Genomic DNA, 47357 nt, shown 5'->3' on the forward strand with positions numbered 1-47357 from the left:
CAGCAGGCCGTTGGTGTTCTCGTTCGCACCTCTTTGCGGGGGCGACCCGCCCCGATCCGTCTGCCTTCCCCACGTAGAGCCTTCCCGTGCTGGTGTCGGCGATCAGGTAGATGCCCTGCACGGACCCAAGAGCGGTTCGCCATATTGCGTACCGCGGGTCACCCATGACGGTCTGCAGCTCGGCATGGCTGAGCAGGACGCTGTCGAAGCCGGGGAACGGCACCGCGTCCGGGTCGGCAATCTGCACGACGGGCAGGTGCGCTGCCGAGGTCCCGCTCTTGCTCCAGTTGATGGCGTCCTTGCCCCATTCGATGACGAGCCGACCGAGGAGGGAGGACAGGACCGCGGTCTCACGCAGGTCGTAGAACCGGTGCTCACCCGTGCGTTCCTCCACGACCTCGCCGAAGTTCTCGAAGACAACGAGGAGACGCGAGCGGCGCCCGCCACTGGCGAGGAAGCACACCCAATACCGCGGCGGATTCCTCGGGAACTTGGACAGCCGACTGCGATCTCGTATATCGACGAAGCCCGTCGGGCGTCTGATCGTCCGGACCGAGCGCGTCGCCCCCGACCGTATGCCGGATGACGACAACGTCGTTGTCCGGCTCGCTCGGTCCGAGCCGTGGTCCGACCACCTCCGGCCGCCCGTCGACTGTTTCGGTCCGGCTGCAGGTGAGCCCAGAGTCAGCACGGTCCAGCACGGTCCAGGGCCATCCGCGACGATCTGCTGACAAATTGCTGACAAGACGACAGCGAGGCCAGCTTCGGGATTCCGAAACTGGCCCCTGACCTGCAGGAACGGGTGGAGCTGTGGGGATTTGAACCCCAGACCCCCTCGATGCGAACGAGGTGCGCTACCGGACTGCGCCACAGCCCCAAACGGACGGGTGCGAGGTTATCAGGGAGAAGTGCATCGGCCCGGACCCGCCGGGACGGGTCCGGGCCGAACAGGAGTTCGTGGGCTAGACAGCCCGGACGTTCTCCGCCTGCGGGCCCTTGGCGCCCTGGACGATCTCGAACTCGACGCGCTGGTTGTCCTCCAGCGTCCGGTAACCGGTCGTCTGGATGGCCGAGTAGTGGACGAAGACATCGGCGCCGCCGTTGTCCTGGGCGATGAAGCCGAAACCCTTTTCGGCGTTGAACCATTTCACGGTGCCCTGGGTCATGCTGTTGTGCTCCTTATGTGCCACACGGTTGATGAGTCGCAGAATCGCGACCCCGGCGGCAACACCGGCTTCCTGAACAAAAAACGCCCTACGGACCGGGGTGTCCGCGGGCGTTCGAGAACGTTCGGGGAACTACTTGGCTGCAACCTGGGGGGACGCTAGCACACCCGGGTGTCGCAACTGTGACCTGACGCGGCGCACGTTCGTGCCGTTCCTGCAGGTCGGCTCACTCGGACGGACCAGCACGACCCCGTACGAACCGGGGCACGCCTACCGTGAAGCGCCATGATCAACGTCCATTTCCGGTGGCGTACCGCCCGCCGGCCGCAGCCCGAACCTGACCGGTCCCGGGCGCTGCGCGGCGAGCCCGGCCCCAGCCACCTCGACGCGGGGCGCTGGCGCGCCGCGTTGCCCGAGGACGCATGGCCCCGGCAGTTCCCGACCGACGGACAGCTGTGGCGGCGCGACGTGTTCGCGATCGCCTACCGCTGGCGCGACGGTGAGGCCGGCGCCCGCGAACTGCTCGGTGCGACGTTGATGTGGACTCATGCCGACAACCCGCACGGCCGACGCCGTGCGCTGCGCACCCTGGCCGACGATCCCACCGGCGAGCGCACCGAGCAGGCGCTGGAGGTGTTGCGCAACGAGCGGCTGTCCATCGCCGACCTGCGCACCGCCTACCTGGCGTTCCGCACCACCTGTCGACTGCGCGAGTTCGACGGGGACATGGCCACCCGGCTGCTTTATTTCGCCGGATACCGCCGCGGCGGACCAGGTGTGCAGCCGTTGATCCTCAACGACGAGATCGCCGCCCGCCTGCCGGATTCCTCGGGGGTGTCCAACCCGGACAACCGGGGCTCGAGCCTGGAATGGCTGCGCTACGTGGCCTGGGCCGCGGCTCAGGCCGGCGAGCACGTGGAGCCGGAGCTGGTCGAGATGGACCTGGTGGGTGGTGGATTGCGCTTCGGACGCACGCTGCAGGAGGTGCGGATCCCGCACCAGCGGGATCGGGCGGCCAGCATCTCCGGTCGTTGATGAGCACTCTCGGCCGCTGACCCAGCTCTCAGGCGGCGAACGGCTCCGGGCCCTGCGGGGCCTTGTCCGAACCGCCGCGCAATCGGGCCGGGACCACCCGACTCCAGGGCAGCGGAGTCCGACCCAGCGCCCACGTCACGGTGGCCAGCAGCAGGCACGCGATGATTCCGTCGATCCAGTAGTGGTTCGCGGTGCCGACCACGGCGATCACGGTGAATGTCGGGTGCAGCAGCCACAGCCAGCGCCACTTGGATCTGCAGGAGGCGATCAGGCCGGCCGCGACCAACATCGCCCACCCCACGTGCAGGCTGGGCATCGCCGCGTACTGATTGATCAGCGTGGCGTGGTTGGGATCGCCCGCGTAGACATTCAGCGGTCCGTACAGCTTGGCGGTGTCCACGAAACCCAGGTCGGTGTACATCCGCGGCGGGGCCAGCGGGAAGATCAGGTGCAGAACCAGCCCAATGGCGGTCATCGAGATCATCGCGCGCCGCACCGCGGGGTAGATCAGCGGACGCTTGAGGAACATCCAGATCAGGAATGCGATGGTCGCCGGGAAGTGCACCACCGCGTAGTAGACGTTCGCGAACTCGGTGATCCAGTGCGCGGTGAGCAGCGAGTGTTGCGCCGCGAGCTCACTGGGCAGGCCCATGACGTGTTCCCAGTGCAGCACTTTGCGGCCGTTGGCCAGTGCGGTGGTGGCGTCGTGGTTGTCGAGCAGGCGACCGAACTTGTAGACGCAGAACAACAAGGTCATCGCGATCAGCTCGCGGGAGAAGGTGCGCAGCGCAATGGGCTCGGCGCGGGCCGCGGCCGAAGTGGGCTGCGCGGTGTCGACCACGGCGTCCTTGCCTCCCGTCCTTACTCGGGTGCGGCGGGGACACGATCTCCTAGCCCTGACCTGACCGGGACGGGTCCAGGACAAACCGGATGACGAGTCGACCGAGAATAGCCGAATTCGGGGCATCCGCCAGGTGACCTGCGGGGCTACCAGCGGCGCTCGGGCCCGTGACGTGGGGCAAATCGGTGGCGATGTGACCGGGACCACACAAAAATTCTCGGGTTCTGTTCAGCCTATCGCGGTCCGGAGGGCGGCTGGGCCTCGATGGCGGCCGGGCCGGTCCAGTAGTAGCCGGCCGGAGCGAGGGTCCACCCGGGGTCGCTCGGGCTGACCGCGGCGGCCGCCGCGGTGCGGTGCGGACGTCCCCAGGCGCTCACCGGCAGTGAGGCAACCACTCGAATGAGATCGGGTCGGTCGGCCCGGGACAAGCCCGCCACCGCCGCGCTGAGTGCCTCGGCGGACACCGAGGTGCCCGGGCGCAACACCAGGGCGGCAGCCAACCGGTCCGGGCCGCCGCCCGGGTCCTCCTCGGCGTGCGCGACAACCAGCTCGACGTTCGGCAGCGCCCCGAGGGCGTCCTCGGCGGCGGCCGGCGCGGCGGCGCCGTTCCTGGTGTGCACCAGATCGGTCAGCCGGGCCACCAGCCAGTGGTCGCCGTCGGCATCGCGGCGGAACAGATGCTCGGTGGACGACCAACGGTCGGCCGGGGAGAACAGGCCGCGCAGCAGCCGATCGCCACCCGCATTCGGCCCGGCGGCCGCCACCAATAGCCCGACCTGGTCGTCCGCGCACTCCACGGCGAAGCCGTCCGGGCCGGTGACCGGCCGGGACTTGTCCACGTTCCACCGGATCAGTCGCACCTCGGCGCTACCCGGCAGCGGACGACCCTTGGCGCCGACCTTCACCCCGCTGGTGTTGGCCAGCACCACGTCCTGCTCGCCGGTGGCGAAGAACTCCAGCACCCCGACCGTTGGGAAGCGATCCCGCACCCGCCGCCACAACCAGCCGGGCATGCCGGAGCCGACGAACAGGCGCACCGGGTGGTGGCGTTCGGCCGGACCCGGCGTCGCCTCGATCAGCGGGCGTAGTGAGGTCCAGGTGTAGGGGACAACGGTGACTCCATAGCGACGCACCTCGGTCCAGAAAGTCTGCGGGTCGGTCGCGCCGGCCATTGCCAAGCGCGCGCCCCCGGCCAGCGCGCCGCCCACCGCGGTGAGCAACCCGCCCGCGTGATGCAGCGGCGCCAGGTTGTACACGGTGTCGGTGCTCCGCAGCCCGGCCGCGGACGCGGTGCCGAAGGCGGACAACGCCCAGCGGCCGTTGGTGATCCGGGTCATCCGGATTTCCCGGCCCTCGCCGGCGAACAACAGGAAGGCCGGATCCCCGGCGCGTCCGGGGTTCGGCGTATACCAGGCGGGCAGCGCGACCGCGTCCGGGTCGATGGCCTCCAGGTCGATCACCCCGCGCCGCGGCTCGCGTTCTCCGCTGCCCAGCAACAGCACCTCGAGCCGGGCCGCCCGGGCGGTGGACAGGTTTTCCGGGTCCGCGATGGTGCGCTGCAGCCCGGCCAACGCCACCTCTCGGGACGTGGGTCCGTCCGGGCGGAGCAACACCGCCACGGCGCCGATCCGGTTCAGCGCGGCGATCGCGGTCAGCGCGCTGGGCCGGGTCCGCATCAGTACGCCGACGTGCTCGCCCTGGCCGACGCCCACCGAGAGCAGTCCCCGCACCACCGCGTCCACCCGGGCCTGTGCGGCGGCGTAGGTGTGGCCGCGCCCGTCATAGACGAAGAAAGTGTCCTCGCTGTTGCGCCGGGCCCGCTCGGCGAGCAGGGCGCTGACCGAGGCGCGGCCGTCGTTGCGGGCGTGCTCCAGCCGGGCCAGTCCGGGCACGGCCTGCACCACGCCCACCACCGAGCCGGCGGCGGACCTGGCGCGGTCCAGGGCGGACAGGCCGACGGCGCGGGCCGCGGACAGCAGGGCGGCGGTGCTCTCCACCCCGGCGCCGATCGGATTCGGGATGCCCTCGTCGGCCGCGTCCTCGTCGCCCAGCGGGCTGACCGTGTCCGGGTAGGGGCCGCTGCCGTCCTGATAGGCCAGCCACCCGGCGACCGTCGGCCAGGTGCGCCGGGACGCGCCGCCGCCCACGACCAGGCCGAAGTGGCCGGTCGGGGTGACGCATTGATGGACGTCCGCGGCCGGGGCGGCCCGGACGATGGCGCGCACCGAGGCCGGCGGTGCGATGGTGTCCACCGAGCCGACGAAGATCAACACGGGGCAGCTGATGTCGGCCAACGTGGCAACCACGTCGCCCACCACCAGACCACCGGACAACATGCGGTTGTGCGCGACGAATTGTTTGACCAGGTCGGCCACCGCGGGGCCGGGGTAGGCCACGTAGCCGTGGTTGTCCAGGAACTGGCGTTGGCGTTCTCGGGGCAACAGCGCGTCCCGATCGTGCAGCTGGCGCAGGAAGTCCAGCCGACCGCGCACCGACTTCACCGGGTCCAGCAGCCGGAAGCCGAATCGGCTCGCCCAGGCGGGCAGGCTGACGTGCACCAGCACGTTGTCGGCCAGCGCGGCCAACACGTCGCTGACCATCTGTTCAGAGAGCACGCCGAAGACCCGGCTCGCGCGAAAGTCGACGGGGGAGCCGAAGGTGACCAGGCCGGCGAGATCTGCCGAGCGCCGGTAGGCGGCGGTTTGGTAGGCGAACATGCCGCCCTGGGAATAGCCACCCAGGTGTACCGGGCCACCGACCTGCTCGACCACCCGGTCGACGGCCTCGCTGACCGCGCGGACATGGTCGGCGACGTCGCGTTGCAGACCACCCTGCTCGTGTTCGGGGGCGCCGAAGTCCACCACCCAGGGGTCCACCCCGGCCCGGTGCAGAATCGCCACGGCGCTGGTGGCCGGGGACACGTCGTAGACCTCCGCGCTCATCATCAGCGGCGGGACCAGGATCAATGCCGGGCCGGTGGCCGTGCCCGGCGCGGGCGGGAAGTAGCGGCGTAGCCGGAACATCGAGGTGTGCGCCACCACGTCGAAGGGGCTCGGCGCCTCGCCGGTGTCCAAACCGCCGAAACGGGCCAACTCCAGCGCGTTGCCGGCGGCGGACCACAGTTGGCGCGCCGGTCGGGCCAGCAGGTCGGGCACCAACTCCATCAGGGCCTCAGATCCAGGTGCGGAACCACATCCGGGCCAGCCAGTCCGGTCTGGACAGCGTCCCGGCGGATAACAGCGGATAGATGTAGAAGAAGTTCACCACGACCAGCACCACCACCGAACCGGCGGCAGTCGCGCCGACCAGGCGGCGCCGGGCGCCGGCCGGCGCGGGTGCGGGTCCAATCATGGCGCCCAGCGCCAGCACCAGGCCGAGAATGAGGAAGGGCAGAAAGTCGATCGCGTAGAAGTAGAAGACCGGACGTTGCCCGTAGCGGAACCAGGGCAGCCAGCCCGCCGCGATGCCGGCCAGCACCGCGCCCGCCCGCCAGTCGCGGGCACCGGCCCAACGCCAGACCATGTACAACGCCGCCAGGCAGGCCGTCCACCACAACACGGGCGTGCCCAGACCGAGCACCTCACGCACGCAGGACGAGGCGTGACAATCGGATTGGCCGTAGGACAGGTCGGTGGAGTAGTACGCCACCGGACGGGCCAGCACCGGCCAACCCCACGGGTTGGACTGGTAGGGGTGATGCTCCGTCAGATGCGTGTGGAAATAGTCGATCTCATGGTGGTAGTGGATCAGCGAACGCAGCGCGTCGGGCATCGGGAAGCCGCCGGAACGGCCCCGCGCCCACTGTCGGGACCAACCACCGTCGGTGACCAGCCAACCGGTCCAGCTCGCCAGGTACACCACGCCCGGCAGGAGAGCGAACGCGCCGACGGCGCCGGGCAGATCGCGACGGAGGGTGGCCCGCGCCGCACCGCGCCACCCGCTGATTTGTCGGCGCAGGCCGAAGTCCCAGAGCAGGGCCATGAGTCCGAAGGCGGCCAGGAACGGCAGCGCGGACCACTTGGTGCCCAGGGCGAGGCCGAAACAAACACCCGCCGCCCAGCGCCAGGGACGAGGTAGATAGCGCGGGCCTGCCCGGCCCTCGCGGACGTGGTCGCGGTCGATGACCAGGCAGCCGAACGCGGCCAGCACGAAGAACGCGAGGATCCCGTCCAGCAGCGCGGTGCGGCTCATCACCACGGCCAGCCCGTCCAGGGCGAGCAGCAGACCGGCCACGCAGCCGAGCACGACCGAGCGGGTCATTCGCATCGCAATACGGCACAGCAGAAACACGGACGCGGTGCCGATGACCGCGACGGACAACCGCCAGCCGGTGGGGTTGAGCCCGCCGACGGCCTCGCCGAGGGCGATGAGCCACTTGCCGACCGGCGGGTGCACCACGAACGTGGGGTGCCCGGTGAAGATGTGCGTCTGCCCGTCGAGCATCTTCTGATCGGCGTTGTCGATGTAGGCCTGCTCGTAACCGTGGTGCAGCAGGCTCCAGGAGTCCTTGACGTAGTAGGTCTCGTCGAAGACCACCGCGTGCGGCCGACCCAGCCGCCAGAACCGCACGATGGCGGCCAACAGGGTGACCAACGCCGGACCGAGCCAGGCCCACAGGCCGCCCGGCATCGGCTCGATCAGCGACCGCGGGTGCAGCCGCTTCGACCCCGACGCGACGTCGGGCTCCGTCCGCACCCCCTGCATCACCACCGGCGCCATGCTACGGAGGCCCGGCCCTGCGCCCGGCGAACCGGTGCGCGTGTCCGATCAAGCCGACAGCCCCCACCTGTCCTGAGGTGTGCGGCTATCCCACGCCAGTGATAGCCCCACACGCCAGGAGCGGAGGTGTCGCGCGTGGAAGATGGGGGCGTGGAGTCGCAATCGGCGGGAGTTCTGGTGCTGGCCGGGACGCCGATCGGCGACCCGGCCGATGCGACCCCGCGGTTGCGTGCCGAACTGGAGACCGCCGATGTCATCGCCGCCGAGGACACCCGGCGGTTGCGTCGCCTGGCGGCGGCGTTGGACGTGAGGCTGAGCGGGCGCATCGTGTCGTATTTCGAGGCCAATGAGGTCGGGCGCACCGCGGGTCTGCTCGAGGAGTTGCGCGGCGGCGCGCGCGTGCTGCTGGTCACCGACGCGGGGATGCCGTCGGTGGCCGACCCCGGCTATCGGCTCGTCGCCGCCGCGGTGCAGGCCGGGATAGCTGTCACGGTGGTGCCGGGGCCGTCCGCGGTGCTCGCCGCGCTGGCCGTGTCGGGGCTGCCGGTGGACCGCTTCTGCTTCGAAGGGTTCCTGCCGCGCCAAGCCGGGCCGCGGCGCAGTCGGTTGGCGGCGCTGGCCGACGAGCCACGGACGCTGGTCTTCTTCGAGGCCCCGCACCGGCTGGCGGCCTCGCTCGGCGCGATGGCTTCCGCGTTCGGGGCGGACCGGTCGGCGGCGGTCTGCCGGGAGCTGACCAAGACATATGAAGAGGTGCGCCGCGGCGAACTGGGGGAGCTCGCGCGGTGGGCGGCGAACGGGGTGCGCGGGGAGATCACCGTTGTCGTGGCCGGCGCGCCCGAGACGACGGTGGACCCACAGACCGTCGACCTCGCCGGCCTGGTGGCCGCGCGGCAGGCCGCGGGCGCGGACCGGAAATCAGCGATCGCAGCGGTCGCCGTGGCCACCGGCCTGCCCAAGCGCACCGTCTACGAAGCCGTGGTGGCGGCCAAGGGCCGCCGGTAATGGCGCAGAGGTCGTCACACGCGTCCGCCTAGGATCACCGGCATGCCCTCCACGCCCCGGCACATCCTCACGGCCGTCGCCTGGCCCTATGCCAGCGGACCACGCCACATCGGCCACGTGGCCGGTTTCGGTGTCCCGTCCGACGTGTTCAGCCGCTACCAGCGGATGGCCGGGAACAACGTGCTGATGGTCTCCGGCACCGACGAGCACGGCACGCCGATCCAGGTGGCAGCCGACAAGGAGGGGGTCACCCCGCGGGAACTTGTCGACCGCTACAACCTGGTCATCGCCGAGGATCTGCGCGGCCTGGGCCTGTCCTACGACCTGTTCACCCGCACCTCGACGGTGAACCACTACGCGGTGGTGCAGGAAATTTTCCTGGGCCTGCACCGCAATGGCTACATCGTGCCGAAGACCACGATGGGCGCGATCTCGCCGTCCACCGGTCGCACGCTGCCCGACCGCTACATCGAGGGCACCTGCCCGATCTGCGGGTACGACGGCGCTCGCGGCGATCAGTGCGATAACTGCGGCAACCAGCTGGACCCGGTCGACCTGATCAACCCGGTGTCCCGGATCAACGGCGAGACGCCGCTGTTCGTCGAGAGCGAGCACTTCTTCCTGGACCTGCCCGCGTTCACCGAGGCGCTCGGCGCTTGGCTGCAGTCCAAGGGTGGGGACTGGCGGCCCAACGTCATCAAGTTCTCGCTGAACTTCGTCGAGGACCTGCGCCCGCGGGCCATCACCCGCGACCTGGACTGGGGCGTCCCGGTGCCACTGGACGGCTGGCGCGACCGCTCCGACAAGCGGCTCTACGTCTGGTTCGACGCCGTCATTGGCTACCTGTCGGCGTCCATCGAGTGGGCCCGTCGTACCGGTGACCCCGAGGCCTGGCGGGCGTGGTGGCAGAACCCCGACGCCGAGGCCTACTACTTCATGGGCAAGGACAACGTCGTCTTCCACACCGTGATCTGGCCCGCGCTGCTGCTGGGCTATGGCGGTCACGGCGCCAGGGGCGGCACGCCCGGCGAGCTGGGCGACCTCAGCCTGCCCGACGAGGTGGTCTCGAGTGAGTTCCTGACCATGGAGGGCAAGAAGTTCTCCTCCTCGCGCTCGGTGGTGATCCTGGTCAAGGATTTCCTGGCCCGCTACCACGCCGACGCGTTGCGCTACTACCTCGCGGTGGCCGGCCCGGAGAACGCGGACACCGATTTCACCTGGTCGGAATTCTTGCGGCGCAACAACGACGAGCTGGTGGCCGGCTGGGGCAACCTGGTCAACCGCACCGTTTCGATGGCGGCGAAGAACTTCGGCGAGGTTCCGGCAGCCGACGAACTTCTGGATATTGACCGCGAAGTGCTCGCAATTGCGAGGGCCTCATTCGAAACGGTGGGTGCTTCGCTGAACCGGTCGCGACAAAAGGCGGCCATCACCGAGGCCATGTCCGTGGTCGCCGCGGCCAACAAGTACCTGTCGGACACGGCGCCGTGGAAGCTCAAGGAAGACCCGGCCCGGCAGGCCACCGTGCTGCACACCGCGCTGCAGCTCATCGATGATTGCAAGGCGCTGCTCACCCCGTTCCTGCCGCACTCCGCGCAGCGGGTGCATGAGCTGCTCGGCAATTCCGACGTGTGGTCCGGGCAGCCGGAGCGGGTCGAGGTCACCCAGGAGGGCGGCGAGCCCTACTCGGTGCTGCGCGGCGACTACCGCACCGCGGCGGTGTGGGGTTCGCGGGAGATCACCGCGGGCACGCCCTTGGCAGCGCCCACCCCGATCTTCGCGAAGCTGGAGGATTCCATCGTGGCCGAGGAATTGGCCCGCCTGGAGGGCGGCGGGTGAGCCCGGTCCGCGGGGAGTCCACGCCGGCCGAGTTGCCACCCGCACCGGAGCCACTGCGCGTTCCGGTGCCGGATTCCCACACCCACCTCGATCTGCAGGAAACCGAGGTGGGCGACGCGGTGGCGGCGGCCGCGGCCGTCGGGGTCAACGTGTTGGTGCAGATCGGCATCGATGTGCCGTCCTCGCAGTGGGCGGCCCGGGTGGCCGCCGAGCACCACGCGGTCTGGGCCACCGTCGCGCTGCATCCCAACCAGGCCCCGCGGCTGCCCGGTGCGGCGTTGGAGACCGCGCTGGGCCAGATCGACGCCCTCGCCGCCCTCGACGTGGTGCGCGGCATCGGGGAGACCGGCCTGGATTATTTCCGCACCGGTGAAGACGGCTGGGCCGCTCAGCAGGAGTCATTCCGACGTCACATCGACATTGCGAAACGCCACCAAAAGACGCTGGTCATCCATGATCGCGATGCCCACGACGACGTATTGCGAATTCTGCGTTCCGAGGGTCCGCCGGAGCGGGTTGTGTTCCATTGCTTCTCCGGCGATGCGGAGATGGCGAAAGCGTGTACGGAAAGCGGATACGTCATGTCTTTCGCCGGAAATGTCACATTTCGGAACAATCAGTACTTGCGTGACGCGCTGGCCCTCGCCCCGGTCGACCAGATTCTGGTGGAGACCGACGCGCCGTTCCTGGCCCCGCTGCCGCATCGTGGGCGCCCCAACGCGCCGTACCTCATCCCGTTGACGCTACGCGCAATGGCGCAGGTCAAAGGCATGGACGAGGAAAATCTCGGCACCGCTGTGGCCGCCACGGCGGCCCGGATGTTCGGTCCGTTCTGAGGCGACACGCCCGGCTCGGCGTGTCGCGCAGCGCGTGTCTACCACCCTGGGTGACATGTCTCTCACGGAGTGCAAAGGCGAGAGCGATTCGTCCCAATTTGAACGGTGTGTCGCCCTCGGCAAGCCCGAGCAAAGCTCTGTTCGTTCGCCGGTGGACGCAACTGTTGCGCCGTTTACAGTCCAGCGGTGCCCGAGAGACGGGCGTGGCAGGAATTTCTAGATTGGTGACGTTGATCACTTTCGTTTATTGATCAAGCGTGTTTGCCCATCTATGCGATTTCTGGTTAGTGTCCACGATCATCAGCCGGGGTCGGCCCCACCGCCCGGAAGCGCCCTGACGCCGCCGCCTCAGGAACCGCCGCTTCCGAGCCGCCGTGCCCGGGGGGATCGAGGGCTGGAGTCCTGTGCCGACGAACAAACCATCAGCTGCTACGCGCTGGGCGGTCCACGCCCTCGTGTTGGCGGCCATGGTTGCGGGCGTTTCCGCATTCGTGAGCTTTGACAAGACCGTCCAACTGACGGTGGACGGCAAGACCAACAAGGTGCACACCTTCGCCTCCAGTGTGCAGGGTGTGCTGGCCCGCCAGGGCATCGCCATCGGCCCGCACGACTCGGTGGTGCCCGACCCGGGCGCCCATGTCGGCGAGGGGCAGCGCATCGCGGTCCGCTTCGGTCGACCCCTCGACCTCGACGTCGACGGGCAGGACCGCAAGGTCTGGGTGACCGCCACCAACGTCAACGAGGCACTCGATCAGCTCGGGCTGCGCGACGAGAACCTGTACGTCTCGGCCTCGCGCTCCGAGCCGATCGGCCGCAAGGGCCTGGCGCTGCGCGTGCTCACCCCGCGCGACGTCACGGTGATCGCCGACGGGCGCACGCGTCACCTGCAGACCGCCGCGGGCACGATCCGCGAACTGCTGCTGGCGACTGGCATCACGCTGGACCCGCAGGACCAGGTGAACCCGCAGCTCGAGGCGACTCCGATGGACGGCGCGATCATCCGCGTGGTCCGCATCGACACCAAGCTGATGACCGTGAAGGTCGACATCCCCTTCCAGGTCAAGAAGATCCCGGACAAGACGATGTTCCCCTGGGAGCGGAAGGTCATCACCAAGGGTGTGCCGGGCCTGAAGGAAGTGACCCTCAACCTGGTGCGCCGCGACGGCAAGCCGGCCGGCAAGAACACCCTGGCGAGCCGAGTGCTGCGCCAGCCGGTCACCGAGATCGTGCGGGTGGGCACCAAGGCCGGCAAGTACGCCGTGGTGGCCGGTACCGGCCGACTGAACTGGGCCGCACTGGCGATGTGTGAGTCGCACGGCGACCCGCGTGCGGTCAGCCCAGCGGGCCCGTACTACGGCATGTACCAATTCAGTGCCTCCACCTGGCACTCGGTCGGCGGCCACGGCAAGCCCACCGAGGCCGGCGCGGAGGAGCAGACCTACCGAGCGCAGCTGCTCTACAAACGCGACGGCGCTCATCAGTGGCCCGTCTGCGGGCGTCACCTGTACGACAAATAGCCTCGCCGGGTGGCGGACCTGCTGAGTCCGGCCGACGTGCGTCGGCTGGCCGACGAGTTGGGTGTGCGCCCGACCAAGACGCTGGGTCAGAACTTCGTCATCGACCCGAACACGGTGCGCCGCATCGTGCGGGTGGCCGGCGTCGGCCCGGCGGACACCGTGCTGGAGATCGGGCCGGGGCTGGGGTCATTGACCCTGGCCCTGTTGCCCGTGGTGGGCGCGGTCCGCGCGGTGGAGATCGACCCGGTGCTGGCCGCCGCGTTGCCCGGCACGGTCGCCGCGCACGCGCCCGAGCTGGCCGCCCGGTTGCACGTGCATGCCGCCGATGCATTGCGGCTGCGCGTCGAGGACCTACCGGCCGCGCCGACGGCACTGGTCGCGAATCTGCCCTACAACGTCGCGGTACCGGTGTTGTTGCATGCGTTGGAGATCTTCCCGTCGCTGCACACCGCGCTGGTCATGGTGCAGGCCGAGGTGGCCGAACGGTTGGCGGCGGCGCCCGGCAGTCGGATCTACGGGGTGCCCTCGGTCAAGGCCCGCTGGTACGGCGAGGTGAGCCGGGCGGGTGCGGTCGGCCGGGCGGTGTTCTGGCCGGTACCCCGGGTCGATTCCGGGCTGGTGCTGCTGCGCCGCCGACCCGCCCCGGACGCGGACCGGGCGGCGGTGTTCGCGGTGATCGACGCGGCGTTCGCGCAACGGCGCAAGACATTGCGGGCGGCGCTGGCCGGTTGGGCCGGCTCGGCGAGCGCCGCGGAGGAACGCTTGCGCGCGGCGGGGGTTGATCCCGCGGCCCGGGGGGAGTCGCTGGACATCGACGACTTCGTGCGGATCGCGGCCTGGGCGCCCCCTTCATAACGCATGACATCCGCAGAATGGCCCGGTCAGGCGTCCAGCCGCACGACAAGGCCACGTTGCGCATGTCATGCGCAGGCCGGGTGCCCTATAACCTGCCGCGGTGACTGGCATGGCGGGGGTGACCGTACGCGTCCCAGCGAAGGTCAACCTGCAGCTGTCCGTGGGCTTGCGGCGCCCCGACGGCTACCACGATCTGGCGAACGTGTTCCAGGCGATCTCCTTGCATGACGAGGTGACGGCCTGCCCCGCGGACGACCTCAGCGTGGCCATCGAGGGCGCGGCCAGCGCGACCGACGTCTCCGGGGTGCCCACCGACGACGGGAACCTCGCGGTGCGCGCCGCGGTCGCCCTGGCCGCGAAGGTGGGTGTCGAGCCCAGGGTGGCGCTGCGCATCCGCAAGGCGATCCCGGTGGCGGGTGGCATGGCCGGGGGCAGTGCCGATGCCGCGGCGGCGCTGCTGGCCTGCGACGCGTTGTGGGGCACCGCGTTGTCCCGTGCCGAGCTCGACGACCTCGCGGCCGGGTTGGGCGCGGACGTGCCGTTCGCGCTGCTCGGCAACACCGCGCTGGGCGTGGCACGGGGCGATCGACTGTCCGAGGTGCTGGGGCGCGGGGTGTTCCACTGGGTGCTCGCGGTGGACCCGGAAGGGTTGTCCACGGCCGCGGTCTACGCCGAGTGCGACCGGCTGCGGGCCGGTGCCGCGGTGCCCGACCCGGTCGCCGACCCGGCCCTGATGAGCGCGTTGCGGGCCGGGGACGCCGTGGCGCTGGGCCAGGCGTTGTCCAACGACCTGCAGCCCGCGGCGCTGTCGCTGCGCCCCGGGCTGGCCCGCACCCTGCAGGCCGGGCAGGAGTTGGGCGTACTCGGCGCGGTGGTCTCCGGCAGCGGCCCCACCTGCGCGTTCCTGGTTGCCGATGCGGAAGCCGCGTTGGACGTGGCGGTCGCGCTGAGCGCGCTGGGCGTGTGCCGCGACGTGCGGCGGGCCACCGGTCCGGTGCCGGGTGCGCGGGTGATCAGCGACTGATGTCCAACCTGGTCAACCTGGAGTCGGTCACCAAGGCCTACGGACTGACCGTGCTGCTCGACGCGGTGTCGCTGGGGCTGGCGGTCGGTGAGCGGATCGGTGTGGTCGGTCGCAACGGTGCGGGCAAGTCCACGCTGCTGCGGGTGGTCGCGCGCGGCGAGGAAGCCGACGCGGGACGCGTCACCCATGTCGGCGGCCTGCGGGTGGCCATGCTGTCCCAGACCGACGAACTGGACCCGACGTGGACGATCCGGCAGGCGGTGCTCGGCGATCGCGCCGAACATGACTGGGCGTCGGAGGTGAAGATCCGCGACGTACTCACCGGACTGTTCGGCGGACTCGAGGCGACCGGCTTCCCCGCGGGCCTGGACACCGCGATCGGACCGCTGTCCGGTGGCGAACGCCGACGGGTGGGGCTGGCCCGCGAGCTGATCGCCGATCCCGATCTGTTGATCCTCGACGAGCCCACCAACCACCTGGATGTGGAGGGCATTGACTGGCTGGCCGGCCATCTGGCGGCGCGGGCCGGTGCCCTGTTGGTGGTCACCCACGATCGGTGGTTCCTGGACGCGGTGTGCACCCGCACCTGGGAGGTCGCCGACGGCGCGGTGCACGCCTACGAGGGCGGCTACGCGGCCTACGTGCTGGCCAAGGCCGAGCGGGCCAGGATTGCCGCGGCCACCGAGACCCGCCGGCAGAACCTGATGCGCAAGGAGTTGGCCTGGCTGCGCCGCGGCCCGCCCGCGCGCACCAGCAAACCGCGCTTCCGCATCGACGCCGCCAACGCGTTGATCGCCGACGAACCGCCGGCGCGCAACAGCGTGGAGTTGGCCCGATTCGCCGCCGCCCGGCTCGGCCGCACCGTCTACGAACTCGAACAGGTCACCCTGCAGATGGGGGAGAAGACCCTGCTGAAGCGGGTCGACTGGGCGCTGGGTCCGGGTGACCGGGTCGGCTTGGTCGGGGTGAACGGCAGCGGCAAGACCTCGCTGTTGCGGCTGCTCACCGACGAGCTCGCCCCCGGCGCCGGCAAGGTGGTGCGCGGGCTGACCGTACGCCTGGCCTACCTGTCGCAGAACGTCGTTGAACTCGACCCGACCGACCGCGCGCTGGCGTCGGTGGAGCGGGTCGCAGGCACAGTGACGCTGGGTAAGAAGGACGTCTCCGCGTCGGACCTGATGGAGCGATTCGGCTTCGTCGGTGACCGGCAGTGGGCGCACATCGGCGACCTGTCCGGCGGGGAGCGGCGCCGGTTGGCCCTGCTGCGGCTGCTGATGACCGGACCGAATGTGCTGTTGCTCGACGAGCCCACCAACGACCTGGACATCGAGACGCTCACCCAGTTGGAGGACCTGCTCGATGCTTGGCCCGGCTCGCTGATCGTGGTCAGCCACGACCGGTACTTCCTGGAGCGCACCACCGACACTGTGGTCGCGTTGCTCGGCGACGGCCGCATCCGCATGCTGCCCGGCGGGGTGGACGAATATCTGACGCGTCGTCACGACGTGGCTGCGGCGCAAGCCCCGGCGCCGGCGCCCAAGGCGGTGCGGGCGTCGGTGTCCGGCGACGCCCGGGCGGCGCGCAAGGAACTGGTACGCATCGAACGGCGGCTGGACAAGATCACGTCGCTGGAGACCGACCTGCACGCTGAGCTCGCCGAGCATGCCTCCGACCACGTCAAGGTGGCCGCGTTGGACGCCGACCTGCGCGCCCTGCTGGACGAACGGACCGCACTGGAGGAGGAGTGGCTCACCCTCGCCGAGGCCGCCGAGTAACGCCGACACACACATCTTCGGGTCGCTGAGCAACGTATCGCGAGCCCCTGATGGGTTGCTACACGGCCCGAAGTTGGCGTGTTGCGGTCAGGGCGCGTTGTCGAAGGGCACGACCAGGTCGCGCAGCAGGCCGGCCAGCGATTCGCGCTGACGCTGCGTCAGACCGCTCAGCAGGCCCTGCTCACCCGCCAACAGGTCGGTGAACGCGGCATCCACCCGGTCCCGGCCGGCCTCGGTGAGTAACACCAGCACCCCGCGCCGGTCGTGCGGGTCGGGCTCGCGGCGCACCAGGCCGCGTGCGGTGAGCCGGTCGATGCGGTTGGTCATGGTGCCCGAGGTGACCAGCGTCTGGGTGAGCAACGCGCCGGGCGAGAGGCGGTAGGGCGATCCGGAGCGGCGCAGCGCGGAGAGCACGTCGAATTCCCACTGCTGCAGATCGTGCTCGGAGAAGGCGTCACGCCGGGCCCGGTCCAGGTGCCGGGCCAGCCGACTGATCCGGCTGAGCACCTCCAACGGGCTCACATCGAGGTCGGGTCGTTCCCGGCGCCACGCCGCGACCAGTCGGTCAACCTCATCCTGCATGCCTCGAGTGTAGTCGCCAAGATTCTTGACATCAAGATATAGTGCTCGCGGAGGTCAGCATGTGGGATCCGCAGGTCTACCTGGAGTTCGCCGACCATCGCACCCGACCGGCCCGCGACCTGTTGGCCGCCGTGGCGCTGTCCGATCCGGGCCGCATCGTCGACCTGGGCTGCGGCACCGGCACCTCCACCCGGTTGCTCGCCGCACGTTGGCCGGACGCGGACACTCTGGGCCTGGACTCCTCGCCGGAGATGATCGCCGCCGCCGAGGAAATCCCGGCCTCCGGCGCGCGGTACGGCCTGGCCAACATTGCGTCCTGGCGGCCCGAGCAGGCCTACGACCTGATCTTCACCAACGCCGCGCTGCAGTGGGTGCCCGGTCACCTGGACCTGCTGCCGGGCTGGCTGGCGGCGCTGCAACCGGGCGGGCGACTGGCCCTGCAGGTGCCCGCCAACTGGGATCAACCCGCGCACACGCTGCTGCGCGAACTGTGTACGGGTCCGGCCTGGCGGGACCGGCTGGACGGTGTGCTGCGCCACCACGAGATGCCCGGTCCGGCCGACTACCTGAATCGACTCGGTGGGCCCGGCGAGGTGCTCGACGTCTGGGAAATCACCTATCAACATCGGTTGACCGGCGCCAACCCGGTGCTGGAGTGGGTGCGCGGCACCGCGCTGCGCCCGGTGCTCACCGCGCTGGCCGACGACCCCGCGGCCGGGCACGCCTTCGAGGCCGAATACGCGGCCGCGCTGCGCGCCGCCTATCCGCCGGACCGGCACGGGTTGACCACCTGGCCGTTCCGGCGGCTGTTCGTGGTGGCGGGTCGCCCGGACTGAATCGCCACCCCCGGGCGAGTGTGAGACCGTTGTCCTGGCGTCCCCTTGCAGCGAGAGGCCGAACTGCCAATGAGCACGACTGTCGCGCCACCGTCGAAACAGGCGGTCTCGGCGACCATGGGCAACGAGACCAAGGGATGGCTCGAGCAGGCCACGCTGGCGCTGTTCATCATCGTCCCGCTACTGGCGGTCGCTGCCGCGGTGCCGGTGATGTGGGGCTGGGGTCTGACCTGGCGGGACGCGGTGATCGCCGGCGTCTGCTACCTGTTCACCGGCTTCGGCATCACGGTGGGCTATCACCGCTATTTCACCCACGGCGCGTTCCGCGCCCGCCGCGGCCTGAAGATCGCTCTGGGCATCATGGGCAGCCTGGCCGTCGAGGGTCCGCTGGTGCGCTGGGTTTCCGACCACCGCAAGCACCACCAGTTCTCCGACAAGGAGCAGGACCCGCACTCGCCGTGGGCGTACGGCAGCGGTCCGATCGGTCTGATCCGTGGGCTCTACCACGCGCACATCGGCTGGTTGTTCGACAGCGAGCAGACCCCGCAGCACAAGTACGCGCCGGACCTACTGGCCGACCGTGACGTGGTCAAGATCTCCCGGCACTTCCCGACCTGGGTCGCGCTGTCCACGCTGGTCCCGCCGGTGATCGGCGGCCTGTGGTCGTGGTCCTGGCAGGGCATCTTCACCGCGTTCTTCTGGGCGGTGCTGGTGCGCATCGCCGTGCTGCACCACGTCACCTGGTCGATCAACTCGATCTGTCACGTGGCCGGTTCCCGCCCGTTCCGCAGCCGGGACAAGTCCGGCAACGTGTGGTGGCTGGCCATCCCGTCGTTCGGTGAGTCCTGGCACAACCTGCACCACGCCGAGCCCACCTCGGCCCGGCACGGGGTGCTGCGCGGGCAGGTGGACACCTCCGCGATGTTGATCAAGATGTTCGAGAAATTCGGGTGGGCCAGCCACGTGCGCTGGCCCGACCCCAAGCGGTTGGCGGCCCGGCGCGCCCAGGGGCCCCCTGTCGAAACATGACCGCGCAGGACCAGGCGCGCGCGGTCCGGGTGCGGATGACCGGTCAGGAGCGTCGCGAGCAGCTTCTTGACGTGGGCCGTCGGCTGTTCGCCGAGCGGGGGTTCGAGGGTACCTCGGTGGAGGAGATCGCCTCGAAGGCAGGCGTTTCCAAGCCGGTGGTCTATGAGCACTTCGGCGGCAAGGAGGGCCTCTACGCGGTCGTCGTGGACCGGGAGACCCAGCAGCTACTGGACCGGATGACGAACTCGCTGACCAGCGGTCATCCCCGGGAGCTGCTGGAACAGGCCGCGATGGCGTTGTTGGAATACATCGAGAGCTCCAGTGACGGGTTCCGCATCCTGGTCCGCGACTCACCGGTCGCCCAGTCCACCGGCACCTTCGCCAGCCTGCTCTCCGACGTGGCCAGCCAGGTCGAGCACATCCTGGTCGAGCAGTTCGCCGCCCGCGGGTTCAGCCCGAAGCTGGCCCCGATGTACGCGCAGATGCTGGTCGGCATGGTCGCGCTGACCGGGCAGTGGTGGCTGGACGTCCGCAAGCCCAAGCGGACCGAGGTCGCCGCGCACCTGGTGAACCTCGCGTGGAACGGGTTGTCCGGGTTGGAGGCCAAGCCGGGGCTGATCACCGCGGGCAGCTGAACCGGGCGGGCACGGGGCGCATGTCATGCGCAGGGTGCTGATGCAGGTTGCGACGCGCGAGGCGTTCGCGCCGCCTCTCCCGTCACATGGCTTTCGAAACGCATGCTGGGCCTCGCGGGTAGGCCGCCGGGCTTCGCACTTGTCGAGCGCGGCGACCCAGTAACGTCGGGGGCGCTGATCCCGGGTCGTCTAATGGCAGGACAATCGGTTTTGGTCCGATTTATAGGGGTTCGAATCCTCTCCCGGGAGCGGTCTGCCGCCGCCCGAGTGGTAGCGAGGGCGCCAATGTCTCCGTGGGGGAGGAACCGATGAGCGTGACGGTGGTGGTGCTCGCCGCCGGTGAGGGCAAGCGCATGCGCTCGGCCCTGCCGAAGGTGCTGCACCCGATCGGCGGCCGGTCGCTGCTCGGGCACGCGCTGGCCGCGGCCGACGGAGTGGCGCCGGAGCGGGTGGTCGTGGTGGTCGGGCACGGGCGGGAGCAGGTCGTCGAACACCTGGCCGAGGTCGCCCCGGCCGCGCTGACCGCGGTTCAGGAGCAGCAGAACGGCACCGGGCACGCCGTGCGGGTGGCCCTGCAGGCCGCCGCACCGGACGTCACCGGCACCGTGTTGGTGGTGTGCGGGGACGTGCCGCTGCTGCGGACCGAGACGCTGGGTGACCTGCTGGCCGCGCACCGCGGCGGCGGCGCGGCGGTCACCGTGCTCACCGCGGTGGTGCCGGATCCGACCGGCTACGGACGCATCGTGCGCGACGACGACGGCGCGCTGGCCGCGATCGTGGAGCAGCGCGACGCCACGGTCTCCCAGCAGCTGATCGCCGAGATCAACTCCGGGGTCTACGCCTTCGACGCCCGGCTGCTGCGGGAGGCGCTGGGCAAGCTGTCCGCGGACAACAGCCAGGGCGAGGAGTACCTCACCGACGTGGTCGCCATCGCCCGCGCCGCCGGTGCGGTGGTGGCCACCTCGACCACCGCCGACCATCACGAGATCCTCGGCGTGAACGACCGGGTGCAGCTGGCCGAGTTGGGCCGCGCACTCAACGCCCGGGTGCTCGACGGACACATGCGCGCCGGGGTCACCGTCATCGACCCGGCCAGCACCTGGATCGATGTCGGCGTCACCCTGGAACCGGACGTGACGATCCGTCAGAACACTCAGCTGCACGGGGACACAGCGGTGGCTGTGGGTGCCGACATCGGCCCGAACAGCACGCTGACCGACACCGTGGTGGGCGCGGGTGCCACGGTGCTGGCCAGTCACACCACCGACGTGCAGATCGGACCGGGTGCCACGGTCGGCCCGTTCTCCTACCTGCGGCCGGGCACCCGCCTCGGGCCCCGGACCAAGGCCGGGGCCTTCGTGGAGATCAAGAACAGCACCGTCGGGGCGGGCTCGAAGGTGCCACACCTGAGCTACGTGGGCGACGGGGACATCGGCGAGGGGTCCAACATCGGTTGCGGGACCGTGTTCGTGAACTACGACGGGGTGGACAAGCATCGCACCGTGGTCGGTGACCACGTCCGGGTGGGCAGCGACACCATGTTGGTGGCGCCCGTTACGTTGGGTGCGGGCTCGTACACCGCGGCCGGATCCGTCATCATCAAGGACGTACCGCCCGGTGCGATGGCCGTGGCCCGTGGCACCCAGCGCAACGTCGAGAATTGGGTTATTCGCAAGCGTCCGGGGACCAAGGCGGCAGCGGCCGCCGAGGCCGCACAGCACGACGAGCAGGAGTAGACCGCATGACGGGCATTACCAGCATGGGGGAGCGCAAGCTACTCGTGATGGGCGGTCGTGCCTACCCGGAGTTAGCCCTGGAGATCGCGGAGAACCTCGGCATCGAGCTCACCCCGACCACCGCCTACGACTTCGCCAACGGCGAGATCTACGTGCGCTTCCAGGAATCGGTGCGCGGCGCGGACACCTTCGTGATCCAGTCCCACGCGCAGCCGATCAACCAGTGGATCATGGAGCAGCTGCTCATGGTCGACGCGCTCAAGCGCGCCTCGGCCAAGCGGATCACCGTGGTGGTGCCGTTCTACGGCTACTCACGGCAGGACAAGAAGCACAAGGGCCGCGAGCCGATCTCCTCCCGACTGCTCGCCGACCTGTTCCGCACCGCGGGTGCCGATCGGCTGATCTCCGTCGACCTGCACACCGCGCAGATCCAGGGCTTCTTCGACGGTCCGGTGGACCACTTGTTCGCGTTGCCGCTGCTCACCCGCTACGTCGGCAACCGGGTGGACCGCTCCCGGCTCACCGTGGTCTCCCCGGATGCCGGCCGGGTGCGGGTGGCCGACATGTGGACCGACCGGCTGGGCTGCCCGCTGGCCATCGTGCACAAGCGGCGCGACCCCAACGTGGCCAACCAGGTGAAGGTGCACGAGGTCGTCGGTGAGGTCGAGGGCCGGGTGTGCGTGCTGGTCGACGACATGATCGACACCGCGGGCACCATCAGCCAGGCCGCCGACGCGCTGTTCGAGCAGGGGGCCGCCGAGGTACTGGTGGCGGCCACCCACCCGATTCTGTCCGGGCCGGCCGTGGACCGGCTGAAGAACTCCCGGATCTCCGAGGTCGTGGTGACCAACACGCTCCCCATCGAGGAGGAGCGTCGGTTCGACAAGCTCACCGTGCTGTCCATTGCCCCGTTGATCGCCCGGGCGATCCGCGAGGTGTTCGACGACGGCTCGGTGACCAGCTTGTTCGACGGCCAGGGCTGAGCGGCGCCACCGGGATTCCGGCGGTGCCGCTCGCCGAGATCAGTGCTGCTGCTGCTGCGACTGCTGCCCGTCACGCAGGCGCTCGATACGGGCCCGCACCGAACGGACCAGCGCATCGCTGGGCTTGTCCTGCTGGATCGTCATCGACTGCACCTCCTGTGACGTGGCGGCGGCGCAGCCGGTGGATGCCTGGGCGACGATCACGTCGAGGAAGGTGCCGGGCAGGTCGATGAACAGCGCCCGCTGCACGATCGAGCTCCCGGTGACGACCTGCTGGTTCACGTAGACCGCGCCCAGGCCGAGCGGCAGCCTCACGGTCAGCGGCTTGCCGCCATCGAGAGAAATCGTCTGGCCGAGCACGCTGATTGCGGAGAGCACCGACAGGCCGGCCGACTGCGAGGCCGTGCACGCGGTGTTGGCCACCGTCCCGGTGACCGCCTTGATACCCGTGGCCTGGATGAGGTCCAGCCCGAGCAGGTTCACGTCCACGGACGCAACGGTGGCCGCCGCGGTTTCCCGCACCAAGCCCCCTCCGTTGGTCAGGGTGGTGACGCCCTGCAGCGCTTGCAGGCTGATGCCGCCGAGCAATAGCGACACGTTCTTGTCGACGATCGCCTGGTTGTCGGCGGCGCACGGCTTCTGCTGCGGATTGGCGTCGCCGACGGTCGTGCCCGCGATGGACACGGCCACACCGCGGCAGGAGGTGCTCCCCGTTGCGGCGGTCGCGGCACCGGCCGGCGCGGCGAGACTGGTCGACAGCGCCAGGGCGGACAGGGCCAGGGTGGCAGCGAGCGGCTTGCCGAATTGGTTCATCACGAAGGTCCCCCTCGGGAGAAGTCTCCGGTGGGGTGTCCACCGGAGGGCCGTCAGAGTGATGGCCCCAAGGGGGTAGATCTGTGGATGAGCTGGACATTCACCCGAACGGCGGACAGGACGGACCCGGCCACAGTTGGCGAAGCGGTGGGAAGCGGCGGTTCCGGTCGGGAGAATTGCAGCCGTCGGCCCGTGCGAAACGCCCGGCCGGTGGGCACACGATCGCCTGCGCCCGGCCGGGCGTTCCTCACTGTCTCCCCCGGTCTACTCCACGGCCAGGGCCGCGCGGGTGCGCAGCCGGTGGGCCAACTCGTCCAGGTAGTCGGCGAGGTCCGCGACTGCGTCCTCCATCTCCCGACGACGCTGCTCGTGCTCGGCGGCCAGTTCGGCGCCCAGCCGGGCCGCGGTGCTGCGGGCCGCGGCGAGCATGTCCGCCGCGGTGCGCGCGGCGTCCTCGAGGATGCGCCCGGCCTCGTGCTCGACGATCTCCTTCACCGCGGGGGTGGTGCGCGGCCGGGTGGTGGTCTTCGGCGCAGTCGGCTTTGCGGTGGTGGTCTTGGGCGCGGCGGCCTTGGTGGTCGCGGCGCGCGGTTTGCGCGGGGCGCGCGGCTTGGGCTCGGCGACCGGTGCGGTGCTCTCCACCGCGGGCACGGGACGGACGGCCGGCACGAAGCCGGGCGGCAGGGCGAAGTTCAGGTCGGTGGGGCGCGGCGAGGTCATGGGGCAGGTCCTCCCGGAATCGAGTACGCGAGCTGGTGCCCTCACTCTGCGGTGTCCGGGACATATGGGACAGATGTGATTACTGATAACTAGTGGGACAGAAGGGAATCTTGATCATTCGCTGGACCGGGGTTGGGCCGACGCGGGCAGCGTCCACCGGTCGGATAGGCTGCCACGGTTGCCCGGCGAGGGAGGGGAAGCCCTCCGTCATCGACGGAGCGCGTCGGTCCTCCGCGCGCACTCTGCCCGCGTCGAGCCGCCCGACCTGACCGCACCACCGTCCGCGCAATTTTGAAGGAGCACCCCCGTGTCCGAGGTCCGCATCAAGGCGGAGGCCCGCACCGAGTTCGGCAAGGGTGCCGCCCGTCGCATCCGTCGCGACCACCAGGTGCCGGCGGTGCTGTACGGGCACGGTCTGGCCCCGCGCCACATCTCGCTGCCCGGGCACGAGCTGATGCTTGCGCTGAAGACCGCGAACGTGCTGCTCACCCTCGGCTTCGCCGACGGTAGCGAGGAATTGGCGCTGCCCAAGGATATTCAGCGCGACCCGGTGCGCGGCGTGCTGGAACACGTCGACCTGCTCATGGTGCGCCGCGGCGAGAAGGTCAAGGTCGATGTCCCGCTGCACGTGGTGGGCCACGCCGCGCCCGACACGATCGTGGTCTCCGAGCTGACCACGCTCGAGGTGCTGGCCGAGGCGACCAACATCCCGGCGTTCTTCGAGGTGAACATCGAGGGCCGCCCGGCCGGCTCGCAGATCCTGGCCAAGGAGATCGAGTTGCCCACCGGCGTCGAGCTGGTCACCGACGCCGAGCACCTCGTCGTCAATGTCACGTTGCCGCAGAGTGAGGCCGCGCTGGAGGCCGAGCTCGCCGACGCCGAGGCCGAACTGGGCATCGAGCGCGACGAGCCGGAGCCGGAGGCGGTGTCGGTGACCGTCGAGACCGCCGACGCCGCCGAGGAGGCCGCCCCGGCCGAGTCCGCCGAGTAGCCCTGCATGGACGATGAGCGCTGGCTCGTCGTCGGATTGGGAAATCCGGGGCCCCAGTACCTCGCGAACCGGCACAACATCGGGTTCCTGGTACTCGACGTCCTTGCCGAGCGCACGGGGTCGTCGTTCAAGGGACACAAGGCGCGTGCCGAGGTAGCCGAGACCCGGTTCGGTGGGCCCGGCGGGCCACGGGTGGTGCTCGCCCGGCCGCGGTCCTACATGAACGAGTCCGGTGGCCCGGTCGCCGGGTTGGTGCAGTACTACGACGTCCCGGCCGAGCGCTTGCTGGTCGTCCACGACGAACTGGACCTTCCGTTCGCCGCGCTGCGGCTCAAGCTCGGCGGCGGCGACAACGGGCACAACGGGCTGAGGTCTCTGCGTCGCTCGTTGGGCACCGGGGAGTTCCATCGGGTGCGCTTCGGGGTGGGTCGTCCGCCGGGTCGGATGGACGCGGCCGCGTTCGTGTTGCGCGACTTCAACGCCGCCGAGCGCAAGGATCTGGACCTGGAGATCGACCGGGCCGCGGATGCGGTTCAGATGTTGGTGACCGACGGGCTGGAGAAGGCGCAGAACGCCTTCAATTCTTGACTCGACGGGGCGTCACTCCTGGTGCCGGTGCCGTTGGCCCGAGCGCACTCAGTCGTCGAACGTCGCCAGCAGGATCCGGGCCACGCCGGTGGCCAGGTCGGCACCGAACAGCACTGGATCCGATCGGAACTCGTCGCGCAGCCGGACGGTGGCGTCGCGGGTGCCGTCCCGCAGCACGCCCACCACCACGCGCAGTTCGGCGCGGTCGGGATGGTCGGCCGCGAACCGCTGCGCCGCCGCGCGGTCGTCCGGCAGTTCGGCCTGCGTGGAGGACGGCAGCGTTAGCAACTCGAGCACCAGCGCGCACCCGGCGACCTCGTCGTCCCACATGATTTGACCCAACGCGTCATCGAGTCCTTCGCCGGCGTCGAACGGGGTCTCGCGGGCAGTCCACGGCGTCGCATGTGGGTCTACCTCGGCCACGCCCAGCCGACGCGCGGCCGCCGGGGCATCGCGTTGCAGGTCCGCGATGGCGAACAGCGCGAACAGTCGCGGTGGTTGGTCCCAGCCCTCGGTGGCCACTTGTTCGCCGAGCTCTACCAGGAACGTGTGCAGCGCGGGGTCCACCCGGTCACGATAGGGGCCGACCGGGCGGGTTGGGCCGGCGTTTCGCTACTAATTCCCGGGCTGCTCGCGCACCATGGAAGCCGGTTCCCGGCGATGCCGAACCGATGTAACAAGGGCTTCATCCGGGCGCAGGGCTGCGGCACAGCAGATCTGCCAGGCTGGCCCGCGCGACGGCCGGCGAGGGAGGTGGCAGGTGGCTCGGGATGCCTGCGCACTGATCGACGAGCAGGACCTGCCCGAGGTCGACCGGATCCGCTACACCACCATCCACGGTTACCAGCGGGCCTACCTCATGGCCGGCAGCGGGCCGGCGATCCTGCTGATCCACGGCATCGGCGACAACGCCGACACCTGGCGCGGGATCATCTCCGAGCTGGCGCAGGACCATTTGGTGATTGCTCCGGACCTGCTGGGTCACGGCCGCTCCGACCGTCCGCGCGCGGACTACTCGATCCCGGCCTACGCCTGCGGCGTGCGGGATCTGTTGTCGGTGCTGAACATCGACCGGGTCACCGTGGTCGGCCACTCCCTCGGCGGCGGCGTGGCCATGCAGTTCGCCTACCAGTTCCCGGAGCGCTGTGAGCGCATCGTGCTGGTGAGCACCGGCGGCGGCGGCCGCCAGACCACGCCACTGCTGCAGTTGATCGCCATCCCCGGCGCCGGGGTGATGCTGCCGCTCATGCGGCTGCCCGGCATCCGGCAGACCGGGACCACGTCGCTGCGCCTGCTGCGCCTGCTGGGCACCAACATCGGCCAAGACGCCGAGGACATGATCAAGCTCTTCGATGCCTGGCCGGACCGGACCTCGCGCAGCGCCTTCGTGCGCTCGCTACGGGCGGTGGTGGACCGGCAGGGGCAGGTGGTGACCCTGTTGGACCGGTGTTATCTGGCCAAGGGCATGCCAACGTTGCTCATCTGGGGCGAACGGGACGCGGTGATCCCGGTTGCGCACGCACAGGTGGTGCACGAAGCGATGCCGGGCAGCCGGTTGGAGATTTTCCAAGCGGCCGCGCACTTCCCGCACCACAGCGACCCGGAGCGTTTCCTGGCGGTGCTGCGGGACTTCCTGGCCTCCACCCAACCCGCGGAGTACTCCGCCGCGCAGTGGCGTGCGCTGTTGCGGGCCGGCCGGGACGGTGAGCAGGACGCGGCGTTGCAGACCGAGCTGGCGATGGACGACGCGGTGCCGTTCGGCGCCTGACGCTGCGTCAGTTCGCAATTCGGGCAGGGCAATAGGCGCAGGCCGGACATGTCCGCGAGGCCTTGCCCAATCCTTGCGCAAGGCCGGGTTCGCCTTGGGCGCCAGGACAAGATGCATTCCTACTCTCCCCGACATGCCCAATGCACGTCACGCTGCGCCACGTCGTTCTGTGCCGGCGCCCCCAGTGGTACGCGGTCGACACCGGGCCGGCCCGGCCCGGCAGCTCGGCCGCGGCTCGGTGGTGGCCGGAGCCGCCGCGTTGTCATTGGCCGCGGCGGGCGGGTTGGCCTCGGCGAGCACCGGCGTGCTGCCCGAACTCACCCCCGCTGCCGAGCCGACCTCCACCGGCACCGTCGCGCCGGTCGCCTCGGCGGACGCGCCGGCGGCGTCCCGCAGCGAGCAACGCGCCCCGCTGATCGTGCCGGCGGTGCTCGAGCAGGCCGCGGCCGAGCAGTCCGCGCGGGCGCTGGCCCGCGACATCCTGGCCGAGCGCACCTCGGCGATCGAGCACGCGGCGGCCGCCGCGGCGCGGGCCAAGTTGACCGCGCTGCACCGGGCCTGCGACTTCGTGCCCGCCGAGCAACGCCACCCCGAGCACAACGCCACTCAATTGGAGAACGTGCGCACCATCGTCGAGGTCGCCCAGCAGATGAACCTGCCGCCGCGCGCGGCGGTGATCGCGGTGGCCACCGCCCAGCAGGAATCCGAGCTGATCAACATGCGCGGGGGAGACCGCGACTCGGTGGGCCTTTTCCAGCAGCGCCCGTCGATGGGCTGGGGCAGCTACGGCGAGGTGCACGACCCGGAGTACGCCGCCAAGCAGTTCTACGACGCGCTGATTGCGATCCCCGGCTGGCAACACCTGCCGCTGACAGTGGCGGCGCAGAAGGTGCAGCAGTCCGCGTTCGGCTGGGCCTACGCCCGCTGGGAGGCCAGTGCCGCCCAGTTGGTCTCGCAGGTAACCGACCTGCCCACCGACCAGCTCAACTGCACCCCCCGCTGATCAGCCCACCCGCTCCCGTCCACTCATGGCGCGTCGGGCTATCCGCAGGTCCGGATAGCCCCACGCGCCGGGAGAGGGTGGAAAGCTCAGGGCCGAGGGCAAAGCGGGCAAAACGGGCAAAACGCCCAAACGATCTACGACACGCGGGCTGCGACACGCGTGAATTGTCCGATTTGTCCCATTCCGCCGGCGCCGTCGGGCCGTCGCTCCGGCGACGTAGGGTGGATGTGCACCCCGCACCGAATCCGGATGCGGGGCGTTCGCGTTGCCCGGAGGTGATCTCCGGGCTCGGTCGACGGGGGAGTTGCGGTGTCCGTGCCCGGCCTGCTGGATGTGGTGGCCGATGACCCGGTGCTGGCCACCGCGCTGGAGCGCGCGCGGGCCGGTGATCTGCCCACTCGGGACCTGATCGCCCCGCCCGGGCTGCGTCCCCTGGTGATTGCTGCGCTGGCCGCGCGGGGCGGTCGCACCGTGCTCGCGGTGACCGCGACCGGCCGGGAGGCCGAGGATCTCGCCGCCGGGCTGGGATCGTTGCTGCCGGCCGAGCGGGTCGCGGTGTTCCCGTCCTGGGAGACCTTGCCGCACGAGCGACTGTCCCCGCGGGCGGACACCGTCGGGCGACGGCTGGCCGTGCTGCGTCGGCTCACCCGGCCCGTCGCCGACGACCCGGCCGCGGGACCGCTGGACGTCGTGGTCTGCCCGGTGCGCAGCCTGGTGCAGCCGATGGTGCCCGGTCTGGGCGCGCTGGAACCGGTGAGCCTGCGGGTGGGCGACGAGGTGGAACTCGACGTGGTCGTCGAGGCGCTGGCCGCCGCCGCGTACGCACGGGTGGACATGGTCGAGCGGCGCGGCGAGTTCGCGGTGCGCGGCGGCATTGTCGATGTGTTCCCGCCCACCGAGGAACACCCGTTGCGGGTGGAGTTCTTCGGCGACGAGGTGGAGGAGATCCGCCCGTTCCGGGTCGCCGACCAGCGCCGCCTGGCGAGCGGCGAGCCGGACGCCGCCCGCTCGTTGCTGTGGGCGCCGCCGTGCCGGGAACTGCTGCTGACCAAGGAGGTGCGCGACCGCGCCGCCGCACTGCGTAACGCGCACCCGGAACTGGACGAGATGCTCGGCAAGATCTCCGAGGGCGTCGCGGTGGAGGGCATGGAGGCGCTGGCCCCGGCCCTGGTGGACGGCATGGAGTTGCTCGTCGACCAACTGCCCGCGGGCACGCTGGTGGTCAGTGTCGACCCCGAACGCGTGCGGGCTCGCGCCGCGGATCTGGTGCGCACCAGCCAGGAGTTCCTGGAGGCCTCCTGGTCCGGTGCCGCGGTCGGCGGGGTGGCGCCCATCGATCTGGGGGCGGCGGCCCTGCGCGACCTGACCGAGGTCCGCGAACGCATTCGCGCGATCGGCCTGCCCTGGTGGTCGGTGGCGCCGTTCGCGTCCGCGGAGGATGAAACTGACGCCACCTCAGACGAGGCGACGCTCTCTGCGCAGGCCCCGGAGGCCTACCGCGGGGAGACCGATCGGGCGCTGGGCGACATCCGTACCTGGCTGGAGCAGCAGTGGTCGGTGGTGCTGGTGCTCGGCGGGCACGGTACCGCGGAGCGCGTCGGGGAACTGCTCGCCGCCGCGGACCTGCCCGCCCGCCAGGTCGAGGACCTGCTCACCGCCCCGGAGCGCGGCGTCGCATTGATCACCTGCGCGGAGTTGTCCAACGGGTTCCTGCTACCCGCGCAGCGCACCGTGGTGCTCACCGAGACCGACCTGACCAATCGGGTTGCGGGCTCGGCGAAGGACCGCGGCAGGTTGCCGAGTCGGCGCAAGGCGGTGGTCGACCCGCTTTCGCTGCGTCCCGGTGACTACGTGGTGCACGAGCAGCACGGCGTCGGCAAGTACGTGGAGATGACCAGCCGCACCGTGGCCGGGGCCACCCGCGAGTACCTGGTGCTGGAGTACGCCGCGTCCAAGCGCGGGCAACCCGGCGACCGGTTGTACGTGCCGACCGACGCGCTGGAGCAGATCACCCGCTACGTCGGCGGGGAGTCCCCGACGTTGCACCGGCTCGGCGGCGCGGACTGGCAGAAGGCCAAGGGCCGGGCGAAGAAGGCGGTCAAGCAGATCGCCGGCGAACTGATCCGGCTCTACGCCGCGCGCACCTCCGCGCCCGGCCACGCGTTCGCCCCGGATACCCCGTGGCAGCACGAGTTGGAGGACGCGTTCGGTTACGTCGAGACACCGGACCAGGCCGCGGCCATCGACGAGGTCAAGGCCGACATGGAGAAGCCCTATCCGATGGACCGCGTCATCTGCGGCGACGTCGGCTACGGCAAGACCGAGATCGCGGTCCGGGCGGCGTTCAAGGCCGTGCAGGACGGCAAGCAGGTGGCCGTGCTGGTGCCCACCACGCTGCTCGCCCAGCAGCACTACGCGACGTTCTCCGAGCGGTACAGCCCGTTCCCGGTCACGGTGAAGGTGCTGTCCCGGTTCAACACGGCGACCGAGGCCGAGGCGGTGCTGACCGGTCTGGCCGACGGCTCGGTGGACGTGGTGATCGGCACCCACCGGCTGCTCTCGACGACTACGAAGTTCAAGGACCTCGGGCTGATGATCGTCGATGAGGAGCAGCGCTTCGGCGTGGAGCACAAGGAGGCGCTCAAGCACCTACGCGCCCACGTCGACGTACTGACCATGTCGGCCACGCCGATTCCCCGCACGTTGGAGATGTCCATCACCGGCATCCGGGAGATGTCCACCATCGCCACCCCGCCGGAGGAACGCCACCCGGTGCTGACCTTTGTCGGAGCCTTCGCGGACAAGCAGATCCAGGCCGCGATCCGGCGCGAGTTACTGCGCGACGGCCAGGTGTTCTACGTGCACAACCGGGTGGAATCCATCGACAGGGCTGCTCGTCGGCTGTCCGAACTGGTGCCCGAGGCGCGCATTGCGGTGGCCCACGGGCAGATGAACGAGCACACCCTGGAAGAGGTGATCGTCGGGTTCTGGGAGCGGCGCTACGACGTGTTGGTGTGCACCACGATTGTGGAGACCGGCCTGGACATCTCCAATGCCAACACGTTGGTCGTGGAGCGGGCCGACGTGCTCGGCCTGGCCCAGCTGCACCAGTTGCGCGGCCGGGTCGGGCGATCGCGAGAACGCGGCTATGCCTACTTCTTCTACCCCGCGGAGAAGCCGCTGACCGAGACCGCGCACGAGCGGCTGGCGACCATCGCCCAGCACACCGAACTGGGCGCGGGCATGTACGTGGCGATGAAGGACCTGGAGATCCGCGGCGCGGGCAACCTGCTCGGCGGTGAGCAGTCCGGGCACATCGAGGGTGTCGGCTTCGACCTGTACGTGCGGATGGTCGGCGAGGCGGTGGCCGAGTACAAGGCCGGCCCGGACGCCGCGCCGCCGCCCGCGGAGGTGCGGGTGGAACTGCCGGTGGACGCGCACATCCCGCACGAGTGGCTGGCCACCGAGCGACTGCGGCTGGAGGCCTACCGCCGCATCGCCGGCATCGGCTCCACCCCCGACGCCGCATCGGGGGCGGCCGACGCCGAGGCGGAGATCGCGGCGGTGCGCGCCGAGCTCACCGACCGCTACGGCGCGCTGCCCGAACCGGTGGAGAACCTGCTGGCGGTGGCCCGCTTCCGTGCGCACCTGCGCGGCTTTGGGTTGGAGGAGGTCACTCTCGCCGGAGGGAACATCCGGTTCTCTCCGGTTGACCTGCGCGAATCTCAGCAGTTGCGGCTGCTGCGGCTCTACCCGCGCACGGTGGTCAAGGCGGCCACCCGTACGATCCTGGTGCCCAGGCCGACCACGGCCCGGGTGGGTGGCACGCCGCTGATCGGCCTGCCGCTGTTGGACTGGGCCCGCGAACTCATCGACGCGGTGCTGGGCGGTTAGCGCGGGAGGCGGACGTGCGCGAGCGCAGCGAGCGAACAATTCAGCGCAGCCGCTGGAAGCTGGCGCTCGCGGTGGCCACGGTGGCCGGGCTGTCGGCCTGCGGTCCGTCGCAACTGGGCGCCGCTGCCGTGGTGAACAGCCAGCGGATCACGGTCTCCGATGTCCAGGGGCGGCTCAAGGCGGTGCAGGCACTGCAGGACCGTTACGGCGTCGAGCACGCGGACCCGTCGGTCGCCGCGCGAAACGAGGTGCAGCGGTGGGTGGTGGCTCTGGTCTTCGAGCGTGCGGCGCGTGACCTGGGCATCAACATTACCGACGGCGAGGTGTCCAACGCGATCGACGCGGAGACCAAGCTTGTGGGTGGCCCCGAACAGTTCCGGGCGGCCCTGGCCCAGGCAGACCTGTCCGAGAACGACGTCAACGACGTGTTCCGGCAGCAGGTGATCAACAGCAAGATCGGTTCGGCGGTCCTCGGCCAGGCCGGCACGAAACTGACGCAGGATCAGGTCGACGCGAAGGTACACGACACCCTGGTGGCCACCGCCAAACGGCTGCACATCCGGATCAACCCGCGTTACGGCACGTTCGACGGGAACATGGGCCAGATCTCGCCGCCGGCACCCGACTTCCTGCGCCCGACGGGGTGAGTTCACCTCTGCCCGGCGCGCGGCTGCTGGACCTGGTGGACGTGATGGACCGGCTGCGTTCGCCGGGCGGGTGCCCGTGGGACGCCGAGCAAACGCACGCCTCACTGCTGCAGTACCTGATCGAGGAGACCTACGAGACGGTCGAGGCGGTGGAGACCGGCGACCGGAACCACCTCGTGGAGGAACTCGGGGACCTGCTGCTGCAGGTGGTGTTCCACGCCCGTATCGGGCAGGAGCGTGCTGCTGATCCGTTCGACATCGACGATGTCGCCGCGGGCATCGTCACCAAGTTGCGCAACCGGCACCCGCACGTCTTCGGGAACGTGACGGTGGCCGACATGGAGGCGTTGGAGACCAATTGGGAGGCGGCCAAGGCCGCGGAGAAGGGCCGTGCCTCGGCCATGGACGGCATTCCGCCGGGCCTGCCCGCGCTGGCCCTGGCCGCCAAGACGCAATCCCGCGCGGCCCGGTTGGCGGTGGGTCTGGGCGTCCCTCCCGCCCCGCTGGATGCCCACGAGGACCTGGGCGATGCGCTGTTCGCGCTGGTGGCAACCGCGCGGGCGCGGGGGCTGGACCCGGAGGCCGAACTGCGCGCCGCCACCCGCCGCTACGCCGCCGCCGTCCGTGCGGCGGAGGGGGAGCCCCCGACTACGGTGTGACGGTGTCAATCGTTCACAGAGTGACGGTGTCAATGGTTCACAGGGTGACGGTGTCCATGGTTCACAGAGTGAAACGTGTGCGAGCTTGCGGTGTCCGCACGGTTTCGATGTTGTCCGACGGTATCGTGGCCGGATTCTCGAACCCGGACGTTTCTCAGAGGTGAGCATGGGCTCCAAGCCGACCCCTTCGGCGGTCAGCAGCGCCAAGGCGGTCGTCCGCCGGGGCGTGCGGCGGGCCAAACGGGAGGCCGGGACCCAACTGCGTCGACGCGGCTGGCAGCCGGTCAACGAGAAGTCGGCCGGGCCGGTGACCGGCGTGGTCGAGGAGTTCACCCGACGCGCGGTGACCGGCTGGGTGATGGTCCCCGCCGGGCAGGCCGGCGTGCGGGTCACCCTGCACCTGCAGGACGTTCAGGTTGCCGCCACCTGGGCGGGCGACGCGGTGGAGCGGTCGGGCCCGCAGGAGATCCGCGGGTTCCGCTTCGTGCTGCGTGACGTGTGGAACTTCGCCCGTGCCGAGCACCGGCTCACCGTGCGGGTGGACGGGACCCCGCTGCCGATCACGGGCGTCGGCATGCACATGCATCCGGAGGAGGACGGCGCCCGGGCACTGGGCACGTTGCGCAAGAAGCTCGAGACCGGTCACGTCTTCTCCCGGACCGGGCGGCTGCAGCTGTCGAAGTCGATCGACGAGGAGTGGCAGCGCGAGGTCCTCGGCTTCTACGAAGGCCTGCGCAAGGTCGTCAAGGACGCCTTGGGCCACGACCTTTTCGTGATGTACGGCAGCCTGCTCGGCGCTGTGCGCGAGGGCGGCTTCATTGGCCACGACGACGACTTCGACGCCGCGGTGATCGTGGACGCGACCACCGGCCCGGAGGCCATCGAGGCGCTGAAGAAGCTGGCGTTCACCCTGATCGACGCGGGCTACGACGTCGAGGGGCGACGCAGCGCAGTGCACGTGCACCACCGGGACAACCCGGCCATCCGGATCGACATCTTCCATCTGTACTTCGACGCCACCGGCGTGCTCGCGTTCGCCTTCGGGGTGGCGGGTTCCACCGACGTGCGCAAAGAGCAGTGGCAGGGCGTGGTGGAGACCCGGTTCGGTCCGGGCTCGGTGCTGGTGCCGGTCAATGGCGAGGCGATGGTGGAGGCCATCTACGGGAGCGGCTGGCGCATCCCAACGCCGGGCTTCAGCTGGGACAAGGATCGCACCAAGCGCGAGCGCTCGGCGATCGTCCCGCTGGACGACGTCGAGGAGATCTACTGGGCGAACTTCTACGCCCGTACCGAGTACACCTCGGGGTCCACGTTCTTCGACCTCGTCAACGCGCGGGAGGAGATGACCGAGCACGTCATCGACATCGGCTGCGGTGACGGTCGCGACTCTTACGCCTTCGGCCTGGCCGGGCGCAACGTGACCGGATTGGACCGTTCGCACATCGGGGTGCGGCACGCGGACAAGAAGGCCCACGACATGGGCATGGGCGACCGGGTGCGGTTCGCGGCCTGCGACGTGGGCGAGGCGGAAAATCTGCGCGGGGTGCTGACCGAGGCGGTCGGCCGCGCCGGCGACGCCCCGATCCTGTTCTACGCGCGGTTCTTCCTGCACTCGATCCCCGAGGACGTGCAGCAGACGCTGATGGCCACCATCCATCAGGTGGTCCGGCCGGGGGATCTGTTCGCCGCGGAGTTCCGGACCAACGCTGATGCCGCGCTGATGAAGGTGCACACCAAGCACTACCGCCGCTTCCAGGACGGCCCGGCGTTCGGCGTCGCGCTGGGTGAGAAGTACGGCTTCGAGGTGAACTACGAGCTGGAGAGCCAGGGCTTGTCCCCGTACAAGGACGAGGACCCGGTGCTCTACCGGGTGGTCGCGCGGCGCCGATGAGCGAGCGGTTCACCGCGGTTGCCCGCGAGACGCTCGATGACTATTTGGCCACCCACCCGATCACCGCGACCGGACTGGGTGAGCACCGCCACGACCACCGGCTGGGGGACAGCGGTCCGGCCGCGCGGGAGGCCGAGGCGGACCGGTGGCAACGGCGGATCGCCGAACTCGACGCGGTGGACACCGATACGCTGGACGCGGCCGACCAGGTGGATCACGCAATCCTGCGGCACCGGCTGAGCGCCCACTGCTTCGAGTTGTCCGCGCTGCGCGAGTACGAGTGGAATCCCCTGCTGGCCAACCCCGGCACCGCAATCCACCTGCTGCTGGCCCGGGAGTTCGCCCCGCTGCCCGACCGCCTGCGGGCGATCGGCGGCCGGCTCGCGCAGATCCCGGCCGCGCTGGCCACCGCCCGCGCGGACCTCGGCGACATGCCCGAGGTGCACGTGCAGACCGCGATCGGCCAGTTCACCGGGACCCGCACGCTGCTGGCCACCGAGGTGGACCGGGCGCTGGGCCAATTGACGGACGGCGCTGCGGACGCGCTGCGTGCCGAGGTGGAACCCGCGCTGGACGCGGCGAGCGCGGCGCTGGACGAGCACATCGGGTGGCTGCGGGAACGCCTGGACGATGCGCACGGCGACCCGCGACTGGGTCCGGAGCTGTTCGGCAAACGGCTACAACTGACCCTGGACACCGACGACTCCGCGGAGTTGGTGCTGTACCGGGCGAACGACGAACTGGCCCGGATCAGCGAGGAGATCGCCGAGGTGGCCAGCCGGATCGCCGGTGCCCCGCCGCACCCCGGTCAGGTACGGGAGGTGCTCGACCGGTTGGCCGCGGACGCGCCCGATGACGAGTCCATCGTGAACCTAGCGGCCGTCACGCTGGATGAGACCAGGGCGTTCGTGCTCGAGCACGACCTGGTCACCGACTTCGACGACCCGGTGCAGATCGTGGTGATGCCGGAGATCCACCGGGGCGTCGCGGTGGCCTACTGCGACCCGCCGGGCCCGCTGGAGACCGCGCCGTTACCCACCTTCTACGCGATCTCGCCGACCCCGGCGGATTGGGATTCCGAACGGCGTACCTCGTTCTTCCGCGAGTACAACGTGCACATGGTGCGCAACCTGACCATCCACGAGGCGATGCCCGGCCACGTGCTGCAGCTCGCACACGACCGGCGACAGCCGCCGGGCAGCGGGGTGCGCTCGGCGTTCTGGTCGGGGCCGTTCGTCGAGGGTTGGGCCGTGTTCGCCGAGGAACTGATGACCCGTCATGGGTTCGGCGGGGACGCGGTGAAGATGCAGCAACTGAAAATGCAGCTGCGGATGACCATCAACGCCATCCTCGACGTGCGGGTGCACACCCGGGGCATGTCCCGGGACGAGGCGATGAAGCTGATGGTCGAGCGCGGGCACCAGGAGGAGGGCGAGGCGGTCGGCAAGTGGCGCCGCTCGCTGCTCACCTCCACCCAGCTGTCCACATACTTCGTGGGTTACATCGGGGTGCGCGACCTGGTCGCCGACGTGACCAAGGCGCACCCTGAGTTGTCCACCCGGCAGGTGCACGACCGGGTGCTGTCGCAGGGCTCGCCGCCACCACGGCACCTGCGCCGCCTGCTCGGCGTCTGAGCTGCGCGCTCCCTCGCCCCTTCCCCGAGGGTCGGGTCCGAGCGTGCTCTCCGCTCATTCATGAGCGCAGGGAGCTCTCTCATACGTGGGGCGTCATCCAGAGGGGTTTGAGGGCGGGGAATTTGACGCCCCACGTATGACAGTGCCCAGACGGAGGGATTCCGTCGTCGGCCCGGCGTCGGCAGCTCATTCATGAGCGGAGGGAGCTCTGTCATACGTGGGGCGTCATTTTTGGGGCCGAAAAGGGCCGCGAAGTGACGCCTCGGGTATGACAGTGGCCACGGGGAGGGAACAACGTCGTCCCATCGTTCTCAACTGTCGCGCGCCGCCACAGGGGACGTCGCCGCGCGTCGGTATCGTGGCCGACGGCTGTCAGTTAACGTCCCCAGGGAGTCTCAGGTGCCCACGATCGACGACATCGGCGCCCGCGAGATCCTGGACTCTCGCGGCAACCCGACCGTCGAGGTCGAGGTCGAGTTGGACGACGGCACCATCGGGCGGGCCGCGGTGCCCTCGGGTGCCTCCACCGGGGCCTTCGAGGCCGTGGAGCGCCGGGACGGCGATGCCGGCCGGTACAACGGCAAGGGAGTGGAGGCCGCGGTCGAGGCGGTGAACTCGGAGATCCTCGCCGAGCTGCTCGGCTACGCCGCCGACGAGCAGCGCATCATCGATCAAGTGCTGATCGACCTGGACGGTACGCCGGACAAGTCCCGGCTGGGTGCCAACGCCATGCTCGGGGTCAGCCTCGCGGTGGCGCGGGCCGCCGCGGCCAGCGCCGGGCTGCCGCTGTTCCGCTACGTGGGCGGGCCGTCCGCGCACCTGCTGCCGGTGCCGATGATGAACATCCTCAACGGCGGAGCGCACGCGGACACCGCTGTGGACATCCAGGAGTTCATGATCGCGCCGATCGGTGCGGACACCTTCGCCGACGCCCTGCGCTGGGGCGCGGAGGTCTACCACGCGCTGAAGTCGGTGTTGAAGAGCCAGGGGCTGGCCACCGGGCTGGGCGACGAGGGCGGGTTCGCTCCGGACCTGCCCAGCAACCGGGACGCGCTGGACCTGATCGGCCGGGCCGTAGGGCAGGCCGGGTTCACCCTCGGCCGGGACGTGGTACTGGCCCTGGACGTGGCCGCCACCGAGTTCTGCACCGACGGGGTGTACAGCTTCGAGGGCCGCAAATGCTCCGCGGAGCAGATGGCCGAGTACTACGAGAGCCTGCTCGACGCCTACCCGCTGGTGTCCATCGAGGACCCGATGGACGAGGAGGACTGGGCGGGCTGGAAGGCGCTCACCGACCGGGTTGGCCACCGGGTACAGCTGGTCGGCGACGATCTGTTCGTCACCAACCCGGCCCGGCTGGCCCGCGGCATCGAGGCGAGCACGGCGAACGCGCTGCTGGTGAAGGTCAATCAGATCGGCACACTCACCGAGACCCTGGACGCGGTCAACCTCGCGCACCGCAACGGCTACCGGGCGATGATGAGTCACCGGTCCGGGGAGACCGAGGACACCACGATCGCCGACCTGGCGGTGGCCACCGACTGCGGGCAGATCAAGACCGGTGCCCCGGCCCGCAGCGAGCGGGTGGCCAAGTACAACCAGTTGCTGCGCATCGAGGAGGAACTCGGCGACGCGGCCCGCTACGCCGGCCGCGCGGCGTTCCCCCGGTTCCGGGTCAGCGGCGCGTGAAGGTTCCCCGCCGCGCGCCGGCCCCGCGGACCACAGCCCGGGACCGGGCCCGCCCCGTCGCAGCCCGACGGCCGGCCCGGCCGCCGCGTCGTGCGCTGCGCGGACGCGTACCGGCCATGGTCGTGCCCGCCGCGCTGGTGGTCTCGCTGAACACCCGGCGTAACCCTTTCACCCGGCGCGCGGCGATCTTCGCCTCGGTGCTGCTGTTGGTTGCCATCTCGGTGGCCTATCCCGCTCAGCGTTACGTCGCCCAGCGCCGGCACATTGCGGACCTGCACGCCCGGGTCGCCGCCAGTGCCGTGCGGGTCGCCGCGCTGCAGCACGAGTCCACGCTGCGCGCCCAGAATTTCTACGTCGAGCGTGAGGCGCGGCTTCGACTGCACTACGTGATGCCCGGTGAACAGGCATTCCGGGTCAGCGACCCGCCGCCGGCCGACGCGGGCGACACCCCGGCCGCGGTCAGTCCGTTGTGGTGGAACCGCCTGCTCGCGTCGATGTCCGACGCGGCCACCCCCGTGGAGCAGCTGCCCACCGGCAACCGACACGCCCCGTAACGCGATGGGTGTGCTCGGACCGGATCCGACCGCCGCGGACTCCGCGGCCGTACACCGGCAGCTGGGGCGTGCCGCGCGCGGGGCGGACTCGGTCGCGTACCGATGTCCGTGCGGCGAACCCGCCGTGGTCGCCACCCGGCCCCGGCTGCCGGACGGCACCCCGTTCCCCACGCTGTACTACCTGACCTGCGCCCGGGCCACCTCGGCGATCGGCACGCTGGAGGCGGCGGGCAGGATGAACACGATGAACGCCCGCTTGGCCGACGATCCCGGGTTGGCCGCGGCACACCGCGCCGCGCACACGGACTACCTGACGCGCCGTCACCGGCTGGCGGACGTCCCGGAGATCGCAGGTGTCTCCGCGGGGGGTATGCCGGATCGGGTGAAGTGCCTGCACGTCCTCGCCGGTCACGCGTTGGCGGTCGGGCCCGGCGTCAACCCCCTGGGTGACGAGGTGGTGGCCGAACTCGGCGAGTGGTGGCTGGTCAACCCCTGCGTGCAGCGGGAACACACGGAGGAAGCATGAAGCGGGTCGCCGCGGTCGACTGTGGGACCAACTCCATTCGCCTGCTGATCGCGCAGGTCGGCGGCGACGGCGGGCTGGTCGAGCTGAACCGGCGCATGCAGATAGTGCGGCTCGGTCAGGGCGTGGACGCCACCGGGCGGCTGGCTCCCGAGGCGCTGGAGCGCACCTTCGCCGCGGCCCGGGAGTACGCCGCGTCGATCGCCGCCGCTGACGTGGACGGGGTGCGGGTGGTGGCCACCAGCGCCACCCGGGACGCGAGCAATCGCGAGGAGTTCGAGGTCGGAATGACCGAGATCTTCGGGGTTGCCCCGGAGGTGGTGCCCGGCGAGGTGGAGGCGGCGTTGTCCTTCGCCGGGGCCACCGGTGGGCTGGCCGCGGCCGGGGTGGCCGCCCCTTACCTGGTAGTGGACATCGGCGGTGGCTCCACCGAGTTCGTGCTGGGGACCGAGGCGCCGACCGCGGCCCGCTCGGTCAACGTCGGCTGTGTGCGGATGCGGGAGCGGTGGCTGACCGAGGATCCGCCCACGGCCGAGCAGATCGAGGCGGCCATTGCGGACATCGACGCGGCGATCGCCGATGCCGCGGCGGTGGTGCCGTTGGCTGAGGCCGCGTCGTTGATCGGCGTGGCCGGCACGGTCACCACCCTCACCGCGATCGCGCTGGGCTTGCAGACCTATGACCCCGACGCGATCCATCGGGCGCGGGTCCCGGCGGCGAAGGTGCGTGGGGTCGCAATGCGCCTGCTGTCCCTGCGCCGCGACGAACGAGCCGCCATCCCGGCCATGCACCCCGGCCGGGCAGACGTCATCGCTGCCGGTGCGCTGGTGCTGGATCGGGTGCTGCACGCCGTCGGCGGTGCCGATCTGGTCGCCTCCGAACACGACATCCTGGACGGCATCGCGGCCTCGGTGTTAACGCGCGGCTAACCATCGTTGGCCCGGTCGGATGACACCGTTGGGCTGTCCGGGGGATGTCCCGGTTGAATCACCCGCGTGCCCGGACCGGTTTCTTAGCCTGGATTCATGCGCAACCGGGGCGGCTCGCGAATCACCTGGACCGCCGCCGCCGGACTGGCCGTGGCGGGTCTGCTGGCCGGCACCGTGGTTAATGCGCAGGCCGACCAGTCGGGCCCCGGACTCGGCATCAAGGTGCTGTCCAACCGTGCGGACATGATCTCCGGCGGTGATGCCTATGTGGAGATCACCGAACCGCCCGGCGTGCGGCTGCACCAAATCCGCGTGACGCTCGACAAGACGGACATCACCCGAGATTTCGGTCGTCGCGCCGACGGACGCATTCTCGGCCTGGTCGAGGGGATGAGCGTCGGCCCGCACACCCTGGATGCCCGTGCCGCCCGGATGTCCGGCGCCTCGATCACGATCACCAACCACCCGACGAGCGGACCCATCCTCACCGGGCCGCAGCCACAGCCGTACTACTGCACCACCACCCAGAACGGCCTGGGTGCTCCGCAGGATGCCGCCTGCGACGTGCCGGTGCGTTACCAGTGGTACTACATGCCGAAGGACCCCAAGGTCATCTCGGTCCAGCCTTACGACCCGGCACACCCCGCCACCGACGTGCGCATGATTGCCACCGACCAGCGACACCCGGTGCCCTACATCGTGCGCGATGAGCGTGGCGTCATGGATCGGGGCATCTACGACATCGCGGTGCTCTACGACCCGTCGAAACCATGGCAGCCGTGGGCGCCCCAGTTGGGCTGGAACCACAAGGCGGTGTTCCGCGCCGGGGCGAGTTGCGGACCGGGCCATGTGCAGGGCGACTTTCATGACGCCGCGATCAAGGAGAACTACCTGCAACGCGGCTTCGCGGTGATCACCTCGGGCACCGCGAACTATGCCTACAACTGCAACGACGTGGCCGGCGCCGAGGCGCTGATGATGCTCAAGGAACGGCTCATCGAGCGCTACGGGGAGATTCGGTACACGATCGGCGAGGGCTGCTCGGGTGGCTCGGTCTCGGTGATCTCGATCGCGGCCAACTATCCCGGGCTGTTGGACGGGATCCTGCCCGAGTGCAGCTTCCCGGACCTGTGGGGCGTCGTGCAGGCCGGTACGGACTGCGCGTTGATGGCCACTTACTTTCAGAAAGCCGGCCGGCAGTGGGCCAAGGACGATGATCAGGCCGCGGCCACTGGCTTTGCCGCCCCGACGAGCTGCACGAGCATGGCCTCCTCGTGGAAAGCAATGTTCGACCCGGGCAGGGCGTCCACATGCACCGGTGAGCGGATGCCGGGCCCGCACCCGATCACAAAAACGGACTGGGTGTACGACCCGGTGCGGAACGCCACCGGCGTGCGCTGTTCGCTGCAGGACTTCCAGGAACCGCTGTGGGGGCTGCGCCCGGACGGCAAGGCCAACCGGGCCTACGACAACGTCGGCGTGCAGTACGGACTGAAGGCGCTCAACGCCGGAAAGATCAGCGTCGAGCAGTTCCTGGACCTCAACGCCAACATCGGCGGTTACGACATCGATGGTTCTTGGCAACCGCAGCGTTCGGTGGCCGATCCGGATGGACTGAGCCGGGCCTATCGCGGCGGCCGCATCGTCAACGCGGCCGCACTGGCGAACGTCCCGATCGTGAGCGTGCGCGGTTACGTGGAAGACGGATTCCACACGCGGGTAGAGGACCTGACGCTGCGTTACCGATTGGTCCGGGACACCGGCGGCTTCGGTAACCAGGTTATTCGCATCCTGCCGCTGCTGCACCCGTTCGTCGACGCCTTCGACCTGCTCGACGAATGGCTGTCCGCGATCGAGGCCGATTCATCCGATCGTCCGCAGGCGGACAAGATCGCGGCCGACCGGCCCGCTGATGTCGTCGATGGATGCGAGACCAAGACGGAGGAGATCATCACCGACGCTTCTCGCTGCTGGCACCTCTACCCGATGCATTCCAAGCCCCGGCTCACCGCGGGCGGGCCTGCCACCGAGGACGTCATCAAGTGCCAGTTGCGTCCGGCCGGCCGCGCTGACTACCCGGCGCAGATGACCATGGCGCAATTCTCCCGGCTGCTGGACATCTTCCCGGACGGGGTGTGCGACTGGACGCTGGCCGGCCAGGACCAGGTCCGACCGACCGGGACATGGCAGAGCTACCAGTCGGGGCCGGACGGGGTGCCGCTGGGTCCACCGCCGGTCGCGAAACGGGTCGGCTGAGGTAGTCATGAGAATTGGTGGAGGAACGCGCGGGGCCTGGATGGCCGTCGCCGGCCTTGCCGCCGGGACCCTGCTGTTCACCTCTGTGGTGAACGCGCAGGCAGACAAGAACTCCGGACCGGGGCTGGGTATCCAGGTGCTGTCCAATCGCGCCGACCTGATCTCCGGGGGAGAGGCCTACGTGGAGATCACCGAGCCGGCGGGGATCCGGGCCACTAACGTCCACGTGCTGTTGGACGGGCACGACATCAGTAGGGAGTTCGCCCGTCGGGACAACGGCCGCATCCTCGGGCTGGTCCAGGGCATGAGCAACGGCCCGCACGTACTGACCGCTCACGCCCGACGCCTGCCTGGAGCCGCGCTCAGCGTGGTCAACCACTCGGTGGGCGGCCCGGTGTTCGCGGGCCCACAGCTGCAGCCGTGGATCTGCACCACGAAGCAGCTGGGTTTGGGCGAATCCACCGACGCCGCCTGCAACGCCCCCACCCACTACGACTGGTACTACATGCCGGCCGATCCCAAGTTCGTCGAGGTGCAGCCCTATGACCCGGCGCACCCGGCCACCGACGTGCGGATGACCACCAATGACCGCGGCGTACAGGTGCCCTACATCGTGCGCGACGAGCGCGGGACCTCCGATCGTGGCGTGTACGACATTGCGGTGCTCTACGACCCGACCAAACCGTGGACGCCATGGGACCCGCAGCCGGGCTGGAACGGCAAGGTGTTGCTCCGCTTCGGTGCCAGCTGCAACCCCGGCCATGTGCAGGGCGACTTTCACGACGCCGCGCTGCAGGAGTTCTCCTTGTCCCGCGGCTTCGCGGTGCTCACCTCCGGCATGACCGTGATGGGACTGAACTGCAACGACGTGGTCGCTGCGGAGGCGGCGGGCATGCTCAAGGAGCACTTCATCGACCACTACGGGCAGATTCGCTACACGATCGGCGACGGCTGCTCGGGTGGCTCGACGTTGCTGTACACAACGGCGGACAACTACCCGGGTCTGCTGGACGGACTGCGACCGCAGTGCTCCTACGCCGACTTCTGGGGCTACATGCAGTCCGCTCAGGACTGCTCACTGCTCGGCCGGGTGTTCTACGTGCACCCCAACGAGTGGGGTGACAGGGACCGCGCCGCGGTGGCGGGATTCCGCACGCCGAGTTCCTGTCACGACTGGGCGGCGCTGTGGCAGAGCCTTTTCGAGCCGGCCAACCAGCCCGGCTGCCTCACCCTGCGGATGCCCGGCCCGCACCCGGCCAGCGTGAACTGGGTCTACAACCCGGCCCGTAACCCGAGCGGGGTGCGCTGTTCGTTGCAGGACTACCAGGTCAACGAGTTCGGGCTGCGTGCGGACGGCAAGGCCAACCGGCCGTACGACAACGTGGGAGTGCAGTACGGCCTGGCCGCGTTGCGCTCCGGGGCGATCAGCCCCGAGCAGTTCCTCGACCTCAACCAGAGCATCGGCGGCTGGGACATCGACGACCACTGGCAGGCCGCGCGCAGTGTCGCCGACCCCGACGCCATCTCCCGTGCCTACCGCGGCGGTCGGATCGTGAGCGGGACCAACCTGGCCCGGGTGCCGATCGTGAACATCCGGTACTACGACGAGCTCGGCTACCACACCGCGGCGGAGGACGACGTGCTGCGTGCCCGGCTACGGCGGGACACCGGAAGTGACGCCAACATGATGACGATCACCGCTCCGAACGGGGACAACCAATCCAGCCTGGCGTTCGTGTTGATCGACCAATGGCTGTCCGCGATCGAGGCCGATCACTCGACCGCGTCGGTGGCGGAGAAGGTGCGCGCGGACCGGCCCGCTGCCGCGCAGAGCATGTGCGTGCTGAAGAACGTGGGACACACCGATGCAGCCCAGTGCCTCGCGGCCTATCCCACGTTCTCCAAGCCCCGTTTGGTGGCCGGTGGGCCGGCCACCGACGACATGCTCAAGTGCCAGTTGCGCCCGATCTCGCGCGCGGACTACCCGCCCTCGATGACGGTGGCGCAGTTCTCCCGCCTCATGCAGATCTTCCCCGACGGTGTCTGCGACTACAGCGTGCCCGGCGTTGATCAGACGCCTACGCTGGGTCCCTGGCAGAGCTACGCGTCGGGTCCGGACTCCGTGCCACTCGGCCCCGCTCCGGTTGCCATCAGGCTGCGGCGCTGAGCAGATCGCCGGTAGGACAATGGCGGCATGCACAATGAACGGCAGGAAGAGCGGCGGGCATTCGTGCCGCCGGGCAGCGGTTGGCCGGACGACCCAGCCGACGCCGATACCCCGGTGGCCGTCGACGCCACCGCGGTCGCGGTGTTGGCCGCGGACGCGCCGGATCTGGTCGAGCTGACGGCTCGTCAGTCCGTGTGCCGGGCCTGCCCGCGACTGGTCGCCTGGCGGGAGCAGGTGGCGTTGGAACGCCGTCGTGCCTACGCCGGGGAGACCTACTGGGGGCGTCCGATCGCGGGGTGGGGCGACGAGGCGCCCCGGGTGCTGCTCATCGGCCTGGCCCCGGCCGCGCACGGCGGCAACCGGACCGGACGTATCTTCACCGGCGACCGCAGCGGGGACTGGTTGTTCGCCGCGCTGCACCGGGTGGGGTTGGCCGCGCTGCCCACCTCCACCCATGCCGGCGACGGCCAACGCCTGCTGGGTGCGCGGATGGCGGCCGCGGTGCGCTGCGCGCCCCCGCTGAACAAGCCGGACAACGACGAGCGGGACACCTGCAAGCCCTGGCTGGATCGCGAACTCGCGCTGGTGCTTCCGCACCTGCGCGCGGTGGTCTGCCTGGGGTCGTTCGGCTGGGCGGCGGCGCTGTCCTCGCTCGCGACGTGCGGTGTCGGCATCCCGCGGCCCCGCCCGAAGTTCGGCCACAACGCCGCGGTGGAACTGCGCGCCCCGCACGGCCCGCTGCTGCTACTGGGCTCGTTTCACCCCAGCCAGCAGAACACCTTCACCGGCCGGTTGACCGAGCCGATGTTGGACGAGGTATTGCGCCGCGCGGCGGATGCATGACGGGCGCCGGCGGCGCGGTGTCGGACAACCACAGACGCCGCACCGGCGGCCCCCAGGCGGACGCCGGGGGCGGCGGCACCTCGGTCAAACACGCGTTGCACAGCATCAGCAGGCCGGCCACGAACAGCCGCTCACGGGCCAGATCGGCCCCGCAGTGTGGGCAGTCGTCGGTCTCGTCCTGCCCCCCGGCCGTAGGTTCAGCCCCACCCTCGCGCACGCTGGTCTCCTCATCGTCAAATCCCAGCCGCCCCCGGTCGGCCCCGCAACACGGAAAACGCTAGAAGCGCGCGGTTTCTCGGCCGAGTCGCTCCGGTAAACGGCATGCGCCGTATTCCGCAGCGCGGGTCGACGCGTCCTTGCTGGTGCGGTCCTCGTAACACGTTCGACCCATTGACACGCCGCGCGTAACGTGCGCGACTCGCCGCCCGGTTACCGTCCCGGGAATGGGGCAACTGGGGGACACGGCGCTGTTCGAGCGCACCGCGCAGGTCGACTATCCGCAGGCGTTGACACTGGTCGGTCTGGTGATCGCGCTGCATGCCACGGCCATCGCCCGGGAGCGCTCCCGCCCCCGGCCGGACCGGGGGCTGATCGCGTCCATGGAGCAGCACCGGCGCGAGGCGGCGGACACCTGCCGACGGTTGACCTCCAGCGATCCGGATGAGTTGTTCCGGGTGGTGCAGGAGTACTCCGCCGTGCACGACACGCTGCTGGCGATGACGCGGCACGCCTGAGCCGCGGCACTTGTTCTGGCTAGCGGTTGCGGCTGATACTGCCCGAACAAGCCAGTAACCGCGACCTGGGGAGCTGCCGTGCGCACTGACCGGTTCCGACCGGCCGCGCTGATGGTTGCGCTCGCGCTCGTCCTGCCCGTGGCCTGCGGCGGCGGTGACCACGCTGCCGTCCCGACAACCACCCCGAGCGTGGATCCCAACGCGGTCGTTATCGGCCACGCGGGCAGCCTGAACGCCCTGGTGCAGGACAAGCTCAGTGCCGCGATGGCGGCGCAGGGGATCACCATCCGCAGCGATCCGGGGGCCTCGCTGGCTGTTGCGCAGAAGGTCAAGGACGGCACGCCGACCGATCTGTATGCCACTGCGGACGCCAACACCAACGAAGTGCTGATGGGTGCGCCCAACGGCAACAGGATCCGCTGGTTTGCCACCTTCGCCAGCAACGCCGTGGTGGTCGCCTATAGCCCGCTCAGCCCGAAGCTGGCGGACTTCCAGAAGGCGAAGGCGGGCACGACCGCGTGGTACGCGCCGTTGGAGCGCAAGGGTGTGCGGGTCACCCGCAGCGATCCGGATACAGACCCCGGTGGCTATTACACCGTGATGGTGGCTCAGCTCGCCGGGTTGGACGCCAAGGACAAGGG

40 protein-coding genes and 2 tRNA genes are annotated in these 47357 nt (G+C 70.0%); 32 read left to right on the top strand and 10 right to left on the bottom strand.

Annotated elements, in window-relative coordinates; translation table 11 throughout:
- The 3 genes from VGJ14_17715 to VGJ14_17725 form a co-directional block, all read right to left on the bottom strand.
- A partial coding sequence (locus VGJ14_17715) for a hypothetical protein (GenBank protein HEY2834267.1) occupies positions 1 to 394 on the bottom strand: 394 nt, incomplete at its 3' end.
- 409 nt (positions 395 to 803) lie between these two features.
- Positions 804 to 877: transfer RNA gene (locus tag VGJ14_17720), tRNA-Ala, on the bottom strand.
- Between the two features lie 85 nt (positions 878 to 962).
- Entirely contained in the window at positions 963 to 1166 is a 204-nt protein-coding gene (locus tag VGJ14_17725) for a cold-shock protein (GenBank protein HEY2834268.1), read from the bottom strand.
- 285 nt (positions 1167 to 1451) lie between these two features.
- On the opposite strand from VGJ14_17725, the gene VGJ14_17730 reads away from it, so the two are divergent.
- A complete protein-coding gene (locus VGJ14_17730; protein HEY2834269.1) occupies positions 1452 to 2201 on the top strand; it encodes a hypothetical protein in 750 nt (249 codons plus the stop codon).
- 28 nt (positions 2202 to 2229) lie between these two features.
- Here the strand turns inward: VGJ14_17730 and VGJ14_17735 are convergent, their stop codons facing one another.
- From VGJ14_17735 to VGJ14_17745, 3 genes are all read right to left on the bottom strand, one after another.
- Positions 2230 to 3042 (bottom strand): phosphatase PAP2 family protein, encoded by an 813-nt coding sequence (locus tag VGJ14_17735; GenBank protein HEY2834270.1) that lies wholly within the window; start codon positions 3040 to 3042, stop codon positions 2230 to 2232.
- Positions 3043 to 3275: 233 nt separating this feature from the next.
- Positions 3276 to 6206, bottom strand: a complete 2931-nt coding sequence (locus VGJ14_17740; protein ID HEY2834271.1) for an AMP-binding protein — start codon at positions 6204 to 6206, stop codon at positions 3276 to 3278.
- A 7-nt stretch (positions 6207 to 6213) separates the two neighbouring features.
- A complete protein-coding gene (locus VGJ14_17745) occupies positions 6214 to 7746 on the bottom strand; it encodes a phospholipid carrier-dependent glycosyltransferase (protein HEY2834272.1) in 1533 nt (510 codons plus the stop codon).
- A gap of 165 nt (positions 7747 to 7911) precedes the next feature.
- Here VGJ14_17745 and rsmI point away from each other — a divergent pair, with 165 nt between their 5' ends.
- The 7 genes from rsmI to VGJ14_17780 all read left to right on the top strand — a co-directional run bounded on the left by rsmI (position 7912) and on the right by VGJ14_17780 (position 16612).
- The gene (gene rsmI / locus VGJ14_17750) at positions 7912 to 8766 is read left to right on the top strand and encodes a 16S rRNA (cytidine(1402)-2'-O)-methyltransferase (GenBank protein ID HEY2834273.1); all 855 of its coding nucleotides are present in this window, start codon (positions 7912 to 7914) and stop codon (positions 8764 to 8766) included.
- 42 nt (positions 8767 to 8808) lie between these two features.
- Positions 8809 to 10605, top strand: coding sequence for a methionine--tRNA ligase (metG, locus tag VGJ14_17755; protein ID HEY2834274.1), 1797 nt, complete (start codon positions 8809 to 8811; stop codon positions 10603 to 10605).
- Positions 10602 to 11441 carry a TatD family hydrolase gene (locus VGJ14_17760; GenBank protein ID HEY2834275.1) on the top strand — a complete coding sequence of 280 codons (840 nt, stop codon included), beginning with the start codon at positions 10602 to 10604 and terminating at the stop codon, positions 11439 to 11441. The genes metG and VGJ14_17760 overlap by 4 nt, the downstream gene beginning before the upstream one ends.
- A 491-nt stretch (positions 11442 to 11932) precedes the next feature.
- The gene (locus tag VGJ14_17765) at positions 11933 to 12958 is read left to right on the top strand and encodes a ubiquitin-like domain-containing protein (protein ID HEY2834276.1); all 1026 of its coding nucleotides are present in this window, start codon (positions 11933 to 11935) and stop codon (positions 12956 to 12958) included.
- Positions 12959 to 12967: 9 nt separating this feature from the next.
- Positions 12968 to 13813 carry a 16S rRNA (adenine(1518)-N(6)/adenine(1519)-N(6))-dimethyltransferase RsmA gene (rsmA, locus tag VGJ14_17770; GenBank protein HEY2834277.1) on the top strand — a complete coding sequence of 282 codons (846 nt, stop codon included), beginning with the start codon at positions 12968 to 12970 and terminating at the stop codon, positions 13811 to 13813.
- A 109-nt stretch (positions 13814 to 13922) separates the two neighbouring features.
- Entirely contained in the window at positions 13923 to 14837 is a 915-nt protein-coding gene (locus VGJ14_17775) for a 4-(cytidine 5'-diphospho)-2-C-methyl-D-erythritol kinase (GenBank protein ID HEY2834278.1), read from the top strand.
- A complete protein-coding gene (locus tag VGJ14_17780; protein ID HEY2834279.1) occupies positions 14837 to 16612 on the top strand; it encodes an ABC-F family ATP-binding cassette domain-containing protein in 1776 nt (591 codons plus the stop codon). The genes VGJ14_17775 and VGJ14_17780 overlap by 1 nt, the downstream gene beginning before the upstream one ends.
- An 87-nt stretch (positions 16613 to 16699) precedes the next feature.
- Here the strand turns inward: VGJ14_17780 and VGJ14_17785 are convergent, their stop codons facing one another.
- On the bottom strand, positions 16700 to 17194 hold the full coding sequence (locus VGJ14_17785; GenBank protein HEY2834280.1) for a MarR family transcriptional regulator: 495 nt from the start codon (positions 17192 to 17194) through the stop codon (positions 16700 to 16702).
- A 59-nt stretch (positions 17195 to 17253) separates the two neighbouring features.
- On the opposite strand from VGJ14_17785, the gene VGJ14_17790 reads away from it, so the two are divergent.
- The 6 genes from VGJ14_17790 to VGJ14_17815 all read left to right on the top strand — a co-directional run bounded on the left by VGJ14_17790 (position 17254) and on the right by VGJ14_17815 (position 22413).
- On the top strand, positions 17254 to 18030 hold the full coding sequence (locus VGJ14_17790) for a methyltransferase domain-containing protein (protein HEY2834281.1): 777 nt from the start codon (positions 17254 to 17256) through the stop codon (positions 18028 to 18030).
- A gap of 69 nt (positions 18031 to 18099) precedes the next feature.
- A complete protein-coding gene (locus VGJ14_17795) occupies positions 18100 to 19059 on the top strand; it encodes an acyl-CoA desaturase (protein HEY2834282.1) in 960 nt (319 codons plus the stop codon).
- Positions 19056 to 19694: a TetR/AcrR family transcriptional regulator gene (locus VGJ14_17800; GenBank protein HEY2834283.1), complete on the top strand. Its 639-nt coding sequence runs from the start codon at positions 19056 to 19058 to the stop codon at positions 19692 to 19694. The genes VGJ14_17795 and VGJ14_17800 overlap by 4 nt, the downstream gene beginning before the upstream one ends.
- Before the next feature lie 178 nt (positions 19695 to 19872).
- A tRNA-Gln gene (locus VGJ14_17805) sits at positions 19873 to 19943 on the top strand.
- 59 nt (positions 19944 to 20002) lie between these two features.
- Complete coding sequence (gene glmU / locus VGJ14_17810; GenBank protein ID HEY2834284.1) at positions 20003 to 21430, top strand: bifunctional UDP-N-acetylglucosamine diphosphorylase/glucosamine-1-phosphate N-acetyltransferase GlmU; 1428 nt, start codon at positions 20003 to 20005, stop codon at positions 21428 to 21430.
- Positions 21431 to 21435: 5 nt separating this feature from the next.
- The gene (locus VGJ14_17815; protein ID HEY2834285.1) at positions 21436 to 22413 is read left to right on the top strand and encodes a ribose-phosphate diphosphokinase; all 978 of its coding nucleotides are present in this window, start codon (positions 21436 to 21438) and stop codon (positions 22411 to 22413) included.
- Positions 22414 to 22452: 39 nt separating this feature from the next.
- Here the strand turns inward: VGJ14_17815 and VGJ14_17820 are convergent, their stop codons facing one another.
- Together VGJ14_17820 and VGJ14_17825 are read right to left on the bottom strand one after the other, a co-directional pair.
- On the bottom strand, positions 22453 to 23229 hold the full coding sequence (locus VGJ14_17820) for a hypothetical protein (protein ID HEY2834286.1): 777 nt from the start codon (positions 23227 to 23229) through the stop codon (positions 22453 to 22455).
- A gap of 261 nt (positions 23230 to 23490) precedes the next feature.
- Entirely contained in the window at positions 23491 to 23946 is a 456-nt protein-coding gene (locus tag VGJ14_17825) for a hypothetical protein (protein ID HEY2834287.1), read from the bottom strand.
- Positions 23947 to 24253: 307 nt separating this feature from the next.
- Between VGJ14_17825 and VGJ14_17830 the strand changes: the two genes are divergently transcribed.
- Together VGJ14_17830 and pth are read left to right on the top strand one after the other, a co-directional pair.
- The gene (locus tag VGJ14_17830) at positions 24254 to 24937 is read left to right on the top strand and encodes a 50S ribosomal protein L25/general stress protein Ctc (protein HEY2834288.1); all 684 of its coding nucleotides are present in this window, start codon (positions 24254 to 24256) and stop codon (positions 24935 to 24937) included.
- 6 nt (positions 24938 to 24943) lie between these two features.
- Complete coding sequence (pth, locus tag VGJ14_17835) at positions 24944 to 25525, top strand: aminoacyl-tRNA hydrolase (protein ID HEY2834289.1); 582 nt, start codon at positions 24944 to 24946, stop codon at positions 25523 to 25525.
- A gap of 48 nt (positions 25526 to 25573) precedes the next feature.
- Here the strand turns inward: pth and VGJ14_17840 are convergent, their stop codons facing one another.
- Entirely contained in the window at positions 25574 to 26092 is a 519-nt protein-coding gene (locus tag VGJ14_17840) for a PPA1309 family protein (protein HEY2834290.1), read from the bottom strand.
- A 193-nt stretch (positions 26093 to 26285) separates the two neighbouring features.
- Between VGJ14_17840 and VGJ14_17845 the strand changes: the two genes are divergently transcribed.
- From VGJ14_17845 to VGJ14_17920, 16 genes are all read left to right on the top strand, one after another.
- Entirely contained in the window at positions 26286 to 27293 is a 1008-nt protein-coding gene (locus VGJ14_17845) for an alpha/beta hydrolase (protein HEY2834291.1), read from the top strand.
- Between the two features lie 133 nt (positions 27294 to 27426).
- The gene (locus VGJ14_17850; protein ID HEY2834292.1) at positions 27427 to 28296 is read left to right on the top strand and encodes a hypothetical protein; all 870 of its coding nucleotides are present in this window, start codon (positions 27427 to 27429) and stop codon (positions 28294 to 28296) included.
- A gap of 309 nt (positions 28297 to 28605) precedes the next feature.
- A complete protein-coding gene (gene mfd / locus VGJ14_17855) occupies positions 28606 to 32190 on the top strand; it encodes a transcription-repair coupling factor (protein ID HEY2834293.1) in 3585 nt (1194 codons plus the stop codon).
- 14 nt (positions 32191 to 32204) lie between these two features.
- Positions 32205 to 32837, top strand: coding sequence for a SurA N-terminal domain-containing protein (locus VGJ14_17860; protein HEY2834294.1), 633 nt, complete (start codon positions 32205 to 32207; stop codon positions 32835 to 32837).
- The gene (locus VGJ14_17865; GenBank protein HEY2834295.1) at positions 32834 to 33496 is read left to right on the top strand and encodes a MazG family protein; all 663 of its coding nucleotides are present in this window, start codon (positions 32834 to 32836) and stop codon (positions 33494 to 33496) included. Before VGJ14_17860 ends, VGJ14_17865 begins: the two co-directional genes overlap by 4 nt.
- A gap of 166 nt (positions 33497 to 33662) precedes the next feature.
- Positions 33663 to 35387 carry a methyltransferase domain-containing protein gene (locus tag VGJ14_17870; GenBank protein HEY2834296.1) on the top strand — a complete coding sequence of 575 codons (1725 nt, stop codon included), beginning with the start codon at positions 33663 to 33665 and terminating at the stop codon, positions 35385 to 35387.
- Positions 35384 to 37021 carry a DUF885 domain-containing protein gene (locus VGJ14_17875; GenBank protein HEY2834297.1) on the top strand — a complete coding sequence of 546 codons (1638 nt, stop codon included), beginning with the start codon at positions 35384 to 35386 and terminating at the stop codon, positions 37019 to 37021. The genes VGJ14_17870 and VGJ14_17875 overlap by 4 nt, the downstream gene beginning before the upstream one ends.
- A gap of 399 nt (positions 37022 to 37420) precedes the next feature.
- The gene (gene eno / locus VGJ14_17880) at positions 37421 to 38710 is read left to right on the top strand and encodes a phosphopyruvate hydratase (GenBank protein HEY2834298.1); all 1290 of its coding nucleotides are present in this window, start codon (positions 37421 to 37423) and stop codon (positions 38708 to 38710) included.
- Positions 38711 to 38826: 116 nt separating this feature from the next.
- Positions 38827 to 39264, top strand: a complete 438-nt coding sequence (locus VGJ14_17885; protein HEY2834299.1) for a septum formation initiator family protein — start codon at positions 38827 to 38829, stop codon at positions 39262 to 39264.
- 4 nt (positions 39265 to 39268) lie between these two features.
- Positions 39269 to 39790 (top strand): DUF501 domain-containing protein, encoded by a 522-nt coding sequence (locus VGJ14_17890; protein HEY2834300.1) that lies wholly within the window; start codon positions 39269 to 39271, stop codon positions 39788 to 39790.
- Entirely contained in the window at positions 39787 to 40716 is a 930-nt protein-coding gene (locus VGJ14_17895; protein HEY2834301.1) for an exopolyphosphatase, read from the top strand. Before VGJ14_17890 ends, VGJ14_17895 begins: the two co-directional genes overlap by 4 nt.
- A 96-nt stretch (positions 40717 to 40812) precedes the next feature.
- Positions 40813 to 42972, top strand: a complete 2160-nt coding sequence (locus tag VGJ14_17900; protein ID HEY2834302.1) for a DUF6351 family protein — start codon at positions 40813 to 40815, stop codon at positions 42970 to 42972.
- A 40-nt stretch (positions 42973 to 43012) separates the two neighbouring features.
- Positions 43013 to 45139 (top strand): DUF6351 family protein, encoded by a 2127-nt coding sequence (locus tag VGJ14_17905; protein ID HEY2834303.1) that lies wholly within the window; start codon positions 43013 to 43015, stop codon positions 45137 to 45139.
- A 27-nt stretch (positions 45140 to 45166) separates the two neighbouring features.
- Positions 45167 to 45982 carry a uracil-DNA glycosylase gene (locus tag VGJ14_17910; protein HEY2834304.1) on the top strand — a complete coding sequence of 272 codons (816 nt, stop codon included), beginning with the start codon at positions 45167 to 45169 and terminating at the stop codon, positions 45980 to 45982.
- 443 nt (positions 45983 to 46425) lie between these two features.
- The gene (locus VGJ14_17915) at positions 46426 to 46716 is read left to right on the top strand and encodes a hypothetical protein (protein HEY2834305.1); all 291 of its coding nucleotides are present in this window, start codon (positions 46426 to 46428) and stop codon (positions 46714 to 46716) included.
- Positions 46717 to 46794: 78 nt separating this feature from the next.
- Positions 46795 to 47357: substrate-binding domain-containing protein (locus VGJ14_17920; protein ID HEY2834306.1), on the top strand; the 563-nt coding region annotated here is incomplete at its 3' end.

It is taken from the genome of Sporichthyaceae bacterium, from assembly GCA_036493475.1.
Classification (GTDB): Bacteria; Actinomycetota; Actinomycetes; order Sporichthyales; family Sporichthyaceae; genus DASQPJ01.

Excerpts from the sequence above, each read along its gene's own strand:
- VGJ14_17725 (HEY2834268.1), bottom strand. The coding sequence starts at position 1,166 with ATGACCCAGGGCACCGTGAAATGGTTCAACGCCGAAAAGGGTTTCGGC.
- VGJ14_17730 (HEY2834269.1), top strand. The coding sequence starts at position 1,452 with ATGATCAACGTCCATTTCCGGTGGCGTACCGCCCGCCGGCCGCAGCCC.
- VGJ14_17740 (HEY2834271.1), bottom strand. The coding sequence starts at position 6,206 with ATGGAGTTGGTGCCCGACCTGCTGGCCCGACCGGCGCGCCAACTGTGG.
- VGJ14_17745 (HEY2834272.1), bottom strand. The coding sequence starts at position 7,746 with ATGCAGGGGGTGCGGACGGAGCCCGACGTCGCGTCGGGGTCGAAGCGG.
- metG (HEY2834274.1), top strand. The coding sequence starts at position 8,809 with ATGCCCTCCACGCCCCGGCACATCCTCACGGCCGTCGCCTGGCCCTAT.
- VGJ14_17775 (HEY2834278.1), top strand. The coding sequence starts at position 13,923 with ATGGCGGGGGTGACCGTACGCGTCCCAGCGAAGGTCAACCTGCAGCTG.
- VGJ14_17780 (HEY2834279.1), top strand. The coding sequence starts at position 14,837 with ATGTCCAACCTGGTCAACCTGGAGTCGGTCACCAAGGCCTACGGACTG.
- VGJ14_17785 (HEY2834280.1), bottom strand. The coding sequence starts at position 17,194 with ATGCAGGATGAGGTTGACCGACTGGTCGCGGCGTGGCGCCGGGAACGA.
- VGJ14_17790 (HEY2834281.1), top strand. The coding sequence starts at position 17,254 with ATGTGGGATCCGCAGGTCTACCTGGAGTTCGCCGACCATCGCACCCGA.
- VGJ14_17795 (HEY2834282.1), top strand. The coding sequence starts at position 18,100 with ATGAGCACGACTGTCGCGCCACCGTCGAAACAGGCGGTCTCGGCGACC.
- VGJ14_17800 (HEY2834283.1), top strand. The coding sequence starts at position 19,056 with ATGACCGCGCAGGACCAGGCGCGCGCGGTCCGGGTGCGGATGACCGGT.
- glmU (HEY2834284.1), top strand. The coding sequence starts at position 20,003 with ATGAGCGTGACGGTGGTGGTGCTCGCCGCCGGTGAGGGCAAGCGCATG.
- VGJ14_17815 (HEY2834285.1), top strand. The coding sequence starts at position 21,436 with ATGACGGGCATTACCAGCATGGGGGAGCGCAAGCTACTCGTGATGGGC.
- VGJ14_17825 (HEY2834287.1), bottom strand. The coding sequence starts at position 23,946 with ATGACCTCGCCGCGCCCCACCGACCTGAACTTCGCCCTGCCGCCCGGC.
- pth (HEY2834289.1), top strand. The coding sequence starts at position 24,944 with ATGGACGATGAGCGCTGGCTCGTCGTCGGATTGGGAAATCCGGGGCCC.
- VGJ14_17850 (HEY2834292.1), top strand. The coding sequence starts at position 27,427 with ATGCCCAATGCACGTCACGCTGCGCCACGTCGTTCTGTGCCGGCGCCC.
- VGJ14_17870 (HEY2834296.1), top strand. The coding sequence starts at position 33,663 with ATGGGCTCCAAGCCGACCCCTTCGGCGGTCAGCAGCGCCAAGGCGGTC.
- VGJ14_17875 (HEY2834297.1), top strand. The coding sequence starts at position 35,384 with ATGAGCGAGCGGTTCACCGCGGTTGCCCGCGAGACGCTCGATGACTAT.
- VGJ14_17885 (HEY2834299.1), top strand. The coding sequence starts at position 38,827 with ATGGTCGTGCCCGCCGCGCTGGTGGTCTCGCTGAACACCCGGCGTAAC.
- VGJ14_17890 (HEY2834300.1), top strand. The coding sequence starts at position 39,269 with ATGGGTGTGCTCGGACCGGATCCGACCGCCGCGGACTCCGCGGCCGTA.
- VGJ14_17895 (HEY2834301.1), top strand. The coding sequence starts at position 39,787 with ATGAAGCGGGTCGCCGCGGTCGACTGTGGGACCAACTCCATTCGCCTG.
- VGJ14_17900 (HEY2834302.1), top strand. The coding sequence starts at position 40,813 with ATGCGCAACCGGGGCGGCTCGCGAATCACCTGGACCGCCGCCGCCGGA.
- VGJ14_17905 (HEY2834303.1), top strand. The coding sequence starts at position 43,013 with ATGGCCGTCGCCGGCCTTGCCGCCGGGACCCTGCTGTTCACCTCTGTG.
- VGJ14_17910 (HEY2834304.1), top strand. The coding sequence starts at position 45,167 with ATGCACAATGAACGGCAGGAAGAGCGGCGGGCATTCGTGCCGCCGGGC.
- VGJ14_17915 (HEY2834305.1), top strand. The coding sequence starts at position 46,426 with ATGGGGCAACTGGGGGACACGGCGCTGTTCGAGCGCACCGCGCAGGTC.